The organism is Streptococcus sp. HMSC065E03, from assembly GCF_001815045.1.
Taxonomy (GTDB): Bacteria; Bacillota; Bacilli; order Lactobacillales; family Streptococcaceae; genus Streptococcus; species Streptococcus parasanguinis_AD.
The window spans coordinates 86,146-128,531 of record NZ_KV818846.1; the positions used below are offsets into that span (position 1 = coordinate 86,146).

At 41.6% G+C, this 42,386-nt stretch carries 43 protein-coding genes and 2 tRNA genes; 42 read left to right on the forward strand and 3 right to left on the reverse strand.

Going from position 1 to position 42,386, the window contains the following annotated elements; genetic code table 11:
* From HMPREF3002_RS11245 to HMPREF3002_RS02850, 28 genes are all read left to right on the forward strand, one after another.
* On the forward strand, window positions 1-188 hold a 188-nt coding region (locus HMPREF3002_RS11245), incomplete at its 5' end, for a hypothetical protein (protein ID WP_218108602.1).
* Window positions 153-238 (forward strand) — tRNA-Leu (locus HMPREF3002_RS02720). The genes HMPREF3002_RS11245 and HMPREF3002_RS02720, both read left to right, overlap by 36 nt.
* Before the next feature lie 83 nt (window positions 239-321).
* Window positions 322-774, forward strand: a complete 453-nt coding sequence (locus tag HMPREF3002_RS02725) for a hypothetical protein (protein ID WP_070665160.1) — start codon at window positions 322-324, stop codon at window positions 772-774.
* A gap of 190 nt (window positions 775-964) precedes the next feature.
* Window positions 965-1,846 carry a class II fructose-bisphosphate aldolase gene (locus HMPREF3002_RS02730; protein ID WP_070665161.1) on the forward strand — a complete coding sequence of 294 codons (882 nt, stop codon included), beginning with the start codon at window positions 965-967 and terminating at the stop codon, window positions 1,844-1,846.
* An 84-nt stretch (window positions 1,847-1,930) separates the two neighbouring features.
* Window positions 1,931-2,869 (forward strand): alpha/beta fold hydrolase, encoded by a 939-nt coding sequence (locus tag HMPREF3002_RS02735; protein ID WP_070665163.1) that lies wholly within the window; start codon window positions 1,931-1,933, stop codon window positions 2,867-2,869.
* Between the two features lie 359 nt (window positions 2,870-3,228).
* On the forward strand, window positions 3,229-4,221 hold the full coding sequence (locus HMPREF3002_RS02740) for an ABC transporter ATP-binding protein (protein ID WP_070660809.1): 993 nt from the start codon (window positions 3,229-3,231) through the stop codon (window positions 4,219-4,221).
* A 1-nt stretch (window position 4,222) separates the two neighbouring features.
* Complete coding sequence (locus HMPREF3002_RS02745; protein ID WP_003017344.1) at window positions 4,223-5,041, forward strand: ABC transporter permease; 819 nt, start codon at window positions 4,223-4,225, stop codon at window positions 5,039-5,041.
* A gap of 1 nt (window position 5,042) precedes the next feature.
* Window positions 5,043-5,828, forward strand: a complete 786-nt coding sequence (locus HMPREF3002_RS02750) for an ABC transporter permease (RefSeq protein WP_023919332.1) — start codon at window positions 5,043-5,045, stop codon at window positions 5,826-5,828.
* A gap of 38 nt (window positions 5,829-5,866) precedes the next feature.
* Window positions 5,867-6,328 (forward strand): GNAT family N-acetyltransferase, encoded by a 462-nt coding sequence (locus HMPREF3002_RS02755; RefSeq protein ID WP_023919330.1) that lies wholly within the window; start codon window positions 5,867-5,869, stop codon window positions 6,326-6,328.
* 46 nt (window positions 6,329-6,374) lie between these two features.
* Window positions 6,375-6,447: transfer RNA gene (locus HMPREF3002_RS02760), tRNA-Thr, on the forward strand.
* Between the two features lie 200 nt (window positions 6,448-6,647).
* A complete protein-coding gene (locus tag HMPREF3002_RS02765; RefSeq protein ID WP_049471759.1) occupies window positions 6,648-6,959 on the forward strand; it encodes a LiaF transmembrane domain-containing protein in 312 nt (103 codons plus the stop codon).
* Window positions 6,960-7,258: 299 nt separating this feature from the next.
* Window positions 7,259-7,705, forward strand: coding sequence for a LytTR family DNA-binding domain-containing protein (locus HMPREF3002_RS02770; protein ID WP_003004160.1), 447 nt, complete (start codon window positions 7,259-7,261; stop codon window positions 7,703-7,705).
* Window positions 7,706-7,709: 4 nt separating this feature from the next.
* Window positions 7,710-8,405, forward strand: coding sequence for a LiaF transmembrane domain-containing protein (locus HMPREF3002_RS02775; protein ID WP_070665165.1), 696 nt, complete (start codon window positions 7,710-7,712; stop codon window positions 8,403-8,405).
* 118 nt (window positions 8,406-8,523) lie between these two features.
* Window positions 8,524-8,712 (forward strand): 50S ribosomal protein L28, encoded by a 189-nt coding sequence (rpmB, locus tag HMPREF3002_RS02780; protein WP_001140948.1) that lies wholly within the window; start codon window positions 8,524-8,526, stop codon window positions 8,710-8,712.
* Window positions 8,713-8,854: 142 nt separating this feature from the next.
* On the forward strand, window positions 8,855-9,220 hold the full coding sequence (locus tag HMPREF3002_RS02785) for an Asp23/Gls24 family envelope stress response protein (protein WP_003004393.1): 366 nt from the start codon (window positions 8,855-8,857) through the stop codon (window positions 9,218-9,220).
* Between the two features lie 2 nt (window positions 9,221-9,222).
* Window positions 9,223-10,887: a DAK2 domain-containing protein gene (locus tag HMPREF3002_RS02790; protein ID WP_070665167.1), complete on the forward strand. Its 1,665-nt coding sequence runs from the start codon at window positions 9,223-9,225 to the stop codon at window positions 10,885-10,887.
* Window positions 10,888-11,171: 284 nt separating this feature from the next.
* Window positions 11,172-11,726, forward strand: a complete 555-nt coding sequence (locus tag HMPREF3002_RS02795; RefSeq protein ID WP_049483529.1) for an SP0191 family lipoprotein — start codon at window positions 11,172-11,174, stop codon at window positions 11,724-11,726.
* A gap of 135 nt (window positions 11,727-11,861) precedes the next feature.
* Window positions 11,862-12,053 (forward strand): hypothetical protein, encoded by a 192-nt coding sequence (locus HMPREF3002_RS02800; protein WP_070665169.1) that lies wholly within the window; start codon window positions 11,862-11,864, stop codon window positions 12,051-12,053.
* Between the two features lie 72 nt (window positions 12,054-12,125).
* Window positions 12,126-13,043 (forward strand): ABC transporter ATP-binding protein, encoded by a 918-nt coding sequence (locus HMPREF3002_RS02805; protein WP_070665170.1) that lies wholly within the window; start codon window positions 12,126-12,128, stop codon window positions 13,041-13,043.
* Window positions 13,012-13,752, forward strand: coding sequence for an ABC transporter permease (locus tag HMPREF3002_RS02810; protein WP_070665171.1), 741 nt, complete (start codon window positions 13,012-13,014; stop codon window positions 13,750-13,752). Before HMPREF3002_RS02805 ends, HMPREF3002_RS02810 begins: the two co-directional genes overlap by 32 nt.
* Window positions 13,749-14,846 carry a sensor histidine kinase gene (locus tag HMPREF3002_RS02815; RefSeq protein WP_070665173.1) on the forward strand — a complete coding sequence of 366 codons (1,098 nt, stop codon included), beginning with the start codon at window positions 13,749-13,751 and terminating at the stop codon, window positions 14,844-14,846. Before HMPREF3002_RS02810 ends, HMPREF3002_RS02815 begins: the two co-directional genes overlap by 4 nt.
* A 1-nt stretch (window position 14,847) precedes the next feature.
* Window positions 14,848-15,447, forward strand: a complete 600-nt coding sequence (locus HMPREF3002_RS02820; protein WP_049485788.1) for a response regulator transcription factor — start codon at window positions 14,848-14,850, stop codon at window positions 15,445-15,447.
* A 188-nt stretch (window positions 15,448-15,635) separates the two neighbouring features.
* Window positions 15,636-17,336 (forward strand): acetolactate synthase large subunit, encoded by a 1,701-nt coding sequence (locus HMPREF3002_RS02825; RefSeq protein ID WP_023919317.1) that lies wholly within the window; start codon window positions 15,636-15,638, stop codon window positions 17,334-17,336.
* Entirely contained in the window at window positions 17,329-17,805 is a 477-nt protein-coding gene (gene ilvN, locus HMPREF3002_RS02830) for an acetolactate synthase small subunit (protein WP_023919316.1), read from the forward strand. The genes HMPREF3002_RS02825 and ilvN overlap by 8 nt, the downstream gene beginning before the upstream one ends.
* 68 nt (window positions 17,806-17,873) lie before the next feature.
* Window positions 17,874-18,896, forward strand: coding sequence for a ketol-acid reductoisomerase (ilvC, locus tag HMPREF3002_RS02835; protein ID WP_003004157.1), 1,023 nt, complete (start codon window positions 17,874-17,876; stop codon window positions 18,894-18,896).
* A gap of 76 nt (window positions 18,897-18,972) precedes the next feature.
* Window positions 18,973-20,223, forward strand: coding sequence for a threonine ammonia-lyase IlvA (gene ilvA / locus HMPREF3002_RS02840; RefSeq protein WP_023919315.1), 1,251 nt, complete (start codon window positions 18,973-18,975; stop codon window positions 20,221-20,223).
* Between the two features lie 110 nt (window positions 20,224-20,333).
* A complete protein-coding gene (locus HMPREF3002_RS02845) occupies window positions 20,334-21,227 on the forward strand; it encodes an SPFH domain-containing protein (RefSeq protein ID WP_003010253.1) in 894 nt (297 codons plus the stop codon).
* A gap of 108 nt (window positions 21,228-21,335) precedes the next feature.
* Window positions 21,336-21,551 (forward strand): capsule biosynthesis transcriptional regulator, encoded by a 216-nt coding sequence (locus HMPREF3002_RS02850; protein WP_003004771.1) that lies wholly within the window; start codon window positions 21,336-21,338, stop codon window positions 21,549-21,551.
* Window positions 21,552-21,671: 120 nt separating this feature from the next.
* On the opposite strand, the gene HMPREF3002_RS02855 is transcribed toward HMPREF3002_RS02850, so the two are convergent.
* Window positions 21,672-22,412 (reverse strand): amino acid ABC transporter ATP-binding protein, encoded by a 741-nt coding sequence (locus HMPREF3002_RS02855; protein ID WP_023919314.1) that lies wholly within the window; start codon window positions 22,410-22,412, stop codon window positions 21,672-21,674.
* Window positions 22,412-23,974 carry an ABC transporter substrate-binding protein/permease gene (locus HMPREF3002_RS02860; protein WP_023919313.1) on the reverse strand — a complete coding sequence of 521 codons (1,563 nt, stop codon included), beginning with the start codon at window positions 23,972-23,974 and terminating at the stop codon, window positions 22,412-22,414. Before HMPREF3002_RS02860 ends, HMPREF3002_RS02855 begins: the two co-directional genes overlap by 1 nt.
* A 116-nt stretch (window positions 23,975-24,090) precedes the next feature.
* On the opposite strand from HMPREF3002_RS02860, the gene HMPREF3002_RS02865 reads away from it, so the two are divergent.
* The 9 genes from HMPREF3002_RS02865 to sufB all read left to right on the forward strand — a co-directional run bounded on the left by HMPREF3002_RS02865 (window position 24,091) and on the right by sufB (window position 34,306).
* Window positions 24,091-25,998, forward strand: coding sequence for a DUF2207 domain-containing protein (locus HMPREF3002_RS02865; protein ID WP_023919311.1), 1,908 nt, complete (start codon window positions 24,091-24,093; stop codon window positions 25,996-25,998).
* Window positions 25,999-26,106: 108 nt separating this feature from the next.
* The gene (locus HMPREF3002_RS02870) at window positions 26,107-26,943 is read left to right on the forward strand and encodes an undecaprenyl-diphosphate phosphatase (RefSeq protein ID WP_013904699.1); all 837 of its coding nucleotides are present in this window, start codon (window positions 26,107-26,109) and stop codon (window positions 26,941-26,943) included.
* A gap of 135 nt (window positions 26,944-27,078) precedes the next feature.
* Window positions 27,079-27,816: an adaptor protein MecA gene (gene mecA, locus HMPREF3002_RS02875; RefSeq protein WP_003013950.1), complete on the forward strand. Its 738-nt coding sequence runs from the start codon at window positions 27,079-27,081 to the stop codon at window positions 27,814-27,816.
* Window positions 27,813-28,970: a glycosyltransferase family 4 protein gene (locus HMPREF3002_RS02880; protein WP_049485793.1), complete on the forward strand. Its 1,158-nt coding sequence runs from the start codon at window positions 27,813-27,815 to the stop codon at window positions 28,968-28,970. The genes mecA and HMPREF3002_RS02880 overlap by 4 nt, the downstream gene beginning before the upstream one ends.
* Window positions 28,971-29,104: 134 nt before the next feature.
* Window positions 29,105-29,875, forward strand: coding sequence for a Fe-S cluster assembly ATPase SufC (sufC, locus tag HMPREF3002_RS02885; protein WP_023919309.1), 771 nt, complete (start codon window positions 29,105-29,107; stop codon window positions 29,873-29,875).
* Window positions 29,876-29,941: 66 nt separating this feature from the next.
* The gene (gene sufD / locus HMPREF3002_RS02890) at window positions 29,942-31,204 is read left to right on the forward strand and encodes a Fe-S cluster assembly protein SufD (protein ID WP_023919308.1); all 1,263 of its coding nucleotides are present in this window, start codon (window positions 29,942-29,944) and stop codon (window positions 31,202-31,204) included.
* Window positions 31,205-31,213: 9 nt separating this feature from the next.
* Window positions 31,214-32,440: a cysteine desulfurase gene (locus HMPREF3002_RS02895; protein ID WP_023919307.1), complete on the forward strand. Its 1,227-nt coding sequence runs from the start codon at window positions 31,214-31,216 to the stop codon at window positions 32,438-32,440.
* Complete coding sequence (gene sufU, locus HMPREF3002_RS02900) at window positions 32,427-32,861, forward strand: Fe-S cluster assembly sulfur transfer protein SufU (protein ID WP_023919306.1); 435 nt, start codon at window positions 32,427-32,429, stop codon at window positions 32,859-32,861. Before HMPREF3002_RS02895 ends, sufU begins: the two co-directional genes overlap by 14 nt.
* A 32-nt stretch (window positions 32,862-32,893) precedes the next feature.
* Complete coding sequence (sufB, locus tag HMPREF3002_RS02905) at window positions 32,894-34,306, forward strand: Fe-S cluster assembly protein SufB (protein ID WP_003010279.1); 1,413 nt, start codon at window positions 32,894-32,896, stop codon at window positions 34,304-34,306.
* Window positions 34,307-34,362: 56 nt separating this feature from the next.
* Here sufB and HMPREF3002_RS02910 read toward each other — a convergent pair whose 3' ends face one another.
* Complete coding sequence (locus tag HMPREF3002_RS02910) at window positions 34,363-35,604, reverse strand: serine hydrolase (protein WP_023919305.1); 1,242 nt, start codon at window positions 35,602-35,604, stop codon at window positions 34,363-34,365.
* Between the two features lie 205 nt (window positions 35,605-35,809).
* Here HMPREF3002_RS02910 and HMPREF3002_RS02915 point away from each other — a divergent pair, with 205 nt between their 5' ends.
* From HMPREF3002_RS02915 to HMPREF3002_RS02935, 5 genes are all read left to right on the forward strand, one after another.
* Window positions 35,810-37,795, forward strand: coding sequence for a peptide ABC transporter substrate-binding protein (locus tag HMPREF3002_RS02915; protein ID WP_023919304.1), 1,986 nt, complete (start codon window positions 35,810-35,812; stop codon window positions 37,793-37,795).
* Between the two features lie 72 nt (window positions 37,796-37,867).
* Window positions 37,868-39,367 carry an ABC transporter permease gene (locus tag HMPREF3002_RS02920; protein WP_023919303.1) on the forward strand — a complete coding sequence of 500 codons (1,500 nt, stop codon included), beginning with the start codon at window positions 37,868-37,870 and terminating at the stop codon, window positions 39,365-39,367.
* On the forward strand, window positions 39,367-40,293 hold the full coding sequence (oppC, locus tag HMPREF3002_RS02925; protein WP_023919302.1) for an oligopeptide ABC transporter permease OppC: 927 nt from the start codon (window positions 39,367-39,369) through the stop codon (window positions 40,291-40,293). Before HMPREF3002_RS02920 ends, oppC begins: the two co-directional genes overlap by 1 nt.
* 11 nt (window positions 40,294-40,304) lie before the next feature.
* The gene (locus HMPREF3002_RS02930) at window positions 40,305-41,372 is read left to right on the forward strand and encodes an ABC transporter ATP-binding protein (RefSeq protein ID WP_070665174.1); all 1,068 of its coding nucleotides are present in this window, start codon (window positions 40,305-40,307) and stop codon (window positions 41,370-41,372) included.
* Between the two features lie 10 nt (window positions 41,373-41,382).
* A complete protein-coding gene (locus HMPREF3002_RS02935) occupies window positions 41,383-42,309 on the forward strand; it encodes an ATP-binding cassette domain-containing protein (protein ID WP_003010296.1) in 927 nt (308 codons plus the stop codon).
* The last annotated feature ends 77 nt before the right edge of the window (window positions 42,310-42,386 follow it).

The window sequence follows — 42,386 nt, forward strand, 5'->3', positions numbered from 1 at the left end:
CAACTGTGCGGGGGTGGGAAGACGAACTCTTTTTAATTAGTCGGAGTTCTTTCCCACTCCCTTTTTGTGAAAAAATGACAAACTCTGAAAAAAGTTTGAAAAAAATCTTGACAAAAAAGTCGTTGATTGATATACTAGTAAAGTACTCAATCGCGGGGATGGCGGAATTGGCAGACGCGCAGGACTAAGGATCCTGTGACCGCTTTAGGTCGTGAGGGTTCAAGTCCCTCTCTCCGCATCGGATAATCAAGATAGCTTCGGCTATCTTTTTTTGTTTTCAAATTTCTTTGTGGTAGAATAGGTGTGAGATGAGGTGAGAAAATGAAGAAAAAGGATCTGGTTTTGGCCGATGGCCTCTTTGCACTATTGGGAAGTGCCATTAATTTTTTCGGTCCTATCCTGATTTTAGCGATGGCGATAGGCGCATACAAGGATACTTTTAGATATTTTATTGCCTTAAACATATGGAATGTTTTCATTTTTTTAGTGGCGATTGCTTCTAAGTATCTGCTCAGAGATGAAAAAAGGCTGAAAAGATGGATTCCCAATCTCTTTTTGATAGCGGGCTTTATTCTCTTTATTGCCTCAATCCTTGCTGTGTGTGAGAATATTCCCTTTCTTGAGGGCTTGGTAAACGGGCTTCTTGGGAAAATATTTACTGACAGTCAATTATTTGCTGGCTATTTCTATTCCCAATGGGTCGCAGGTGGACTCCTTGTGATTTGCGGAATTGCTTTTCTCCTTTCATTAAAAAAATTTAAAGAGAAAGATTAAAAGGGTCTTAAGCTCCTTTTTTTGCTTTTTGAATAGGATGGAAGTCTTAGGAGGAAGAGGGTTCCTCCTCATTTATCGTAAGAAAGCGCTTAAAGCTACAGGAAAAACTAGCAATTTCATCTAAAAAGTGATAAAATAAACAATGTAAGTGGGATTAACCCCACAAAAATTTATAGGAGGCCTATAACAAATGGCAATCGTTTCAGCAGAAAAATTTGTCCAAGCAGCTCGTGACAATGGTTATGCAGTTGGTGGATTTAACACAAACAACCTTGAGTGGACTCAAGCTATCTTGCGTGCAGCAGAAGCTAAGAAAGCCCCAGTACTTATCCAAACTTCTATGGGTGCTGCTAAATACATGGGTGGTTACAAAGTATGTAAAGCCCTTATTGAAAACCTTGTAGAATCAATGGGTATCACTGTACCAGTTGCTATTCACCTTGACCATGGTCACTACGAAGATGCTCTTGAATGTATCGAAGCTGGTTACACTTCAATCATGTTTGACGGTTCACACCTTCCAGTTGAAGAAAACCTTAAATTGGCGAAAGATGTCGTTGAAAAAGCTCATGCTAAAGGTATCTCAGTAGAAGCTGAAGTTGGTACTATCGGTGGTGAAGAAGACGGTATCATCGGTGACGGTGAATTGGCACCAATCGAAGACGCTAAAGCAATGGTTGCTACAGGAATCGACTTCTTGGCTGCAGGTATCGGTAACATCCACGGTCCTTACCCAGCAAACTGGAAAGGTCTTCACCTTGACCACTTGCAAAAATTGACTGAAGCTGTTCCAGGATTCCCAATCGTATTGCACGGTGGATCAGGTATCCCTGATGATCAAATCCAAGCAGCTATCAAACTTGGTGTTGCAAAAGTTAACGTTAACACTGAATGCCAAATCGCATTTGCAAATGCTACTCGTCAATTCGTACGTGAATACGATGCAAACGAAGCAGAATACGACAAGAAGAAACTCTTCGACCCACGTAAATTCTTGAAACCAGGTTTCGAAGCAATTACAGCAGCTGTTGAAGAACGTATCGACGTATTCGGTTCAGAAGGCAAAGCTTAATTAAAAACAGGAAAGCAAGGTCCCATGTGGATCTTGTTTTTTTGTTTGGGAAAGGTTGCTTCCAGGGGTTAATTTTTGTACAATATGCCTATGAAAAAATTCAAACTGTGGAGCTGGATCGTTTGTGGCTTTCTCCTGCTCTTTTTAGGTGCTACATTTGTTTTTCATCAAGTCAGTTTACGAAATGAAAGTAAGCTTCTCACACCCATTGGTAAACAAGTGACAGTCAATGGACATCGAATGAATGTTTCTATTAAAGGAGAAGGGCCTCAAACAATCGTTTTTCTTTCTGGTGCAGGTATCGCCTCTCCTATCCTAGACTTTAAGAATCTATCAGATCCCCTATCCAAAAAATACAAGGTTGTTGTCGTGGAGCGAGCAGGATATGGTTTTAGCCAAGATAGTGATCGTTCAAGAGATGTGATGGAGGTCCTTTCTGAGACCCGTCAAGCTTTGTCGCAAGCTCATGTTTCAGGTCCTTATGTGATTATTTCGCATTCTATGGCTAGTTTAGAGAGTCTTGCTTGGCAAGAGAAATATCCGAATGAAGTGAAGGCTTTGATTGGCCTGGATTGGGCCTTGCCAGCGAGTTATGAAGATTTAAAAGAACACCCAACTCTCATAACCTTAGCCTATTGGACGAGTAAGATTGGCCTGCTCCGTTATTTCCCAGAGTCCTTTTATATAAAAAATCCAACTCTGACTGAAACTGAACGACAACAATATAAATTACTAGCATATAAGCAGTTGATGTCACAAGCCATGCTTCATGAATCCCGTTTGGCAAAGGAAAATGCCAAGAAAGTTCCATCTAGCATTAATCCGAAAATTCCAGCCTTACTCCTGGTTTCTAACGGTGAAGGCACGACCTTTAGCCAATCAGAGTGGCAACGTTATGCAGAGAGATTTGCAAGCGACCAGTCTAATGTTCAAGTCGACTATATGGATGCGCCTCACGACCTCTATCATTATCAAAGCGATGCTATTGTTTCTCGTATTAAAGAATTTTTAGAGAATAATTGAGGGCTTAAAAATCCATTGAGACTGATGATAATAATTAAATGCTGAAGGATTAACAGTAGAATCGTTAATTTTCTCGATTAAAAAAATTCTTTTTCTTAACAATAAGCCTGCCCCTAAGGGCAGGTTTTTTGGTGTCTTAAGGAAACTATTTAACAGAATTTTTGATTAAAAGTTTCATTTTAAGAGAGAAATCTCTAATTTCATAATCTATAAGCAAACGCTTGCATTCCTTTTTTTATTGGATTATAATAGGTTGGTATAAAGCCTTCTGTAATAATATTGAGTAAGTGTAGAAAGTAAGGATTTAGAATATTTGTAGTCAAAAATACAATGTTGCTTCTTACGATAGGGAGATAGATATGGCAATGATAGAAGTGCAACATCTTCGGAAAAATTTTGTGAAGACAGTTAAGGAGCCGGGGTTAAAGGGAGCCTTGCGCTCCTTTATTCATCCTGAAAAGCAGACCTTTGAAGCGGTCAAGGATTTAACTTTTGAAGTTCCAAAAGGGCAGATTTTAGGATTTATCGGGGCAAATGGTGCTGGGAAGTCAACCACCATCAAAATGCTGACAGGAATTTTGAAGCCCACATCTGGCTTTTGTCGGATTAACGGCAAGATTCCGCAGGATAATCGCCAAGATTATGTCAAGGATATTGGAGTCGTTTTCGGACAACGCACCCAGTTATGGTGGGATTTGGCTCTGCAAGAGACCTACACGGTTTTGAAAGAGATCTATGATGTACCGGACTCGCTTTTCCATAAGCGCATGGACTTTTTGAATGAAGTTTTGGATTTGAAGGAATTTATCAAGGATCCTGTGCGGACTCTTTCACTAGGTCAACGGATGCGGGCGGATATTGCGGCTTCCTTGCTTCACAATCCCAAAGTTCTCTTTTTAGATGAACCGACTATTGGTTTGGATGTGTCGGTCAAGGACAACATTCGTCGGGCCATTACCCAGATTAATCAGGAGGAAGAGACAACTATTCTCTTGACTACTCATGATTTGAGTGATATTGAGCAACTCTGTGATCGGATTTTTATGATTGATAAGGGGCAAGAGATTTTTGATGGAACGGTTAGCCAGCTCAAGGAGACCTTTGGAAAGATGAAGACTCTCTCCTTTGACCTGACGCCAGGTCAAAATCATCTCGTCTCTCATTATGAGGGCTTGCCTGATATGTCCATTGATAGACAAGGAAATACTCTCAATATTGAATTCGATAGTTCCCGCTACCAGTCGGCCGATATTATCAAGCAAACCTTATCTGATTTTGAGATCCGTGATTTGAAGATGGTAGATACGGATATTGAAGATATTATCCGTCGCTTCTATCGAAAGGAGCTCTAAGATGGTCAAATTGTGGAGACGTTATAAACCCTTTATCAATGCAGGGATTCAGGAGTTGATTAGCTATCGAGTCAACTTTATTCTTTATCGGATTGGCGATGTCATGGGTGCTTTTGTGGCTTTTTATCTATGGAAGGCTGTCTTTGATTCCTCCCAGGAGCCTTTGATTCAGGGCTTCAGTATGGCGGATATCACCCTCTACATCATCATGAGTTTTGTGACTAATCTTCTGACTAGGTCGGATTCTTCCTTTATGATTGGTGATGAGGTCAAGGATGGTTCCATTATCATGCGCTTGTTGCGACCAGTGCATTTTGCGGCTTCTTACCTCTTTACGGAGCTTGGTTCCAAGTGGTTGATTTTTATCTCTGTTGGACTGCCATTTTTAAGTGTCATTGTTTTGATGAAAATCTTATCTGGGCAAGGGATTGTAGAAGTGCTGGGACTAACTACCCTTTATCTCTTTAGCTTAACCCTGGCTTATCTGATTAACTTTTTCTTTAATATTTGCTTTGGATTTTCAGCCTTTGTATTTAAAAATTTATGGGGTTCCAACCTACTTAAGACTTCCATAGTGGCCTTTATGTCTGGGAGTTTGATCCCCTTGGCTTTCTTTCCAAAGGTCATTTCAGATATTCTGTCCTTCTTACCTTTCTCATCCTTAATTTACACTCCGGTCATGATTATTGTTGGAAAATACGATGCTAGTCAGATTCTTCAAGCACTTTTGCTTCAGCTTTTCTGGCTTATAGTGATGGTGGGCTTGTCTCAGTTGATTTGGAAACGAGTCCAGTCATTTATCACCATTCAGGGAGGTTAGTATGAAAAAATATCAACGCATGCATCTGATTTTTATCAGACAGTATATCAAGCAAATCATGGAATACAAGGTAGATTTTGTGGTTGGTGTGTTGGGAGTCTTTCTGACTCAAGGCCTGAACCTCTTGTTTCTCAATGTCATCTTTCAACACATTCCCTCCCTAGAAGGTTGGACTTTTCAAGAAATTGCCTTTATCTATGGATTTTCCTTAATTCCAAAGGGACTAGATCATCTCTTTTTTGACAATCTCTGGGCTTTAGGTCAACGACTAGTTCGAAAAGGGGAGTTTGACAAGTATCTGACTCGTCCTATCAATCCTCTCTTTCACATCCTCGTTGAGACCTTTCAGATTGATGCCTTGGGTGAACTCTTGGTCGGTGGCATTCTATTAGGAACAACAGTAACTAGCATCTCTTGGACTCTTCCAAAATTCCTGATTTTTCTAGTCTGTATTCCTTTTGCGACCTTGATTTACACTTCTTTAAAAATCGCGACAGCTAGCATCGCTTTTTGGACCAAGCAGTCAGGTGCCATGATTTACATTTTCTATATGTTTAATGATTTTGCCAAGTATCCTATTTCTATTTACAATTCGCTCCTTCGTTGGTTAATTAGCTTTATTGTACCTTTCGCCTTTACGGCCTACTATCCTGCCAGCTATTTCTTGCAGGACAAGGATGGACTCTTTAATATTGGTGGTTTGATTCTGATTTCCCTTGTTTTCTTTGTTATTTCCCTCAAACTTTGGGATAGGGGATTGGATGCTTACGAAAGTGCTGGTTCGTAAGAGGTAAAGTAAGACTAAAATCAAGAAAGGAACTTATGATGTTTGTAATTAAAGAAGTCAAGGGTGAAGATCAAAAAATGGCAGTTGTCGCTGAGATTTTAAGGGATTTGCCAGAATGGTTTGGAATACCAGAAAGCACGCAAGCCTACATTGAAGGAGCTAAGGATTTACGAGTTTGGGCTGCTTATCAAGAAAGTGATGTAGTAGGGTTTATAAGTTTATCATATTCGAGTGAAGATTGTGCTGAAATTGACTGTCTAGGCGTGAAAAAATCATTCCAAGGTCAAGGAATTGGAAGGAAATTAATTACGACTATAGAAAGAGAAGCAGTCAAACAAGTGGACTACCTACAGGTCAAAACAGTCGCAGAAGGTTCAAATAAAGATTATGACCGAACAAATGTCTTTTATCGCAGTCTTGGTTTTAAAAAATTAGAGATTTTTCCGCAACTATGGGATCCACAGAATCCATGTCAGATTCTGATTAAAAAGATCAACTAAAAGTGCTTGACATCCGCTATCAGAGTGCTATACTAAGAAGGTAATCGCCGATTTAGCTCAGTTGGTAGAGCAACGCACTCGTAACGCGTAGGTCACAGGTTCGATCCCTGCAATCGGCATAGAAAAAATCTGCTTTGAAGGAGCGAGACGATGAATAATGGTGATCACATATTCGTTCGGTCTCGCTCCTTCTTTTGACCACATAGGCGCCATTTTTGACCACTTAGTCAAAAGTCCTTGTCTCCGTAGGAGCTCTCTGCTATCATAGAATCATCAAAGGAAGAAATACTTCCGAATAATCAAAATGAGGTATATGATGATGAAAAAACTACTTGGACTTGGATTTATTTTGGTTGCTCTTGCGGTTGTCACAATGGGAATGGTTGGTTTTCCAAAGCTCGATGTGAACATCTGGCCCCTATTTCCTGTTCTCTTATTTGCATTCTTTACACTTGAAAATCTCTTGAAAAAAGATTACAAGGCAAGTGTTATCTGCGCCTTGATCGCATTTATGATCGCAAATGCGATTTACGATGTCCTGCCGGTTTCAAATGGTCTGGTCATCACAGCAGGTGTGCTCGCTTGCGTAGGTCTTAGTTTTCTTTTACCGGACAAGGAAAGCAATAAATAAAGAAAGGAGGCTGGGATAAAAATCCTAGCCTCTCAATTGTCTTTGGATTGTCGAGCAAGACGCAGTGGTTGATGGGCTCTACTACGCTGATTTCATCAGCTTTTACAGCCCTACTCAACTGTGCGAAGGAGGGACGACGAAATCGAATTCTAACGAATTACCGATTTCTGTCCCACTCTCTTTTTTACTTCTCAAAAATGACCTCTTGATGGGGAAAACGTGCCACTTACTGAAAAGCCCTTGTTTTGTTTTCAACAGCTGTTATAATGGTACTATCAAAACGTTGGGAAAGGAGTTTTATGAAAGTTAGAATCGAATTGGATCCATCTATGGACGAGCCTGAGATCTTGATTCGAGCTCCGCGCTTGACCCCGGAGTTGACCCAGCTGCAAGAGAGAATCCTCGAACAAAAGGTTGCTCCTTTGGCCTTTTACAAGGATCGAAGTGAGTATTTTCTGGATGTGGCATCGATCCTCTTTTTTGAGACGGACGGGGAGAAGATTTTTGGTCACACCAAGGACGAGGCCTATGAAGTTAAGCAGAAGCTCTATGAGTTGGAGGAGCTGCTTCCCATCGCCTTTTGTCGGATATCCAAATCCACCATTGTCAACGCAAAGCAGATCTATTCTCTAGAAAAGTCTTTTTCAGGAACCAGCACGGTCAATTTCTATCAGACCCATAAGCAGGTTCACGTATCCAGACGCTACTATCAACTCTTAAAAGAACGACTAAATGAAATGAGGTAATATCATGAGAAAAAAATTAATCGGAGTATTCTTAATCCTTTTAGCAGCCTTACTCCTTTTACAGGGCTATTTTGTAAAATGGGACATCAGCATCTGGACCTTAGCTTGGGTTACCTTGCTTGCCGTCCTGTCCCTCTCTAGTTTCTTAAAACGCCATTTTGGTTGGGGCTTCATCTATGGACTTTTAGCCCTCTTTTGTCTCAATGGGCAATACCATTTCCTCCCAGTTTCAAATTCAGTTGTCATCCTTTCCTCAATTCTCGCTGTGATTGGGCTCAACATTTTGTTTAAACCCTCTAAGAAAACAAAAGCCCGCCTAGCTTCCTATTCTGCTGGGTCCATGAGTAAGTCGGATGGCAATGACATTGATGTCACTTTTTCAACAGTGACAAAATATCTCAATGACCAACACTTTACCCGCGGAAGTGCAGATGTGAGTATGGGAGAAGCATCGGTTTATTTTGACAATTGCCGCATCGAGGGTCCATCTGCTCAGTTTGTTGTCGATGTTTCCCTTGGAAGTTTGAGTCTCTATGTACCAAGTGATTGGCGTGTCCATGTAAATGTGGATAATTCCCTCTCAGCGATCCAACATCAGGAAAATCCAAGTGCTCTGACAAGCAAGGATTTCTACATTACGGGCGATGTTTCCTTAGGAAATCTGGAAATTATCTATGTCGGAGCGAATTCGTTTTCTTAAGTCGGAAATGAAAAACTTTGGCCAAAAGCTTGCCAAGAGAGATTTTTTTTGGTAATATAGTACGGTATGTGGTGCTAGCACATCCGTTATATTAGATCTAATAGGAGGAAACACAGAAATGGCTAAAGTATGTTATTTCACAGGTCGTAAGACTGTATCAGGTAACAACCGTTCACACGCTATGAACCAAACAAAACGTGCCGTAAAACCAAACCTTCAAAAAGTAACTGTCCTTATCGATGGTAAACCTAAAAAAGTTTGGGCTTCAGCTCGTGCATTGAAATCTGGTAAAGTAGAACGCGTTTAATAAAGAATATAGAACCTCATAGAGGTTCTTTTCTTTTTCTCTAGAGACAGCTGTCACAGCGGGTGAAGAATAGTCCCTACCCTTTTACAGTTGACCTCTTTTATGGTAAAATAGAATATAAAATACTTTTGAGGTAGAAATTATGACAGTAAAAATCAATACAAAGGACGGTCAAATTGAATTGACTGATGAGGTTATCGCAACTGTTGTAGGCGGTGCCGCTACTGAGATCTTCGGTGTGGTTGGAATGGCCAGCAAAAATGCGATCAAAGATAATTTCCAAGCCCTCCTAGGGAAAGAAAACTTCTCTAAAGGTGTTGTTGTCAAAACAACGGAAGCAGGAACTATCGCAGTTGATGTTTACACTGTTTTGAGCTATGGAACAAAGATTAGCGAAGTCTCAAAAAATATTCAAGAACGTGTGAAATTTAGTTTGGAAAATCAACTTGGAATCACTACGGATACTGTGAATGTCTATATTCAAAATATCAAGATTGTGGGAGAATAATCGTGGCTAATATTACTACAAGTTTATTTCAAGAAATGGTTCAAGCGGGGGCTACGCGCTTAAATAAACAAGCGGAATATGTAAACTCTTTGAACGTCTTTCCTGTACCAGATGGAGATACAGGGACTAATATGGGAATGACCATCGAAAATGGGGCCAAAGAAGTATCTGACCGTTCTGCATCAACTGTTGGAGAAGCGGCAGGGATCTTCGCTAAAGGTCTCTTGATGGGGGCGCGTGGGAACTCAGGAGTCATCACTTCTCAATTGTTCCGCGGATTTTCTCAAAGTGTCAAAGACAAAGAAGAATTGGATGGAGCAGCACTTGCAGCAGCCTTCCAGTCTGGGGTAGAAGTTGCTTATAAAGCCGTTATGAAGCCAGTTGAAGGGACTATTTTGACGGTTTCTCGTGGAGCAGCTATCGGGGCCAAGAAAAAAGCAGAATCTACCAACGATGCAGTAGAAGTCATGCGTGCCGCTCTTGAAGGAGCTAAAACAGCTCTTGCGAAGACTCCAGATATGTTGCCAGTCTTGAAAGAAGTTGGCGTGGTAGACTCTGGTGGTCAAGGTTTGGTCTTCATCTATGAAGGATTCTTGTCAGCTTTGACAGGTGAATTCATCGCTTCTGAAGAGTTCCAAGCAACACCTGCAACCATGTCAGAAATGATCAATGCAGAACACCACAAGTCAGTTGCTGGCCATGTGGCTACTGAAGACATCAAGTTTGGTTACTGTACAGAAATCATGGTCGCTTTGAAACAAGGTCCAACCTATGTCAAAGACTTCGATTATGATGAATTCCGTAACTATTTGAACAACCTTGGGGATTCCCTATTGGTGGTGAATGACGATGAGATTGTCAAAGTTCACGTCCATACAGAAGATCCAGGTCTTGTCATGCAAGAAGGTCTTAAGTACGGAAGCTTGGTCAAGGTGAAAGTCGACAACATGCGTAACCAACACGAAGCGCAAGTTGAAAAAGAAGAACGTCAAGCGAAGCCAGTTGAAGAAAAAGAATATGCCATCATCGCAGTAGTTGCTGGTGATGGATTGGCTGATATCTTTAAAGCGCAAGGGGTTGATTACATCATCTCTGGTGGTCAAACCATGAACCCATCAACAGAAGACTTTGTCAAAGCAGTTGAAGAGTTGAATGCGCGCAACATTATTATCTTGCCAAACAACAAAAATATCTTGATGGCGGCTCAATCTGCAGCAGAAGTGATTGATCAACCTGCAGCAGTTGTTGAGACCAAGACCATCCCTCAAGGATTGACTAGTCTTCTTGCCTTTGATGAAAGCAAGTCGATCGAAGAAAACTACGAACGCATGAGCGCTTCATTGAGTGATGTTGTGTCTGGTAGTGTAACGACAGCAGTTCGCGATACCACTATTGATGGGCTTGAAATCCATGAAAATGATAATCTTGGAATGGTCGATGGCAAAATCGTTGTTTCAAATCCAGATATGATGGAAACCTTGGAAGAAACATTCGCTCATATGTTGGATGAAGACAGTGAAATTGTGACCATCTATGTCGGTGAAGACGGCAGTGAGGAGTTGGCAAATGAATTGGCCCAAGCCCTTGCTGAAAAATACGAAGATGTAGAAGTAGAAATCCACCAAGGTGGCCAACCTGTCTACCCATACTTGTTTAGTGTAGAATAATTGAACAGAAGGTTCCTTTCGGAACCTTTTTTTGTATATAGAAAAACGAGGAGATTCCCTATGAAATCAGCGTGATTCAGAGGAATTGAGATTGAAGTGACCCCTACACGGAAGCTTTATTCGTGAGAAAAAGAGGTTTCTGCAAAAAGTCTCACATTCATCAGTTTTTTATTCAAATGGAAGAGCTTGAAAAGAGGGGGAAATGGTTTGAGAAGTGGAGTTTTTAGACAAGAAAGATGCGATATGTTATACTGGTATCAGTATGTGAAAGGAGAGTTATAAAAATGAAGAAATTTTTTGTAACCCTTGGGCTAGCCATTTTGGTATTGACTGGTTGTTCGCAATCCCAAACAAAGAAAACTACAACCGCTAGCTCATCTAGCAGTTCCTCTGTTAAAAAAGAAGTAAAAAATGAAGAAAAAACCACAACCTTAGTAGGAGATATCAATGGAACAAAACACCGGGATATCATCAAGTCTAAGGGAGACAAGGTTGAAAACCTTCGCATCGAAGTGACGGCCGATCTGCCCCAACAACTTGGGACCATCGCAGCAGAAAAGTCACCTGAAGAGCTCACAGCAGCCATTCAAGCTTTGCTGGAGCAAAATGAAGACTATAAGAAGCTAAAAACCGTTCCCGGTTTTAGTTTGGAATACACAGTCACCCCAGAGAAAAAATTGCTCTCAACCAGTGTGATTGACATCAACCAAATTGATGCCAAGTCTCTAGAAGAAATTTCTTACTTCAAAGATGCTGGTCTCAATGATTTGAAAAACATGAAGGCAGATGCCTTGGTCAAGGCCTTGAAACTGCATGGCATGAAAGAAGAAGGCCAGTAAGAAGAATAGAAAAAGTCGAGTGAAGTCACTCGGCTTTTTTTAGTGACTTTTGTCATGTGAGCCAGTGACAAAATTATCTAGTGGCTGTTATTTTCTTTCGCTATAATATAGTCAGAAAGTAAGAGGTAAGGAAAAATGAAACAATGGTTCTATAAAGTGTTTACGTTAACAGTGGTGGGGATGGTCGTCTATTTGATCTTTTCAAAGGATGATAGTCTCTATTACCATTTTCCTTGGGAATTATTTGCTGGGATTGGCATCATGAGCTGGGCAGTCCAGGAAGTTTTGAAAATGGTCAAGGCGGTTAAAAAGGAAATGGAGCAATGAACAAAACGGGAGTGACCTTGGTTGTTTTTGTCATCATTCCAGCTAGCCAAGCCTGCTTGAAAGGAGAGTATCATGAGCGTCATTAGAGTAGAGAACTTGAACAAAAGTATCAAAGGAAAGGTGATCCTAGAAGATCTTTCTTTTGCGGTTGAACGGGGGGATTGTCTGGCCTTGATCGGGCCAAACGGAGCTGGGAAAACAACCTTGATGAACTGTCTTCTGGGAGATAGGAAGGCGACTTCTGGGATCATTGAAGTAGAGGGGAAGGCTCCTGGTCATCCTCAGTTGAAGGCTAGTGTAACCTATCTCCCTCAAGAGAATGCCATCGTTCAAAAGTTAACCGTGCAGGAACTGATCAACTTCTTTCGCTCTATTTATCCCCAACCCTTAACAGGGGAAGAAATCGATGATTTATTACGTTTTAGCTCAGAACAAAAGAAGCAATTGGCTAGTAAGTTGTCTGGTGGTCAAAAGCGTCTCTTATCTTTTGTTCTAACCTTGATTGGTCGTCCTAGCTTACTTTTCTTAGATGAGCCAACTGCGGGAATGGATACGTCCACTCGCCAACGCTTCTGGGAGATCGTCGGGCATTTAAAGGAAGAGGGTGTGACCATTGTCTATTCTTCGCATTACATCGAGGAAGTAGAGCACACGGCTGATCGAATTTTGGTCTTGCACCAGGGCCATTTGCTTCGGGATACGACACCTCTCGCTATGAGAAGCGAAGAGGTAGAAAAACATTTTACCCTGCCTTTGCGCTACCAAGCTCTAGTGGCAGAGATGAAAGACGTTGGTGAAGTGGTCATTAAACCCGATGCCCTTCAGGTTGTGACACGGGATGCTAATCGTTTGTGGAGGCGATTGCAAGAAGAAGGATGTTCGATCCAAGAAATCGAAGTAACCAATCGAAGTTTATTGGATTCTATTTTTGAAAATACAAAGGAAGTAGGTAGAGAAGATGAAACGCATGAAAGCTCTCGGCGTGGTTGAGTGGCATTTGACCAGTCGCCAGGCCATTTATTACTTGTTATCAATTGGGATGCCCACGGCCTTTTATCTCTTCTTTTCAGGGATGTACCAGGACACGCCAGGGGCCCCCGCTCACTTTATGAGGGATTATCTCCTCTCCATGACGGCTTTTTCCATGATGTCTACGGCTATCTTTTCTTTTCCAACCGTTCTTGAAACCGATCGACTCAATAATTGGCAAAAAGTCTTGCACCATACCCCCGTATCTATGGTAGAATATTATCTAATAAAGGTTGTGGGTCTCTTTGTCGATTTTCTCCTATCGATTGGAGTTGTCTTTACCGTGGGCCATGTGGTGCGGCATGTGAATATGTCCCTACAGGATTGGGTCTTAGCAACCTTCCTTCTCATCTTAGGAAGTCTAGCTTTTGTAGCGATCGGTCTGGTCTTGACCCTGCTTCCTTCTAGTCAATTGATGTCTGTTGTGGGGAATCTCCTTTACATGGGACTGGCTGTCATGGGTGGACTGTGGATGCCCATTAGTCTCTTTCCAGAATGGATGCAAGCCATTGGCAAATGCTTACCAACCTATCAATTGATGGAACTGATTAAGACCTTTTTAAACAAGGGGCAGGTTAATGTCTTTGCGAGTGCCTATTTAACCTTGTTTACCCTGGTCTTGTTTGCCCTTGTTATCGTCTATCGTCGTCATTCTGAGGTTCGTTCATGATTGAAAAACTCAAACATATTCACCATATGTTTTACGTAGGCTTAATCTTTATGGCCTTTCCCTTTGCTTCTATTTTCTTGGGGCAGATTCCCTGGTGGCATTTCTTTTTAGCCATCTTCTTTATGATAAGCTATCTAGGAATCCTCATTACTGAAAATAAGAAACTGACCTGGCTTTTTTGGATTTATCTTCTGCTGTATATTGCAGGAAATACCTTTTTTGTTGGAACTAGCTTTTGTTGGTTTTACTATTATCTGAGCAATATTTTGCTCTATCGTTTAGGGATTCGCGATTTTCGCTCGCCCTTTCTTTGGACGGCTGTTGGATCACTACTGATCCTTTTTGGAGCCCTGTTATTTAATAGGGAGATGAGAGAAAATGATTGGCTTTTTGTCCTGATCGTCTCTTTGTTTATCGCGGTTATGACCTTTAGTATGGTTCGGATGGAGATGATGGAAGAGTTGAAAGCTGACCATGCCAAGCAAAACGCCCAGATCAATCTCTTGCTGGCAGAAAACGAGCGCCATCGGATTGGCCGTGATCTGCATGACAGTCTAGGACACACCTTTGCCATGCTGAGTGTCAAGGCGGACCTAGCTGATCAATTCTTGGCATTGGGCCAGGTTGAGAAGGCTAAGGAGCAGGTGCAAGAGATTCAAGCCATCAGTCAAGAGTCCATGCACCAAGTCCGAGAGATTGTCGAGAACTTGAAGCAGCGAACCCTGGCAAGAGAGCTAGAAACCGTCAAGCAAATGCTGGAAGTGGCGCAAGTAAAAGTGGAGATTCAAAATGAGCTTGATACAGCCAGCATCTCGCCGATTCTAGAATCTGCTCTGGCCATGGTATCTCTGGAATTAGCTACCAATATGATCAAACACGCCAAAGCGACGCAGGCTCTTCTCTCTTATCGCTCCACCGAGACAGGAGTGGAAATGGTCGCAGAAGACAATGGCATCGGCTTTGACAAAGTTTCCGACAAGGACCTGCACTCGATTCGCGAACGGATTGCCTTGTTGGGAGGAGAGCTGGAGATCAGTCATCAACACAAGCCGACCCGGATAGAAATACGGATCCCCTATCAAGAAAGGAAATAAGATGCGCTTATTAGTTGCTGAAGACCAAAGTATGTTGCGCGATGCTCTCTGTCAGCTCTTGCTCCTGCAAGAGGATGTGGAAGATGTCTTGCAGGCTGGCGATGGACAAGAAGCTATTCGCTTACTCGAAACCCATCCAGTTGATATTGCTATCCTAGATATTGAGATGCCCATCAAAACAGGGCTAGAAGTGTTGGAATGGGCCAAAAGCCAACAACCCCAGCTCAAGGTTGTCATCGTTACCACCTTTAAGCGGCCGGGCTATTTCGAGCGGGCCCTCAAGGCTGGAGTTGATGCCTATGTCTTGAAAGAACGTCGCATCACAGATTTAATGGCGACTCTTCATGCAGTATTAGCAGGGCAAAAAGAATATTCGCCTGAATTAATGGAAGGGATTTTGACCCATCCCAATCCTCTAAGCCCTCAAGAAAAGGCAGTTTTAAAAGAAGTCGCAAAAGGGGCTTCTAACCAAGAAATTGCTGATCGCTTATTCCTCTCAAACGGGACCATCCGCAATTATATGTCAACCATTCTGACCAAATTGGATGCGGAAAACCGGACTGAGGCAGCAAAAATTGCCCAAGAAAAGGGTTGGTTATAAGGAAGAAAAGTTTCTAGGAGTTCCTAGGGACTTTTTTTCTGATAGACCTAGCATTTTTAGAAAAACTCTCATTATTCGGATTTGGATAGAAAATTCAGAAAATTTACTATTTTTCCTTGAAATATTTTCTAAAAATGGTATGATAGTAGCATGCTAATTTGATATACAAAGTACTGGAAAGGAGAGACATGGAGAAAATTACCTTAGAAACTGCAAAAACCGGTTCAGAGCTCGTTCTTGAAACCCTGCGTGATTTGGGCATTGACACGATTTTTGGTTATCCTGGTGGAGCGGTTTTGCCTTTATACGATGCCATCTATAGCTTTGAGGGTATCCAGCATATCTTGGGTCGTCATGAACAAGGATGCTTGCATGAGGCTGAAGGCTACGCCAAATCAACTGGAAAGCTGGGTGTCGCAGTCGTCACTAGTGGACCGGGGGCGACCAATGCCATTACAGGGATTGCAGATGCCATGAGCGATAGCGTTCCCTTATTAGTCTTCACTGGTCAAGTCAATCGTGCTGGGATCGGGAAAGACGCCTTTCAAGAAGCGGATATCGTGGGAATTACCATGCCCATCACCAAGTACAACTATCAAGTACGTGAGACGGCAGATATTCCACGAATTATCACAGAAGCTGTCCATATTGCGACGACCGGCCGTCCTGGCCCTGTGGTAATTGACCTTCCAAAGGATGTGTCTGCTTTAGAGACAGATTTTATCTATGAACCAAGTGTGAAGCTTCCAAGCTACCAGCCTACCATTGAACCCAATGAATTGCAGATCAAAAAGATTTTGAAGCAATTGAGTAAGGCTAAAAAACCAGTTCTTCTTGCTGGTGGTGGAGTGAGTTACGCTGGAGCTGCAAAAGAGTTGATTGCTCTAGCAGAGCGCTATCAGATTCCAGTAGTGACTAGTCTTTTAGGTCAAGGAACGATTGCGACCAGTCATCCTCTTTTCCTAGGGATGGGAGGAATGCACGGATCCTTCGCGGCCAATATCGCTATGACAGAGACGGATTTCATGATCAGTGTAGGTTGTCGATTTGACGACCGTTTGACAGGGAATCCAAAGACTTTCGCTAAAAATGCTAAGGTTGCCCATATCGACATTGATCCTGCAGAGATTGGTAAGATCATTGCTGTCGACATTCCTGTTGTTGGCGATGCAAAGAAAGCCTTGCAGCAGTTGCTAGCAGAGCCGACGGTTCATAACAACACAGAAAAATGGATCGAAAAGGTGACCCAAGATAAGAACCGAGTTCGTTCATACGACAAGAAAGAACGGGTTGTGCAGCCACAAGCTGTGATTGAACGCATCGGAGAGTTGACCAAGGGGGACGCTATTGTCGTCACAGACGTTGGACAACACCAAATGTGGGCAGCTCAATACTATCCTTACCAAAATGAGCGCCAATTGGTGACATCTGGTGGTCTAGGAACGATGGGATTCGGTGTTCCTGCAGCTATCGGAGCGAAAATTGCCAATCCAGATAAAGAAGTTGTTCTCTTTGTCGGAGATGGTGGTTTCCAAATGACCAATCAAGAATTGGCAATCTTAAATATTTATAAGGTTCCGATCAAGGTCGTTATGCTCAACAACCACTCGCTTGGAATGGTCCGTCAATGGCAAGAAGCCTTCTATGATGGTCGGACGTCAGAGTCAGTCTTTGATAGCCTTCCAGATTTCCAATTGATGGCGCAAGCCTACGGGATCAAGAATTATAAATTTGATAATCCTGATACTCTGGAGAAGGATTTGGAAGTCATCACAGAAGATGTACCAATGTTCATCGAAGTAGACATTTCTCGGAAAGAGCATGTCTTACCGATGGTACCAGCTGGTAAGAGTAATCATGAGATGTTGGGGGTGAAGTTTAATGCGTAGAATGTTAACAGCCAAACTTCAAAACCGATCAGGTGTTCTGAACCGCTTTACTGGAGTCCTGTCGAGACGTCAAGTCAATATCGAAAGCATCTCTGTTGGTGCAACAGAAAACCCTAATGTATCGCGGATTACCATTATCATTGATGTTGCTTCGCATGATGAAGTAGAGCAAATCATCAAACAGCTCAACCGTCAGATTGATGTGATTCGCATTCGTGATATCACTGACAAACCACACTTGGAGCGCGAAGTGATCCTGGTGAAAGTTTCTGCACCAGCTGAGAAGCGGGCAGAAATCTTGGCCATTATTCAACCTTTCCGTGCGACCGTGGTCGATGTGGCCCCAAGCTCTATCACCGTTCAAATGACGGGAAATGCAGAAAAGAGCGAAGCCCTCATTCGTGTTATTCGACCTTATGGGATTAAAAACATCGCCCGCACCGGTGCAACCGGATTTACTCGAGATTAATTCTCGCCTTAACATTGTTAACCCCGCCTTAAAAAGGCAAATAATATAATAGAAAAGAGATTTTACTTATGGCAGTTCAAATGGAATACGAAAAAGACGTTAAAGTACCAGCACTTGATGGTAAAAAAATCGCCGTTATCGGTTATGGTTCACAAGGTCATGCACACGCACAAAACTTGCGTGATTCAGGTCACGATGTCATCATCGGTGTACGTCCTGGTAAATCATTCGATAAAGCAAAAGAAGATGGATTTGAAGCTTACCCAGTTGCAGAAGCAACTAAATTGGCTGATATCATCATGATCTTGGCACCAGACGAAATCCAAAAAGATATCTACAAAGATGAAATCGCTCCAAACTTGAGCGCTGGTAAAGCTCTTGGTTTTGCCCATGGTTTCAATATCCACTTTGGTTACATCAAAGCTCCTGAAGACGTAGATGTCTTCATGGTTGCACCAAAAGGACCAGGTCACTTGGTACGTCGTACTTACACTGAAGGATTTGGTGTACCAGCACTTTACGCTGTCTACCAAGATGCTACTGGTAATGCGAAAGACATTGCAATGGACTGGGCAAAAGGTGTTGGTTCAGCACGTGTTGGTCTTCTTTCAACAACCTTCAAAGAAGAAACAGAAGAAGATTTGTTTGGTGAACAAGCCGTTCTTATGGGTGGTTTGACAAGCTTGATCGAAGCTGGATTTGAAGTTTTGACAGAAGCTGGTTATGCACCTGAATTGGCTTACTTCGAAGTCCTTCACGAAATGAAATTGATCGTTGACTTGATCTACGAAGGTGGCTTCAAGAAAATGCGTCAATCATGTTCAAATACTGCAGAATTTGGTGATTTCGTAACTGGTCCTCGTGTTATCGGTCCAGAAGTAAAAGAAAACATGAAAGCTGCCCTTGCTGATATCCAATCAGGTAAATTTGCACGTGAATTCGTTGAAGACCACGATGCTGGTTTCCCACGTTTGAAAGCCTTCCGCAAACAAGCTGAAGAACTTGAAATTGAAAAAGTTGGTGCTGAATTGCGTAAAGCAATGCCATTCGTTGGTCAAAACGACGATGACGCCTTCAAAATCTACAACTAATTGTCTGTAGAAGACTAAGCAAGTTGGGACACCCTGGCTTGCTTTTTTGATCAATACACAGCAACAGAGGTATGAAATGATAACAGCAAAAGATGTGGCCAAGGCCCATAAAATATTAAGTGGAGTCGTTGTCAATACGCCCCTTGAATACGACCACTATTTATCTGAAAAATATGGGGCAAAGATTTATTTGAAAAAAGAAAACGCCCAACGTGTTCGTTCTTTCAAGATTCGTGGAGCGTATTTTGCAATTTCTCAACTCTCAAAAGAAGAGCGTGAGCGTGGTGTAGTGTGTGCTTCTGCGGGAAACCATGCGCAAGGGGTTGCTTATACTTGTAATGAAATGAAGATTCCAGCAACCATCTTCATGCCGATTACAACACCGCAACAAAAGATCGGCCAAGTCCGCTTCTTTGGTGGGGACTATGTAACGATTAAGTTGGTGGGGGATACCTTTGATGCATCAGCTAAGGCGGCCCAAGAATTTACTCTTGCAGAAAAACGGACCTTTATTGACCCGTTTGATGATCCACATGTACAGGCTGGCCAAGGAACAGTGGCCTATGAAATTCTTGAGGAAGCTCGAAAAGAATCGATTTCTTTTGATGCTGTCCTTGTCCCTGTCGGTGGAGGAGGCCTCATTTCAGGTGTTTCTACCTACATCAAAGAAACAGAGCCTCGGATTGAGGTCATTGGGGTAGAGGCTGAAGGAGCGCGCTCCATGAAGGCTGCTTTTGAAGCAGGTGGTCCCGTCAAATTACCAGAAATCGATAAGTTTGCAGACGGGATTGCTGTGCAAAAGGTGGGACAATTGACTTATGAAGTGACCCGTCAACATGTGGAAACCCTGGTTGGGGTCGATGAAGGCTTGATTTCAGAGACCTTGATTGATCTTTATTCCAAACAAGGGATCGTAGCTGAACCAGCAGGAGCGGCCAGTGTGGCATCCCTTGAAATCTTGCGCGAATACATCAAGGGGAAAACCATTTGTTGTATTATCTCAGGTGGGAACAATGACATCAACCGTATGCCTGAAATGGAAGAACGGGCTTTGATCTACGATGGAGTAAAACACTACTTTATCGTCAACTTCCCACAACGTCCAGGGGCCCTTCGCGAATTTGTAAATGATATCTTAGGACCAAATGATGATATCACACGTTTTGAATACATCAAGCGTGCTAGTAAGGGAACTGGCCCTGTCTTGATTGGGGTTACTTTGGCCAATAAGCATGACTATGCAGGCTTGGTTAACCGTATCGAGCGTTTTGATCCGTCTTTCATTAACTTGAACGGCAATGAAACTCTCTATAATATGCTGGTCTGAGTATCATGCAGAAATAATCGACTATTTAAGCAATATATTTTTATGGAATATATTGCTTTTTTATCAAGACTTGTGATATGATATGCGTAAATTAAAAGGAGGAATTTTTTATGCCTGGATTTTTTATCTTTATTTTATTCTTGCTAATGGTTGCAGGATTCATTGTGATTAGCTCACTATATGTGGTCAAGCAACAATCCGTTGCCATCATCGAGCGTTTCGGACGTTATCAAAAAATTAGCGATAGTGGCATTCATATGCGAGCGCCTTTTGGCATCGATAAAATTGCCGCACGAGTTCAATTGCGCGTCTTGCAGAGTGAGATCGTGGTTGAAACAAAAACTCAGGATAACGTATTCGTTACCATGAATGTGGCGACGCAATACCGAGTGAACGAAAGCAACGTAAAGGATGCCTACTACAAACTCATGCGTCCAGAATCACAGATTAAATCATACATTGAAGATGCTCTTCGTTCTTCTGTGCCTAAGTTGACCTTGGATGAATTATTTGAGAAAAAAGATGAAATCGCTCTTGAAGTTCAAAAACAAGTGGCAGAAGAAATGTCAACTTATGGATATATTATTGTTAAAACCTTGATCACCAAAGTTGAGCCAGATGCCGAAGTGAAACAATCCATGAACGAGATCAATGCAGCGCAAAGAAAACGCGTGGCGGCTCAGGAATTGGCAGAAGCAGATAAGATCAAGATCGTGACTGCTGCCGAAGCTGAGGCGGAAAAAGACCGTTTGCACGGGGTTGGTATTGCCGAGCAACGGAAGGCCATTGTCGATGGATTGGCAGACTCTATTAAAGAGTTAAAAGGTGCGAATGTAGACTTGACCGAAGAACAAATCATGTCTATTCTCTTAACCAACCAGTACTTGGATACCCTAAATAATTTTGCAGATAAAGAAGGGAATAATACGATTTTCCTACCAGCTAACCCAGATGGGGTCGAAAACATTCGTACACAAATATTATCAGCCCTGAAAGCAAAGTAAACTATTTCTCATTTTTTAAAAAAGGTTCGTATTTTCAGCGATTTTAGTTGACAAAATGTGCAAAACAATTTATATTAGTATTGGAAATAATAATATAGGAGAAAGATCATGGCTAAATCGAACTTTGAAAAAGTAGAATCAGTTGTTGGATGGGTACGCGATAAGAAAATTACGGGATATCGTATCAGTAAAGAAACAAATGCCCGTGAAATGTCTATCATTGCCTTGGCTCAAGGACGTGCAAAAGTGAAGAACATCTCGTTTGAAACTGCACTCGGATTGATTGATTTTTATGACAAAAATCATCAAAAATTCGAAGATTAATTTGTTGTTCCAATTAAAAACCAGAGAGTTTGCTCTCTGGTTTTTTTCTATGCCTTAAAAGAAGAGGAGGTACAAAAAAACAGCTTGCTTCCATACTGGTAAGCAAACTGTTTCAAGAGATTAATGTAAGAAGCGTTGAAGAAATTCCTTGGTCCGTTCTTCTTTGGGATTGGTAAAGATTTCTTTTGGATCTCCTTGTTCAGCAATGACACCCTTGTCCATGAAGATGACATGGCTAGAGACATCGCGAGCAAATTCCATTTCGTGGGTGACAACAATCATGGTGAGACCTTCTTTTGCCAGGTCCTGCATGATTTTCAAGACTTCTCCAACCATTTCTGGATCTAGGGCAGAAGTGGGTTCATCGAAGAGAATGGCATCAGGATCCATAGAGAGGGCACGTGCGATAGCGACCCGTTGCTTTTGACCACCTGAAAGTTGTTTCGGACGGGCAGCCCAATATTGAGATCCCATACCGACTTTTTCAAGGTTTTCTTTGGCAACTTTTTCTGCGGTTTCACGATCACGCTTGAGGACGGTTGTTTGTGCAACGATGGTATTTTCCAAGACGTTTAAATTTTCGAAGAGATTAAAGCTTTGGAAAACCATTCCTAATTTCTCGCGGTAGTGGGTAAGATCATACTCAGGATCAAGAACATTTTGTCCACGATAGAGAATCTCTCCAGCTGTAGGAGTTTCTAGAAGATTGATGGAGCGAAGGAAGGTTGATTTTCCGCTACCAGAGCTCCCGATGATGGAGATCACCTCTCCTTTTTCAACCGTAAGGGAAATATCTTTCAAGACTTCATTTTGACCATAAGATTTTTTTAAATGTTGAATTTCAAGAATTTTTTCTGACATTATTTCACCTCATTGACTTGCATTTGATTTGCACCTGTAGTATAAGTATCAGAATCTAAGCGACGTTCGATGTAGCGAAGGATTCGTGTGATGGTAAAGGTGAGAACGAAGTAAATCACAGCGATGATCGTAAATGTTGGGAAGTATTGGTAGTTTTGAGTTGCGACCGTATTTCCTGTAAAGTACAGTTCAACTACAGAGATAACATTCAAAACAGATGTATCCTTGATGTTAATAACAAATTCATTCCCTGTTGCTGGCAAGATATTGCGAACAACCTGTGGAAGGACGACCTTGCGCATGGTTTGTCCATGGGTCATTCCTAGAGCAGTCGCTGCTTCAAACTGACCTGGATCCACTGCTAAGATCCCACCACGAACAATCTCACTCATATAAGCTCCGGTATTGATGGATACGATAAAGATGGCGGCCCAGGTACGATCCAAGGAAATGTTAAAGGCTTGGGCGGAACCGTAGAAAATGACCATGGATTGAACGATCATCGGAGTTCCACGGAAGATTTCAATGTAGACATTGAGGAACCAACCAAAGGCAGTTTGGCATCCAGCAAGGAATTTATTTTTAGCCTTCGGAGCTGTCCGGAAGACACCGATTAACAAACCGATAATCAACCCAGCGATAGTTCCAGTCATAGAGATTAAGAGGGTCATTCCAGTTCCCCGTAAGAACTGTGGGCCATTATCCTTTAAAATCTTCATCATTTGGCTAAAGAATGTCTGCTTATCATCACTAGCATCACTGGAAGCTGGTTGCTTCTTAATCATATCATCCATGAGTTTGACTTGGTCTTCAGACGAAATCTTAGCTAGTGCGGCATTGACTTGGTCAATTCTAGTGTCACCCTTCTTCATCCCGATAGCGATGGTCGCATCTTCTTCCCCAACTTCAAATCCTTTTTTGAATTGAATCATTTTAAATTTAGAATTAGCGGACTCGGCGGTTAGGGCTTCGGGACGTTCAGAAACATAGGCATCAATAACACCCGATTCTAAAGCTTGACGCATCTGGGCAAAATCACCCATTGCAGTTTCTTGTTTCACACCCTTGAGTTGGGAAATGAGAGAATAGAGGTAGACCCCTTGTTGAGAGGTGACCTTTGCATCCTTAAAGTCATCTAGACTAGTGGCGTTTGCATAATTTCCATCTTTACGAACGAGCATGACCGGTTCACTGGTATAGTAGCTCTTTGAGAAGGCGACCTCTTTTTTACGTTCAGCGGTTGGACTCATCCCAGCGATAATCATATCGATTTTACCAGAAGTGAGGGCTGGAATTAAACCGTTCCAAGATGTTTTTACGATCAGAGGTTTTTTACCTAACTCCTCAGCAACTTTTTTGGCGATTTGGACATCGTACCCATTGGCATATTGATTGGTACCGTCAATTTTAACAGCTCCATTTGCATCATCTTCTTGGGTCCAGTTGAAAGGAGCGTAGGCCGCTTCCATTCCGATTCGTAAATAGTCATCTGCATGAGCAACCTGTGTGATGCCTAGGCAAATGAAAAGCCCTGTTAAGAGCGCGAATAATGTTTTTTTCATTTTTTCTCCTCTTCCTTATTTTAACTTCTCTATTGTACAGTAAAATAGGCTGCATTTCAAACATGGTCCTCTTTTTATTTAAAAAATGCTATAATAATACAAAGGAGCGTGATCAAATGAAAAAGTATTTGTATGTTTTTTTCGCCTTTCTGGCCTGCCTTTTTGTCAGTCAGAATGTCCATGCATCTAGTCCATCTTATGATGTACTTTACTATGGTGGAACCTTGACCTTGGACACCTGGGACGACGCCACCTATGAGGAAGAACTGGTTTATTATTTCAAAGATTCTTATAGAGGGCAGTATGTTAGCCTAGGAACTGCGGGCAACATGCCACAAGGGTTTGCAATTGAGATACCGCCAAAGGTTGAGGTGGAAGGTCGTGATCTTCAAAGAGAACCCGAGATTACGAATCTAGGTGATGGCTACCGAGTGAAAATTTATAACAGTGGTGTAGCGACAGATACTGTCAAAATTAAAGTTACATGGAAATTAAAAAATCTCCTCTATTCACACAAGGATATCTTGGAGTTGAACTGGAAACCGATCACAGATGGCGATCAGAAGGTGGATGAAGTTCAGTTTCGTGTCATCCCTAAGTTTGCACCAGCTAATGCCCAATCGGAACTGTATATCCATACAGCCTTTATGGGACCGGATGTGACTGTAAAGAAAGAAGATGGAATCTATTCTGCCACTTTCTATAACCTAGGCAAAGGAAAGGCTGTGGAGTTGTATGGTTACTGGTTGAAGTCAGATCTAACTACTTTGTATGATTCTGGTCGAAATACAGGATTAACCAAATTGGATGAATTTCACAAGAACCAAGCTAAAATTGAACAGGAAAAATACTGGACACGCATGTTTTGGAACTGGATCTTGCCAGCCTTCATTATTGCACTCTGGCTTCTTTCTCTCTTGGGTCGCAATCGGTTCAAAAAAATGATTTGGCCTGGTGTGACCTATCCGACTGATACTCGTCTTTACGAGATTCCACAGGATATTGCACCTCTTGTTATGAGCTCGGTTGTTTATTCAGCCGAATTAGACGAGGCCTCCCCGACCAATAAAGAGAAGGCAACTCCTCCAGTATTCACATTTGAAAAAATGCTTCAAGCTACTTTGCTGGATTTGATGGATCGTGGAGTGATTGTCTACGAGCAACAAGGAAATGAAGTCGTTTTGACGAGAAAGTCTCATGGACATGTGGATGATTTTGAACGCTCCTTTATGAATATGGCTTTTGGGGATCAAGTTTCCTGTCCTGTTAACCGTCTCTTTGAGAATTATAAATTTAGTGATGATGTATACAAACATGCCAAAAAAGCAGATCAAGATGCCATTCGTTCACTAGGAAGTTGGGCTCAGGGCCGCTTTGATACGGCTGTCAACCAAGTGGCCCGAGATGTTCATCGCAAGGTGGAAGATCTCCATTTGCCAAGCTACTATCGCCCTTTAGAAGCAAAAGAAGAAGCGCAAGCTAGACGAAGTCTCTTCTTTGGTTGGGCTGCTTGGTTTATCGCTCTTGGAGCAGAAATCTTTGCCATCTTTGGGATGGGTTGGTTCTCTGTTCCTTGTTTGATAGGGATCCTCATACTTTGGTTTATGCCAGTGCGCTTCAATGGTGTCTTTAAAGCCTGCCTACGAGATGGAGTTGTCAATCTTGCGGGTGCTGAGCAACGCTATTACTGGGATAGTTTTGGTCGGATGTTGAAAGAGATTGCCCACCTCAATGATGCAGAGTTGCAGTCTCTGGTCCTATGGAATCGCTTATTGGTCTATGCGGCCTTGTATGGTGTAGCTGATCAGGTCACAAAGGTCATGAAGCTTCGGAATATTCATTTAGAAAATCAAGCCTTAAACGCCTTCGTTTATACTCCGTTCTATCATGATGTGACCCACTCAAGTCATGCCATGTCTACTTATGGATCGACAGCATCGACAGCTAGTCATTTCACAGTTTCCTCTGGTAGTGGAGGAGGTTTCTCTGGCGGAGGAGGCGGAGGAGGCTTTGGTGCCTTCTAAGCAGCACTAAGAATGGTCTTGGTCGCTCTTTCCCTTCTAGTTTAGAAGGTCTGGTCCAGTCCATAGATTTATGATATAATAGAGCAAATGTAAGTTTAGGAGAAAAAGATGTTTCTGATCGAATTAATCAAGGCGGTTCTTTTTGGGATTGTCGAGGGGATTACAGAATGGTTACCGATCTCAAGTACAGGTCACTTGATTCTGTTACAGGATTTTGTGCAGTTTAAAAATCAAGATCCAGCCTTTATGGAGATGTTCAATGTCGTGATCCAATTGGGTGCGATCCTAGCGGTTGTGGTGATTTATTTCGATAAATTGTATCCCTTCAAACCGGGGAAATCTCCACTAGAAGTACGTCGAACTTGGCAATTATGGGCAAAAGTTGCGGTTGCAACGCTCCCGCTTGTCTTTGTTTTTAAATTGGATGATTGGTTTGAGGCGCATTTTCACAATTCGATTTCCGTTGCGATTATGTTGATCACCTACGGGATTGCCTTTATCTATCTGGAAAGACGAGAACAGGTTGAGCCAGCAGTAACGGAATTGCATAAGCTCCCTTATCGAACAGCTCTTTATATCGGACTCTTCCAAGTTTTATCGCTATTTCCAGGAACAAGCCGTTCAGGTGCTACGATTGTAGGCGGCTTGATCAATGGTGTTAGTCGTCCAGTGGTGACAGAATTTACCTTTTATTTAGGGATCCCAGCCATGTTTGGCGCTAGCCTCTTAAAGGTTGGAAAATTCGCTCTTGGCGGACATTCACTAGCACTGGGGCAACTCTTTATTCTACTGGTAGCGATGGGAGTGGCCTTTGTGGTCAGCATGTACGCTATCCGCTTCTTGACAGATTATGTGAAAAATCATGATTTCACCGTCTTTGGGAAATACCGGATTGTTCTTGGTTCCATCTTGCTATTGTATGGACTCTTCCGTGTTATTTTCTAAGAGAACGGTTGAACTTGATCAAATTATTTTTCGAGGTTGGAGACTTTTGTCCCGACCTCTTTTCGATGCATCCTTTTTTTGAATTCTATCCAATTTTTTAGTATAATAGTAAGACTAGAAGTATGAGGTTATGCTATGAAGATGAAGCAAATTAGTGATTCAACTATTAAGATCACGATCCAACTAGAAGACTTAGAAGAACGTGGGATGGAAATTGCTGATTTCCTTGTCCCACAAGAAAAAACAGAAGAGTTTTTCTACGCCATTTTGGATGAACTCGAAATGCCAGAAAGCTTCCTGGATAGCGGGATGCTTAGTTTTCGTGTGACACCAAAACCAGATAAACTGGATGTTTTTGTTACCAAATCAAAAATTGACCAACAATTGGATTTTGAGGATTTATCAGATCTTCCTGATATGGAAGAGTTGTCGCGCATGACGCCAGATGAATTTATCAAAACCCTGGAAAAAACAATCTCTGATAAGACAAAAGGGGATGCAGAAGCTATTCACCATTTGGAACAAGAAGAGTTGCGGGACAATCAAGAACAAGATCCGACACCTGAAGCGCCAGTAAGTCAGTATATTTATTACATTTTGCGTTTTTCAAATATCCAGCAAGCAGTTGCCTTTTCAAAAACGGTCAGCTTTCCAGTGGATACCTCTGAATTATACAAAATGGGATCTGATTATTATTTAACTGTCTTGATCGATACAGAGGATCAACCAAATCAATATCCAACCTGGTTACTTGCCATCATTCGGGAGTATGCGGATGATTCAGAAGTGACACGGGCCGTTCTGCAGGAACATGGTCACTTACTAATGGTGTCTGGTGCGATTGAGAATTTGAAGAAAGTTGCTAGCTTATGATGTCCTTTTCCTTGCAATTTGTTCTGGTGCTGATTGGGACTTTTATGATTGCCTTGGTATTGACGCCCTTGGTTCGCTTGTTCTCCTTTAAGATTGATGCCGTAGATTATCCGAATGCGCGTCGGATCAATACCAAGCCCATGCCAAGCGCGGGTGGACTGGCTATCGTGATTGCTTTTTCAATTGCGACTCTCGTGTTTATTCCTATGCTGACATCCACCACCGCACCAATCAAAAGTTACCTATCCTATACCTTGCCGGTCGTAGGAGCGGGATGGATTATCGCTCTTACAGGCTTGATCGATGATGTAAAAGAGTTGTCAGCCAAGAAAAAGATGATCGGTATCCTGCTGGCAGCGAGTCTGGTCTGGTTTTTGACAGATTTTCGGCTGAATGATTTCAAGATTCCGTTCGGTGGTCCCTTACTTCATTTTGAACCATGGCTATCGTATCTTTTGACAGTGATTTGGATTGTTGCCATTACCAATGCAGTCAATCTGATTGATGGATTAGATGGCTTGGTGAGTGGGGTCTCTATTATTTCCCTAGTGACAATGGGGATTGTGTCCTATTTCTTTCTACCAGTACCCAATCTCTTTCTGACCATGACGATCTTTGTCTTGGTTGCGTCCATTGCAGGTTTCTTTCCCTTTAACTACCATCCGGCCATTCTCTATTTGGGAGACACCGGTGCCTTGTTTATCGGATTTATGATTTCTGTCTTGTCCTTGCAAGGTTTGAAAAATGCGACAGCTGTTGCGGTAGTCACACCAATGATTATCCTCGGAGTACCGATTACAGATACCTTTTTAGCCATTATCCGTCGGACCCTATCTGGTCAAAAATTTTATAAACCGGATCGCAATCACTTGCACCACCGACTTCTTTCTCTGGGCTTGACACATCGGGGAACTGTACTTGTGATCTATGGGATTTCGATGATTTTCTCCTTGATTTCTCTCTTGCTCAACATCTCGAGTCGCATTGGGGGTGTCCTACTTGTGATCGGGCTCTTGTTTGGAGTAGAGTTGTTAGCAGAATTGATTGGGGTTTTAGGGCCACATCATAGTCCTTTGTTAAATGTTCTGCGCTATATAGGGAATTCTTCCTACCGGGAGGAAGTTCGTCAAAAACGAAAAGAAAAAACTAAATAAGAATAGTTCTAATCAAAAGAAAAGCCATTTAGGCTTTTTTTTGATATACTTGAAAGGTAAAAAAATACTTTGTGATGAAGGAATCGATGCTTTGAGAACCTTCTAGACTTCAAAGTAAAAAGAAAGGGAATGCAATGTCGACATTAGAAATTAAAGACCTTCACGTTGAAATTGAAGGCAAAGAAATTTTAAAAGGTGTAAACCTGACCCTAAAAACTGGTGAGATCGCAGCCATCATGGGACCAAATGGAACAGGGAAATCTACTCTGTCAGCTGCCATTATGGGAAACCCAAATTATGAAGTAACCAAAGGGGAGATTCTCTTTGATGGTGTCAACATCTTGGAATTGGAAGTAGACGAACGTGCACGGATGGGCTTGTTCCTTGCTATGCAATACCCTTCAGAAATCCCAGGGATTACCAATGCAGAATTTTTACGTGCAGCCTTGAATGCTGGTAAAGAAGAGGACGAGAAGATCTCTATTCGTGATTTCATCAAAAAATTGGATGAAAAGATGGAACTGCTCAACATGAAAGAAGAAATGGCAGAACGCTATTTGAACGAAGGATTCTCTGGTGGTGAGAAAAAACGCAATGAAATCCTTCAATTGTTGATGTTGGAACCAACATTTGCCCTTTTGGATGAAATTGACTCTGGTTTGGATATCGATGCTCTTAAGGTCGTATCTAAAGGGGTTAATGCAATGCGGGGTGAAGGTTTTGGAGCTATGATCATCACCCACTACCAACGTTTGTTGAACTATATTACTCCTGACGTCGTTCATGTGATGATGGAAGGCCGTGTTGTGCTTTCAGGTGGGCCAGAATTGGCTGCACGCTTGGAACGTGAAGGCTATGCACAACTTGCAGAAGAACTCGGTTACGACTATAAAGAAGAACTATAACCTGATGACAAGTGATCTAATGTTGTCATAAAATCAAACAGATAGTATCTTTATTAGGAGAAAAAAATGAGTATTGAAAATATTACCCTCTTTTCGGAATTGCATGCTGAGCCAAGCTGGCTGCAAGATTTACGAAAAAAAGCTTTTGACAAGATCGATCAGTTGGAATTGCCAGCCATTGAACGCGTCAAATTCCACCGCTGGAATCTTGGGGATGGAACGATCACAGAAAGCGAGGCTTCTGCCAATGTTCCCGATTTTACAGCCCTCGATTCAAACTTAAAATTGGTCCAAGTTGGAACCCAAACTGTATTTGAACAGGTGCCACAAACCTTGGCAGACCAAGGAGTCCTTTTCACAGATTTCCATTCTGCCCTAGAAGAAATTCCGCAGATGGTGGAAGACTACTTCATGTCTTCAGTCAAATACGATGACGACAAGCTAGCAGCTTACCACACGGCTTATTTTAATAGTGGGGCTGTTCTCTATATTCCAGATAACGTCGAAATTTCAGAACCAATCGAAGGTATTTTCTACCAGGATAGTGATAGTGATGTACCTTTTAACAAACACATTTTGATTATTGCAGGCAAAAACAGCAAGTTCAGCTATTTGGAACGCCTAGAATCAAAAGGTGATGGCTCAGCAACAGCAACTGCTAATGTGACGGTTGAGGTGATTGCCCGCTCAGGTGCCCAAGTGAAATTTGCGGCGATTGACCGTCTGGGTGAAAATGTCACAGCCTACATCAGTCGACGTGGAAAACTAGGTCAGGATGCCAGCATTGATTGGGCTATCGGTGTTATGAACGAAGGCAACGTGGTTGCAGATTTTGACAGTGACTTGGTTGGAAACGGAAGTCATGCAGATTTGAAAGTCGTTGCCTTATCAAGCGGTCGTCAGGTGCAAGGAATTGACACCCGCGTGACCAACTTTGGTTGCAACTCGATCGGAAATATCTTGCAACACGGGGTTATTCTTGAAAAAGGAACCTTGACCTTCAATGGAATTGGTCATATTATCAAGGGGGCTAAAGGAGCTGATGCTCAGCAAGAAAGCCGTGTTTTGATGTTATCGGACCAAGCGCGTTCAGATGCCAACCCAATCCTCTTGATTGATGAAAATGACGTTACAGCAGGCCATGCTGCATCGATCGGTCAAGTGGACCCAGAAGATATGTATTACCTCATGAGTCGTGGCCTGGATCAACACACAGCGGAACGCTTAGTGGTGCGTGGTTTCTTGGGATCTGTTATTGTTGAAATCCCAGTTCAAGAAGTACGTGATGAAATGATTGCTACCATCGAAGAAAAGTTATCTCAACGCTAAGGAGAAACAATGCTAGATAAAAATACGATTGCTCAAGATTTTCCCATTCTCGATCAACTAGTCCACGATGAGCCTTTGGTTTATCTAGATAATGCAGCGACGACGCAAAAACCTAAACGTGTTCTTGAAGCAGTCAATCACTATTATTTGCAAGATAACGCCAATGTCCATCGTGGAGTCCATACCTTGGCTGAACGAGCGACAGCTGCTTATGAGGCGGCGCGTGAGAAAGTCAGAAAATTTATCAACGCTTCATCAACCAAGGAAGTGCTCTTTACAAGAGGAACAACGACCGGACTCAACTGGGTAGCCCGCTATGCAGAAGAAGTCCTAAAGGAAGGGGATGAAGTCCTGATTTCCATCATGGAACATCACTCCAACATCATTCCTTGGCAGCAAGCCTGCAAGAAAACAGGAGCAAAACTGGTCTATGTCTATCTAAAAGATGGCTTACTGGATATGCAGGACTTAAAGAGCAAGCTTAGTGAGAAGACAAAATTTGTCTCTATCACCCATGCTTCAAATGTCTTAGGGGTGGTCAATCCGATCAAGGAAATTGCTCGATTAGCTCATGAAGTTGGAGCGATAATGGTCGTAGATGGGGCTCAATCAACCCCTCATATGGCCATTGATGTACAAGACTTAGATGCGGATTTCTTTGCTTTTTCTGGCCATAAGATGGCTGCACCAACAGGGATTGGTGTCCTCTATGGGAAGGAAGAAATCTTAGAGCAAATGTCTCCGATCGAGTTTGGGGGCGAGATGATTGACTTTGTTTACGAGCAATCTGCCTCTTGGAAGGAATTACCTTGGAAATTTGAAGCTGGAACCCCTAATATGGCGGGTGCAATTGGACTTGGTGCAGCAATCGATTACTTAGAAGAGCTGGGGATGGAACAGGTAGAAGCGCATGAGCAAGAATTGATTGCCTATGTGTTTCCAAAATTACAGGCTATCGAAGGCTTGACCATCTATGGTTCCCAAGACTTAGCCCAACGTTCTGGCGTCATTTCCTTTAATCTAGGAGATCTCCATCCGCATGACTTGGCAACAGCATTAGATTATGAAGGGATTGCTGTTCGTGCAGGTCACCACTGTGCACAACCGCTCCTTCAATACCTACAAGTTCCGGCGACAACGAGAGCAAGTTTTTATATCTACAACACCAAAGCGGACTGTGATAAATTAATTGAGGCATTGATCAAAGCAAAGGAGTTTTTCAATGGCACTTTCTAAATTAGATTCGCTGTACATGGCGGTCGTAGCTGACCATTCAAAACACCCGCATCACCAAGGGCAGATTGAAGATGTTGATAAGATCCAACTCAACAATCCAACTTGTGGAGATGTGATCCAGTTAAGTGTGAAATTTGATGAGAATGACAGGGTGGAAGATATTGCCTTTGTGAATTCAGGCTGTACGATCTCAACAGCTTCAGCTAGCATGATGACAGATGCTGTAATGGGAAAAACAAAAGAGGAAGTTGAAGAATTGGCACAGGTCTTTTCAGAAATGGTCCAAGGGAAGTCAGATCCTCGACAAGAGGAATTAGGAGACGCAGCATTTTTATCTGGAGTCTCAAAATTTCCACAACGGATTAAATGTGCGACCCTCTCCTGGAATGCTCTTAAAAAAGCGATCGAACGTAGCAAATAGTTAAAAGAAGAAACAGAGAAAGAAAGGAAATTATGGCTGAAGAAAGAGTCGAACCGAAACCAATTGATCTCGGTGAATATAAATTTGGATTTCACGATGACGTTCAACCCATTCTCTCTACCGGGAAGGGATTGAATGAAGCGGTTATTCGTGAATTGTCTGCAGCAAAAAATGAACCAGAATGGATGCTCGAATTCCGTTTGAAATCTTTTGAAACCTTCAAAAAGATGCCCATGCAAACCTGGGGAGCCGATCTATCAGAAATTGACTTTGATGATTTGATCTATTATCAAAAACCTTCGGATAAACCTGCCCGTTCATGGGACGAAGTTCCAGAGAAAATCAAGGAAACCTTTGAGCGTATCGGGATTCCTGAAGCAGAACGTGCTTACTTAGCAGGGGCTTCTGCTCAGTATGAATCAGAAGTGGTTTACCACAATATGAAAGAAGAGTTTGAAAAGTTGGGGATTATCTTCACCGATACGGATTCTGCCCTAAAAGAATACCCAGACCTTTTCAAACAGTATTTTGCGAAGTTAGTACCACCAACGGATAACAAATTGGCTGCCCTCAACTCAGCAGTCTGGTCTGGTGGAACCTTCATCTATGTACCAAAAGGCGTAAAAGTAGATGTCCCCCTTCAAACTTACTTCCGTATCAACAATGAAAATACAGGTCAGTTTGAGCGTACCTTAATTATCGTGGATGAGGGAGCAAGTGTTCACTATGTAGAAGGCTGTACAGCACCGACCTATTCAAGCAATAGCCTCCATGCTGCGATTGTTGAGATCTTTGCCTTAGATGGTGCTTATATGCGTTACACGACCATCCAAAACTGGTCTGACAATGTCTACAACTTGGTCACCAAGCGGGCTAAAGCTCAAAAAGATGCCACAGTTGAGTGGATCGATGGGAACTTAGGAGCCAAGACAACCATGAAGTACCCATCTGTTTATCTGGATGGGGAAGGAGCGCGTGGGACCATGTTGTCCATTGCCTTTGCGAATGCAGGTCAACACCAAGATACAGGTGCCAAGATGATCCACAATGCCCCTCACACTAGCTCGTCTATCGTGTCGAAATCCATCGCGAAAGGTGGCGGAAAGGTAGACTACCGTGGACAAGTAACCTTTAACAAAAATTCCAAGAAATCAGTTTCTCACATTGAGTGTGACACCATTATCATGGATGATTTATCTGCATCAGATACCATTCCATTTAATGAAATTCACAACTCACAAGTTGCTTTGGAGCACGAAGCTAAGGTTTCAAAAATCTCAGAAGAACAACTGTATTATTTGATGAGTCGTGGTTTATCTGAATCAGAAGCGACAGAAATGATTGTCATGGGATTTGTAGAGCCCTTTACAAAAGAACTTCCAATGGAATATGCCGTTGAGTTAAACCGACTCATTAGCTACGAAATGGAAGGATCTGTAGGATAATTCATTTTCATCAATCAAAAATCACAATGGATTTGACTCCATTGTGATTTTTTTGCTTATAATTTTTCGTTGACATAACGGACGAATTCATTCCACCAAACTTTTAAGAAGAAGCTTTTCTCAATGGTTCTTCCTGCTACCATATCGACCGTTGGCTCTTGATCTTCTAAGTAGCCACGTCCGATTTTATCTGGATCAGTGTAGTGTAATTTTCCAAGATTAGTGCCTGATTTGACAGGTGCTCGGAATGATTCTTGGTCACTCTTGAATTGAATTTTTGGTTCCGCTTGACTACCTTGTTTTTCGACGATATAGAAGTCTTTTTTTGCAACAGCTAAAACAGTCTCTGACTTCCCATCCATGATAGTTGCCTTACTTTTTCCGTAGGGATCTCCTTCTTTGACGACAATGGAAGAAACAAAGGTTCGTACCACGTAGTTCATCAGAGAAGAAGTAGCCACAAAGCGTGCATATGGATCACCGTCAACTGCCTCCACTCCTAGGACAACTGTGATCATATGGATGCCATTTTGCGTCGTCGATGCAGCAAAGGTGATGCCTCCTTTGGTAGAGTTGCTGACCCGAAGGCCGTCAACGCCCGAACGGTAATTTGGCATGCCTTCTAGCATCAGGTTGGGGTTTTCAATCTGCGTGTTTGAAAAAAGAGCAGTGGGCTTTGAAGTATATTTGGTCACTTCAGGGAAATCCTGAAGTAAGTGCTTGGCAATAACAGCAATATCATAAGCACTCAATTGATTTTCGTCTTCTTTCCCGTCGGAATCTCCGCTGATGGTTTGAGTATTTAATCCGGTAGCATTGATTAAATGAGGAGATTGAATGCCCCATTCAGCAAGTTTTTGCTTCATTTTTTCAACGAAGCTTTTCTCAGAGCCACCTACTTTCTCAGCTAAGGCCAAGGCAGCGGTGCTAGAATTTCCAACTAAAAGAGCAGTCAATAACTGTTCAACCGTATATTGGTTCGCTTCCATAGGAAGAGAACCAGCACCTTCGATATCATTTAAGGCTAGAGCTTTCTCAGACAGTTTGATAGGATCTTTTAGAGAAAGTTTTTTTTCATGAATGGCTTCGAAAATCAGATAAGTGGTCAAGAGTGTAGATAGTCCCCCCACATCTCGCTTTTTCTCTGAATCCTTTTCATATAAGATTTTACCTGTATCAGCTTCAACAGCAATAGCACTTTGAGCAGGAAGTTCTAGCTCGTCTGCTAGAACGACTTGATAAGGTAAACTGCATAACAGCAAGATAAAAGTTAAAAAAGAAAGAAAGAATTTTTTCACAGTTGTTTCCTCGTTGCTTAGTCCTCTCTATTGTATCATACAAATGATTAATGGAAAATCGTAAAATCATCAATTAGGCTAAAAAGCCAGTCATAGCAAGGTTTTTGAATAGTGATAAATCGAATATTCAGAAAATTTAGTTTACTTTTTTTTCTACTTGTGATATAATCTTAAACAAATCTAAAAAAACTATTGGAGAATTCCTATGAAAAAAGGTAAAGTATTTGCAGTTGCCGGAGTAACACTTCTTGCAGCTGGATTGTTGGCTGCATGTTCTAGTTCAAATACTAGCAAAGCAAGCTCAGGCGAAGACAAGAACTATGGTTATGTCTACACAGATGATCCTCAAACTTTGGACTACACTGTATCTTCTAAAGCTGCTACACACGATATTACTACAAACGTCGTAGATGGTTTGATGGCAAATGACAAGTATGGTAATCTCGTACCATCACTTGCAGAAGATTGGTCTGTTTCAAAAGACGGTTTGACTTATACCTACAAAATTCGTAAAGGGGTTAAGTGGTACGATGCAGACGGTGAAGAACATGGCGAAGTGACAGCTAAAGACTTTGTAACAGGTTTGAAACACGCTGCTGATAAAAAATCGGAAACTCTTTCACTAGTTCAAGGCTCAATCAAAGGCTTGGATGATTATGTACAAGGAAAAACTACAGACTTTAGCCAAGTTGGTGTCAAAGCGGTTGATGATTACACACTTCAATACACATTGAACAAACCTGAAACCTTCTGGAACTCTAAAACAACAAACGGAATCTTGTTCCCGATTAGCACAGATTTCTTGAAGAGTAAGGGAGATGATTTTGGTCAACCAAACGATGTGAAGTCAATCCTTGCAAACGGACCTTTCCTTCTTAAATCTATTACGTCAAAATCATCTGTTGTATTTGAAAAGAATGACAACTACTGGGATAAGAAAAACGTTCACCTTAAAGAAGTGAAACTTACCTACTACGATGGATCAGATCAAGATTCATTGGCGCGTGGCTTCTCTGATGGAGCTTATACAGTTGCTCGTCTTTTCCCAGCAAGCTCAAACTTTGCTACAGTAGAGAAAAAATATAAAGACAACATTTACAACACACCGGCTGGTTCAGGTGTAGCAGTCCTTGGTTTCAACATTGATCGTCAATCTTACAAACACACAGCTAAGAAATCAGATGCTGAAAAATCTTCTACTAAGAAAGCAATCTTAAACAAAGATTTCCGTCAAGCTATCACCTTTGCTTTGAATCGTGAAAACTATTCAGCGCAAGTAAATAGTAAAGCATTTGCTAAACCAGCTATCCGTAATACCTATACAGCTCCTGCTTTTGTACAAGTTAATGGGAAAGACTTTGGAGATGTGGTTGCAGATAAGTTGACTACTTATGGAGACCAATGGAAAGGTGTCAACCTTGCAGATGGTCAAGACGGTCTTTACAACAAAGACAAAGCAAAAGCACAACTTGAAAAAGCAAAAGCTGAACTTCAAAAAGATGGCGTTCAATTCCCAATTCATATTGACGTACCAGTAGCACAAAACTCTACAAACTTTGTTTCACGGATGCAATCATTGAAACAAACAGTGGAAGATACTCTTGGTAAAGACAATGTCGTTCTTGACCTTCAAATGATGGACCAAGACGAAGTGTTGAACATCACATTGAATGTTCCATCAGCTGCAGATGCAGATTGGGATCTTCAAGGATTGGTCGGATGGAACCCAGACTACGATGATCCATCAACTTACCTTGATACTCTTCAACCATCATCAGAAGACCAAACAAAAGTTTACCTTGGTTTTGCAGGTGGTGTAGATAATGCTTCAGCCAAAGCAGTTGGCTTGGATGAGTATGCGAAACTTCTTGCAGATGCTAATAGCGAATCACTTGATGTAGCTAAACGTTACGAAAAATATGCTACTGCTCAAGCTTGGTTGAGTGATAGTGCCTTAGTAATCCCAACAATGTCAAGCACAGGCGCAGCAACAGTTGTTTCTAAAGTGGTTCCATTCTCTGGCCCATCAGCTCAAACAGGTAACAAAGGATCTGCTTACTTCAAATATGTAGAAGTTCAAGATGAACCTGTTACTAAGAAACAATACGAACAAGCACGTGAAAAATGGCAAAAAGAAAAAGCTGAGTCAAACAAAAAAGCTCAACAAGATCTTGAAAAACACGTTAAATAATTAATTATTGCTTTTCATTAGAACTTTCTCTTCTAGGGGAGAAAGTTCTTTTGGACATTAAAGGAATGAAATATGAAAAAATATGTTTTTATGCGTATTTTGCGTTCGTTAGTGTCGATCTTTCTCGTCACGACATTAACCTACATGATTATCTATACGCTAACACCGAGAAATCTCATTTTTAAAAATGACCCCAACTACAATAAAGTAGCGAAGACAAAAGATTCGAAGATCAACTACGAAAATACTGTCTACGATCGCATGGGTTATTTGGAATACATGGATTCAAAGAGCTTGCAACAAAAAGCAAGTAAAGAAGATTCTTCTGTAACAGTTGATGCGACAACTGCCAATGAAAAGATCTATAAGGAATACATTAACAAATTAGGTCATGGTTGGCAGTTGAAACGTTTCCCAGAAAGTAAGTCTTTCTATGCGGTGCGTGAAATTCCAGTTTTTGAACGTGTCGTCAGCTTCTATGCGAATTTGATTCAATTTGATCATCCAGGTTGGGTGAAAGATGCTTCAAATCCAAACCTCAAACGCTATATCCGTATTGAAAATGATCCGTCTATTGGTTGGTCAGTTGTAGGTTCTGGTACGAAACACAAATACCTCTTGTACTTTAATGGTCAATTCCCATATGTACACCAAAACTTTGTGACCTTAAACCTTGGAAATTCATATCCAACTTATTCAAATACCCCTGTTCTTCAAGTTATTACACAAGGACAAGGAACAACTAAGAAGAGTGAAGTGAACTTCCCAACAGGTAAAAAGACATCTTCCATCGATATCTACTCACGTACCTACAAATCACCAAGTAAGGCAGACTCACAAGATATCAGTCGATTTGGTAAAGGGGACGCTTATACAGCAACGTTGAGCAACTATGAGAATCCATCCATGATTGCATCTTCTTCAATCATTGGTTTGATTGGTATTGCAATTTCTTATTTGATTGCGATCCCATTAGGATCTTACATGGCTCTGTTCAAGAACTCATGGTTTGATAGCATCTCAACAGCTGCTTTGACATTTATGATGTCTCTTCCAACCATTGCTTCGGTCTACATTGTCCGTTTAGCAGGTTCATTCTTTGGGCTTCCAGACTCATTCCCAGTTCTTGGAGCACAGGACTGGCGTTCATATGTATTGCCGTCTCTGATTCTTGGTTTATTGAGTGCACCATTTAACGCCGTTTGGATTCGTCGTTACATGATCGATATCCATTCACAAGATTTCGTCCGTTTTGCTCGTTCAAAAGGATTGTCAGAACGTGAGATTTCAAAAAAACACATCTTCAAAAATGCGATGGTTCCATTGGTATCTGGTATTCCGACATCTATTATTGGAGTTATCTCAGGTGCGACACTTACTGAAACAGTCTTCGCTTTCCCAGGTATGGGTAAAATGTTGATTGACTCTATTAAAGCATCAAACAACACCATGGTTATCGGACTTGTCTTCATCTTCACATCGCTTGGTATCTTTGCTGCCATGTTAGGTGATATCTTGATGACAGTGCTTGATCCACGGATTAAATTAACGAATACGAAAGGAGGCAAATAATGGCTACAATCGATAAAAATAAATTTCAGTTTGTAAAACGCGATGACTTTGCCTCTGAAGTAATCGATGCTCCAGCGTATTCATACTGGAAATCTGTATTCAGACAATTCTTTAAAAAAAGAACCACGATCATTATGCTTGCTGTTTTGATTGGGATTCTCTTGATGAGTTTTATCTACCCGATGTTTTCAAATTTTGATTACAACGACGTAAGTAAGGTAAATGACTTTTCAGCACGTTTGAATCCACCAAGTGCCAAAGCTTTCTTTGGTACAGATAACAACGGTAAATCCCTCTTTGATGGAGTTTGGTTTGGTGCTCGAAATTCGATTATCATTTCCTTTATCGCAACTGTTATTAACGTGGTGGTCGGAGTCATCGTTGGTGGAATTTGGGGAATCTCAAAATCCATCGACCGTATCATGATGGAAGTTTATAACGTTATTTCAAACATTCCATTTATGTTGATCGTTATCGTCTTGACTTACTCAATGGGATCTGGTTTCTGGAATTTGATTCTTGCCATGTCCTTAACAGGATGGATCGGAATTGCCTACATGATTCGTGTTCAAATCATGCGTTACCGTGATTTGGAGTACAACTTGGCCAGTCGAACATTAGGAACACCAACGTTGAAAATTGTTACGAAAAATATTTTACCTCAATTGGTATCTGTAATCGTGACCCAGACATCACAAATGTTACCAAGTTTTATTTCTTACGAAGCTTTCCTTTCCTTCTTCGGACTTGGTCTTCCAATCACAGTTCCAAGTTTGGGACGGTTGATTTCTGACTATTCTCAAAACGTAACTACAAATGCCTACCTATTCTGGATTCCACTTACTGTTTTGATTTTAGTATCCTTGTCATTCTTTATCGTCGGACAAAACTTGGCCGATGCCAGCGACCCACGTACACATAGATAGGAGGAGTAGATATGACATCAAATAACAATATTATTTTATCTGCTCAAGATATCGTAGTGGAATTTGACGTGCGCGATCGCGTACTGACAGCGATTCGTGGCGTATCGCTTGAGCTAGTAGAAGGTGAAGTTCTTGCCTTGGTTGGTGAGTCAGGTTCAGGGAAATCAGTTTTGACAAAGACGTTCACCGGAATGTTAGAAGATAATGGCCGTATTGCCCAAGGTTCGATTAAATACCGTGGTCAAGAATTGACAGATTTGAAATCGAATAAAGATTGGGAAAATATTCGTGGATCTAAGATCGCTACAATTTTCCAAGACCCAATGACAAGTTTGGACCCAATCAACACAATTGGTTCACAAATTACGGAAGTCATTATCAAACACCAAGGGAAAACAGCTAAAGAAGCTAAAGAAATGGCTTTGGACTATATGGAGAAAGTTGGAATTCCAGATGCGGAACGTCGTTTTGATGAGTATCCATTCCAATATTCAGGTGGGATGCGTCAACGGATCGTTATTGCCATCGCCTTGGCCTGCCGTCCAGATATCTTAATCTGTGACGAACCAACAACAGCCCTAGACGTAACCATTCAAGCGCAAATCATTGATTTGTTGAAATCCCTTCAAAAAGAATACCAATTTACAGTTATCTTTATCACCCACGACTTAGGTGTGGTTGCAAGTATTGCAGATAAAGTAGCCGTTATGTATGCTGGAGAAATTGTTGAGTTTGGTAAAGTAGAAGAAATTTTCTACGATCCAAAACATCCATACACATGGAGCTTGCTTTCAAGCTTGCCTCAATTGTCAACCTCAGATGGTGATCTTTACTCTATTCCAGGAACTCCGCCATCATTGTATGCTCCAATCAAAGGAGATGCTTTCGCACTTCGTTCAGACTATGCAATGCAGATTGATTTTGAAGAAGAGGCACCTGCTTTCAAAGTAACCGATACTCACTGGGCTAAGACATGGTTGCTCCATCCAGATGCACCAACAGTTCATAAACCAGAAGTAATCGAAAACCTTCACGAAAAGATTGGCTCAAAAATGGGCTTCACTCAAATTACAGAATAGGAGGAAGGAAATGACTGAAAAATTAGTTGAAATTAAAGATTTAGAAATTTCCTTCGGTGAAGGAAGTAAAAAATTCGTTGCTGTAAAGAACGCCAACTTTTTCATTAATAAGGGAGAAACTTTCTCTCTTGTTGGTGAATCAGGAAGTGGTAAGACAACAATTGGGCGTGCGATCATCGGTTTGAATGATACAAGTGCTGGAGAAATTATTTATGACGGTCGCAAGATCAACGGAAAAAACTCTCATAGTGAAAAATCAGAGTTGATCCGTAAAATTCAAATGATCTTCCAAGACCCAGCAGCAAGTTTGAATGAACGTGCAACAGTTGATTATATTATCTCTGAAGGTTTGATCAACCACCATTTGTTTAACAGCGAAGAAGAACGTCAGGAAAAAGTAAAAAATATTATGCATGAAGTTGGGCTTCTAGCAGAACATTTGACACGTTATCCTCACGAATTCTCAGGTGGTCAACGTCAACGGATCGGTATTGCCCGTGCACTTGTCATGGAACCAGAATTTGTCATTGCAGATGAACCAATCTCAGCCCTTGACGTTTCAGTACGTGCGCAGGTCTTGAACCTTTTGAAAAAATTCCAAAGAGAATTAGGCTTGACCTACCTCTTTATCGCCCATGACTTGTCAGTTGTGCGCTTTATTTCTGACCGTATTGCAGTTATCTATAAAGGGGTTATTGTAGAAGTAGCAGAAACTGAAGAGCTATTTAACCACCCAATCCATCCGTACACGCAATCGCTTCTTTCAGCGGTCCCAATTCCAGATCCAATTCTAGAACGTAAAAAAGTTCTAAAAATCTACGATCCAGAACAACATGATTACTCGGAAGATAAACCACAAATGGTTGAAATTAAACCAGGTCATTATGTATGGGCTAACAAAGCTGAAGAAAACAAATACAGACAAGAATATAAATAGAGAGGATTCCCTCTCTATTTTCTTTATTACTTTCAAAAAAACATTCAAAAAAATAAAAAATTTTTTAAAAAAGTGTT

What these genes read in the sequence shown, in the direction of transcription:
- HMPREF3002_RS02725 (WP_070665160.1), top strand. Translation starts at nt 322, where the DNA reads ATGAAGAAAAAGGATCTGGTTTTGGCCGATGGCCTCTTTGCACTATTG.
- HMPREF3002_RS02730 (WP_070665161.1), top strand. Translation starts at nt 965, where the DNA reads ATGGCAATCGTTTCAGCAGAAAAATTTGTCCAAGCAGCTCGTGACAAT.
- HMPREF3002_RS02735 (WP_070665163.1), top strand. Translation starts at nt 1,931, where the DNA reads ATGCCTATGAAAAAATTCAAACTGTGGAGCTGGATCGTTTGTGGCTTT.
- HMPREF3002_RS02740 (WP_070660809.1), top strand. Translation starts at nt 3,229, where the DNA reads ATGGCAATGATAGAAGTGCAACATCTTCGGAAAAATTTTGTGAAGACA.
- HMPREF3002_RS02745 (WP_003017344.1), top strand. Translation starts at nt 4,223, where the DNA reads ATGGTCAAATTGTGGAGACGTTATAAACCCTTTATCAATGCAGGGATT.
- HMPREF3002_RS02750 (WP_023919332.1), top strand. Translation starts at nt 5,043, where the DNA reads ATGAAAAAATATCAACGCATGCATCTGATTTTTATCAGACAGTATATC.
- HMPREF3002_RS02755 (WP_023919330.1), top strand. Translation starts at nt 5,867, where the DNA reads ATGTTTGTAATTAAAGAAGTCAAGGGTGAAGATCAAAAAATGGCAGTT.
- HMPREF3002_RS02765 (WP_049471759.1), top strand. Translation starts at nt 6,648, where the DNA reads ATGAAAAAACTACTTGGACTTGGATTTATTTTGGTTGCTCTTGCGGTT.
- HMPREF3002_RS02770 (WP_003004160.1), top strand. Translation starts at nt 7,259, where the DNA reads ATGAAAGTTAGAATCGAATTGGATCCATCTATGGACGAGCCTGAGATC.
- HMPREF3002_RS02775 (WP_070665165.1), top strand. Translation starts at nt 7,710, where the DNA reads ATGAGAAAAAAATTAATCGGAGTATTCTTAATCCTTTTAGCAGCCTTA.
- rpmB (WP_001140948.1), top strand. Translation starts at nt 8,524, where the DNA reads ATGGCTAAAGTATGTTATTTCACAGGTCGTAAGACTGTATCAGGTAAC.
- HMPREF3002_RS02785 (WP_003004393.1), top strand. Translation starts at nt 8,855, where the DNA reads ATGACAGTAAAAATCAATACAAAGGACGGTCAAATTGAATTGACTGAT.
- HMPREF3002_RS02795 (WP_049483529.1), top strand. Translation starts at nt 11,172, where the DNA reads ATGAAGAAATTTTTTGTAACCCTTGGGCTAGCCATTTTGGTATTGACT.
- HMPREF3002_RS02800 (WP_070665169.1), top strand. Translation starts at nt 11,862, where the DNA reads ATGAAACAATGGTTCTATAAAGTGTTTACGTTAACAGTGGTGGGGATG.
- HMPREF3002_RS02805 (WP_070665170.1), top strand. Translation starts at nt 12,126, where the DNA reads ATGAGCGTCATTAGAGTAGAGAACTTGAACAAAAGTATCAAAGGAAAG.
- HMPREF3002_RS02810 (WP_070665171.1), top strand. Translation starts at nt 13,012, where the DNA reads ATGAAACGCATGAAAGCTCTCGGCGTGGTTGAGTGGCATTTGACCAGT.
- HMPREF3002_RS02815 (WP_070665173.1), top strand. Translation starts at nt 13,749, where the DNA reads ATGATTGAAAAACTCAAACATATTCACCATATGTTTTACGTAGGCTTA.
- HMPREF3002_RS02820 (WP_049485788.1), top strand. Translation starts at nt 14,848, where the DNA reads ATGCGCTTATTAGTTGCTGAAGACCAAAGTATGTTGCGCGATGCTCTC.
- HMPREF3002_RS02825 (WP_023919317.1), top strand. Translation starts at nt 15,636, where the DNA reads ATGGAGAAAATTACCTTAGAAACTGCAAAAACCGGTTCAGAGCTCGTT.
- ilvN (WP_023919316.1), top strand. Translation starts at nt 17,329, where the DNA reads ATGCGTAGAATGTTAACAGCCAAACTTCAAAACCGATCAGGTGTTCTG.
- ilvC (WP_003004157.1), top strand. Translation starts at nt 17,874, where the DNA reads ATGGCAGTTCAAATGGAATACGAAAAAGACGTTAAAGTACCAGCACTT.
- ilvA (WP_023919315.1), top strand. Translation starts at nt 18,973, where the DNA reads ATGATAACAGCAAAAGATGTGGCCAAGGCCCATAAAATATTAAGTGGA.
- HMPREF3002_RS02845 (WP_003010253.1), top strand. Translation starts at nt 20,334, where the DNA reads ATGCCTGGATTTTTTATCTTTATTTTATTCTTGCTAATGGTTGCAGGA.
- HMPREF3002_RS02850 (WP_003004771.1), top strand. Translation starts at nt 21,336, where the DNA reads ATGGCTAAATCGAACTTTGAAAAAGTAGAATCAGTTGTTGGATGGGTA.
- HMPREF3002_RS02855 (WP_023919314.1), bottom strand. Translation starts at nt 22,412, where the DNA reads ATGTCAGAAAAAATTCTTGAAATTCAACATTTAAAAAAATCTTATGGT.
- HMPREF3002_RS02860 (WP_023919313.1), bottom strand. Translation starts at nt 23,974, where the DNA reads ATGAAAAAAACATTATTCGCGCTCTTAACAGGGCTTTTCATTTGCCTA.
- HMPREF3002_RS02865 (WP_023919311.1), top strand. Translation starts at nt 24,091, where the DNA reads ATGAAAAAGTATTTGTATGTTTTTTTCGCCTTTCTGGCCTGCCTTTTT.
- HMPREF3002_RS02870 (WP_013904699.1), top strand. Translation starts at nt 26,107, where the DNA reads ATGTTTCTGATCGAATTAATCAAGGCGGTTCTTTTTGGGATTGTCGAG.
- mecA (WP_003013950.1), top strand. Translation starts at nt 27,079, where the DNA reads ATGAAGATGAAGCAAATTAGTGATTCAACTATTAAGATCACGATCCAA.
- HMPREF3002_RS02880 (WP_049485793.1), top strand. Translation starts at nt 27,813, where the DNA reads ATGATGTCCTTTTCCTTGCAATTTGTTCTGGTGCTGATTGGGACTTTT.
- sufC (WP_023919309.1), top strand. Translation starts at nt 29,105, where the DNA reads ATGTCGACATTAGAAATTAAAGACCTTCACGTTGAAATTGAAGGCAAA.
- sufD (WP_023919308.1), top strand. Translation starts at nt 29,942, where the DNA reads ATGAGTATTGAAAATATTACCCTCTTTTCGGAATTGCATGCTGAGCCA.
- HMPREF3002_RS02895 (WP_023919307.1), top strand. Translation starts at nt 31,214, where the DNA reads ATGCTAGATAAAAATACGATTGCTCAAGATTTTCCCATTCTCGATCAA.
- sufU (WP_023919306.1), top strand. Translation starts at nt 32,427, where the DNA reads ATGGCACTTTCTAAATTAGATTCGCTGTACATGGCGGTCGTAGCTGAC.
- sufB (WP_003010279.1), top strand. Translation starts at nt 32,894, where the DNA reads ATGGCTGAAGAAAGAGTCGAACCGAAACCAATTGATCTCGGTGAATAT.
- HMPREF3002_RS02915 (WP_023919304.1), top strand. Translation starts at nt 35,810, where the DNA reads ATGAAAAAAGGTAAAGTATTTGCAGTTGCCGGAGTAACACTTCTTGCA.
- HMPREF3002_RS02920 (WP_023919303.1), top strand. Translation starts at nt 37,868, where the DNA reads ATGAAAAAATATGTTTTTATGCGTATTTTGCGTTCGTTAGTGTCGATC.
- oppC (WP_023919302.1), top strand. Translation starts at nt 39,367, where the DNA reads ATGGCTACAATCGATAAAAATAAATTTCAGTTTGTAAAACGCGATGAC.
- HMPREF3002_RS02930 (WP_070665174.1), top strand. Translation starts at nt 40,305, where the DNA reads ATGACATCAAATAACAATATTATTTTATCTGCTCAAGATATCGTAGTG.
- HMPREF3002_RS02935 (WP_003010296.1), top strand. Translation starts at nt 41,383, where the DNA reads ATGACTGAAAAATTAGTTGAAATTAAAGATTTAGAAATTTCCTTCGGT.